General features: G+C 64.5%; 47 protein-coding genes (1 of these 47 running past the window's edge). 24 read left to right on the forward strand and 23 right to left on the reverse strand.

What is annotated here, in order from left to right:
• Positions 1-331: 331 nt before the first annotated feature.
• Positions 332-2,494 carry an AGE family epimerase/isomerase gene (locus ACOZBP_RS15855; protein ID WP_422677291.1) on the reverse strand — a complete coding sequence of 721 codons (2,163 nt, stop codon included), beginning with the start codon at positions 2,492-2,494 and terminating at the stop codon, positions 332-334.
• A gap of 126 nt (positions 2,495-2,620) precedes the next feature.
• Here ACOZBP_RS15855 and argB point away from each other — a divergent pair, with 126 nt between their 5' ends.
• From argB to ACOZBP_RS15875, 4 genes are all read left to right on the forward strand, one after another.
• Complete coding sequence (gene argB / locus ACOZBP_RS15860) at positions 2,621-3,550, forward strand: acetylglutamate kinase (protein WP_422677292.1); 930 nt, start codon at positions 2,621-2,623, stop codon at positions 3,548-3,550.
• Positions 3,547-4,245 (forward strand): pyrimidine 5'-nucleotidase, encoded by a 699-nt coding sequence (locus tag ACOZBP_RS15865; RefSeq protein ID WP_422677293.1) that lies wholly within the window; start codon positions 3,547-3,549, stop codon positions 4,243-4,245. Before argB ends, ACOZBP_RS15865 begins: the two co-directional genes overlap by 4 nt.
• Positions 4,242-5,111, forward strand: coding sequence for a 2,3,4,5-tetrahydropyridine-2,6-dicarboxylate N-succinyltransferase (dapD, locus tag ACOZBP_RS15870; protein WP_422677294.1), 870 nt, complete (start codon positions 4,242-4,244; stop codon positions 5,109-5,111). Before ACOZBP_RS15865 ends, dapD begins: the two co-directional genes overlap by 4 nt.
• 354 nt (positions 5,112-5,465) lie before the next feature.
• Positions 5,466-7,505, forward strand: coding sequence for a S8 family peptidase (locus ACOZBP_RS15875; RefSeq protein ID WP_422677340.1), 2,040 nt, complete (start codon positions 5,466-5,468; stop codon positions 7,503-7,505).
• Between the two features lie 74 nt (positions 7,506-7,579).
• Here ACOZBP_RS15875 and ACOZBP_RS15880 read toward each other — a convergent pair whose 3' ends face one another.
• On the reverse strand, positions 7,580-8,755 hold the full coding sequence (locus ACOZBP_RS15880; protein ID WP_422677295.1) for an acetyl-CoA C-acetyltransferase: 1,176 nt from the start codon (positions 8,753-8,755) through the stop codon (positions 7,580-7,582).
• A gap of 147 nt (positions 8,756-8,902) precedes the next feature.
• On the opposite strand from ACOZBP_RS15880, the gene trhA reads away from it, so the two are divergent.
• Complete coding sequence (trhA, locus tag ACOZBP_RS15885) at positions 8,903-9,607, forward strand: PAQR family membrane homeostasis protein TrhA (RefSeq protein WP_422677296.1); 705 nt, start codon at positions 8,903-8,905, stop codon at positions 9,605-9,607.
• On the opposite strand, the gene galE is transcribed toward trhA, so the two are convergent.
• On the reverse strand, positions 9,604-10,596 hold the full coding sequence (gene galE, locus ACOZBP_RS15890) for a UDP-glucose 4-epimerase GalE (RefSeq protein WP_422677297.1): 993 nt from the start codon (positions 10,594-10,596) through the stop codon (positions 9,604-9,606). The genes trhA and galE overlap by 4 nt on opposite strands.
• Positions 10,597-10,784: 188 nt before the next feature.
• Here galE and phaR point away from each other — a divergent pair, with 188 nt between their 5' ends.
• Together phaR and ACOZBP_RS15900 are read left to right on the forward strand one after the other, a co-directional pair.
• Complete coding sequence (gene phaR / locus ACOZBP_RS15895) at positions 10,785-11,402, forward strand: polyhydroxyalkanoate synthesis repressor PhaR (RefSeq protein WP_422677298.1); 618 nt, start codon at positions 10,785-10,787, stop codon at positions 11,400-11,402.
• Positions 11,399-11,773 carry a hypothetical protein gene (locus ACOZBP_RS15900; RefSeq protein WP_422677299.1) on the forward strand — a complete coding sequence of 125 codons (375 nt, stop codon included), beginning with the start codon at positions 11,399-11,401 and terminating at the stop codon, positions 11,771-11,773. Before phaR ends, ACOZBP_RS15900 begins: the two co-directional genes overlap by 4 nt.
• 147 nt (positions 11,774-11,920) lie before the next feature.
• Here the strand turns inward: ACOZBP_RS15900 and ACOZBP_RS15905 are convergent, their stop codons facing one another.
• Positions 11,921-12,346, reverse strand: coding sequence for a hypothetical protein (locus ACOZBP_RS15905; RefSeq protein ID WP_422677300.1), 426 nt, complete (start codon positions 12,344-12,346; stop codon positions 11,921-11,923).
• A 65-nt stretch (positions 12,347-12,411) separates the two neighbouring features.
• A complete protein-coding gene (locus ACOZBP_RS15910) occupies positions 12,412-13,149 on the reverse strand; it encodes a glycosyltransferase family 2 protein (protein ID WP_422677301.1) in 738 nt (245 codons plus the stop codon).
• A 104-nt stretch (positions 13,150-13,253) separates the two neighbouring features.
• Between ACOZBP_RS15910 and ACOZBP_RS15915 the strand changes: the two genes are divergently transcribed.
• The 11 genes from ACOZBP_RS15915 (at position 13,254) to ACOZBP_RS15965 (ending at position 27,729) form a co-directional block, all read left to right on the forward strand.
• Positions 13,254-14,927, forward strand: coding sequence for an ArnT family glycosyltransferase (locus ACOZBP_RS15915; RefSeq protein ID WP_422677302.1), 1,674 nt, complete (start codon positions 13,254-13,256; stop codon positions 14,925-14,927).
• On the forward strand, positions 14,927-15,841 hold the full coding sequence (locus ACOZBP_RS15920; protein WP_422677303.1) for a hydroxymethylglutaryl-CoA lyase: 915 nt from the start codon (positions 14,927-14,929) through the stop codon (positions 15,839-15,841). Before ACOZBP_RS15915 ends, ACOZBP_RS15920 begins: the two co-directional genes overlap by 1 nt.
• 235 nt (positions 15,842-16,076) lie before the next feature.
• Positions 16,077-17,300, forward strand: coding sequence for a glycosyltransferase family 4 protein (locus tag ACOZBP_RS15925; RefSeq protein ID WP_422677304.1), 1,224 nt, complete (start codon positions 16,077-16,079; stop codon positions 17,298-17,300).
• Positions 17,301-17,356: 56 nt separating this feature from the next.
• Positions 17,357-20,041, forward strand: coding sequence for a hypothetical protein (locus ACOZBP_RS15930; protein ID WP_422677305.1), 2,685 nt, complete (start codon positions 17,357-17,359; stop codon positions 20,039-20,041).
• Positions 20,041-21,546: a hypothetical protein gene (locus ACOZBP_RS15935; RefSeq protein ID WP_422677306.1), complete on the forward strand. Its 1,506-nt coding sequence runs from the start codon at positions 20,041-20,043 to the stop codon at positions 21,544-21,546. Before ACOZBP_RS15930 ends, ACOZBP_RS15935 begins: the two co-directional genes overlap by 1 nt.
• The gene (locus ACOZBP_RS15940; RefSeq protein WP_422677307.1) at positions 21,543-22,664 is read left to right on the forward strand and encodes a hypothetical protein; all 1,122 of its coding nucleotides are present in this window, start codon (positions 21,543-21,545) and stop codon (positions 22,662-22,664) included. The genes ACOZBP_RS15935 and ACOZBP_RS15940 overlap by 4 nt, the downstream gene beginning before the upstream one ends.
• The gene (locus ACOZBP_RS15945) at positions 22,658-23,740 is read left to right on the forward strand and encodes a hypothetical protein (protein ID WP_422677308.1); all 1,083 of its coding nucleotides are present in this window, start codon (positions 22,658-22,660) and stop codon (positions 23,738-23,740) included. Before ACOZBP_RS15940 ends, ACOZBP_RS15945 begins: the two co-directional genes overlap by 7 nt.
• 4 nt (positions 23,741-23,744) lie before the next feature.
• Positions 23,745-24,839, forward strand: coding sequence for an NAD-dependent epimerase/dehydratase family protein (locus ACOZBP_RS15950; RefSeq protein WP_422677309.1), 1,095 nt, complete (start codon positions 23,745-23,747; stop codon positions 24,837-24,839).
• Positions 24,836-25,558, forward strand: coding sequence for a class I SAM-dependent methyltransferase (locus tag ACOZBP_RS15955; protein WP_422677310.1), 723 nt, complete (start codon positions 24,836-24,838; stop codon positions 25,556-25,558). The genes ACOZBP_RS15950 and ACOZBP_RS15955 overlap by 4 nt, the downstream gene beginning before the upstream one ends.
• Entirely contained in the window at positions 25,551-26,921 is a 1,371-nt protein-coding gene (locus ACOZBP_RS15960) for a glycosyltransferase 61 family protein (protein ID WP_422677341.1), read from the forward strand. The genes ACOZBP_RS15955 and ACOZBP_RS15960 overlap by 8 nt, the downstream gene beginning before the upstream one ends.
• Before the next feature lie 109 nt (positions 26,922-27,030).
• A complete protein-coding gene (locus tag ACOZBP_RS15965; protein WP_422677311.1) occupies positions 27,031-27,729 on the forward strand; it encodes a hypothetical protein in 699 nt (232 codons plus the stop codon).
• Positions 27,730-28,166: 437 nt separating this feature from the next.
• Here the strand turns inward: ACOZBP_RS15965 and ACOZBP_RS15970 are convergent, their stop codons facing one another.
• From ACOZBP_RS15970 to rfbC, 13 genes are all read right to left on the reverse strand, one after another.
• Positions 28,167-30,275, reverse strand: coding sequence for a glycosyltransferase (locus ACOZBP_RS15970; protein WP_422677312.1), 2,109 nt, complete (start codon positions 30,273-30,275; stop codon positions 28,167-28,169).
• Entirely contained in the window at positions 30,268-32,727 is a 2,460-nt protein-coding gene (locus ACOZBP_RS15975; RefSeq protein WP_422677313.1) for a glycosyltransferase, read from the reverse strand. The genes ACOZBP_RS15970 and ACOZBP_RS15975 overlap by 8 nt, the downstream gene beginning before the upstream one ends.
• A gap of 81 nt (positions 32,728-32,808) precedes the next feature.
• Positions 32,809-33,879, reverse strand: a complete 1,071-nt coding sequence (locus ACOZBP_RS15980; RefSeq protein ID WP_422677314.1) for a hypothetical protein — start codon at positions 33,877-33,879, stop codon at positions 32,809-32,811.
• Complete coding sequence (locus tag ACOZBP_RS15985) at positions 33,876-35,543, reverse strand: AMP-binding protein (RefSeq protein WP_422677315.1); 1,668 nt, start codon at positions 35,541-35,543, stop codon at positions 33,876-33,878. Before ACOZBP_RS15985 ends, ACOZBP_RS15980 begins: the two co-directional genes overlap by 4 nt.
• A gap of 19 nt (positions 35,544-35,562) precedes the next feature.
• Entirely contained in the window at positions 35,563-36,657 is a 1,095-nt protein-coding gene (locus ACOZBP_RS15990) for a hypothetical protein (protein ID WP_422677316.1), read from the reverse strand.
• Entirely contained in the window at positions 36,654-36,908 is a 255-nt protein-coding gene (locus ACOZBP_RS15995) for a phosphopantetheine-binding protein (RefSeq protein WP_422677317.1), read from the reverse strand. The genes ACOZBP_RS15990 and ACOZBP_RS15995 overlap by 4 nt, the downstream gene beginning before the upstream one ends.
• Positions 36,909-36,984: 76 nt before the next feature.
• On the reverse strand, positions 36,985-38,088 hold the full coding sequence (locus tag ACOZBP_RS16000) for a hypothetical protein (protein ID WP_422677318.1): 1,104 nt from the start codon (positions 38,086-38,088) through the stop codon (positions 36,985-36,987).
• Positions 38,089-38,150: 62 nt separating this feature from the next.
• A complete protein-coding gene (locus ACOZBP_RS16005; protein WP_422677319.1) occupies positions 38,151-40,112 on the reverse strand; it encodes a rhamnan synthesis F family protein in 1,962 nt (653 codons plus the stop codon).
• A gap of 135 nt (positions 40,113-40,247) precedes the next feature.
• On the reverse strand, positions 40,248-41,138 hold the full coding sequence (locus ACOZBP_RS16010; RefSeq protein WP_422677320.1) for a hypothetical protein: 891 nt from the start codon (positions 41,136-41,138) through the stop codon (positions 40,248-40,250).
• A complete protein-coding gene (locus ACOZBP_RS16015; RefSeq protein ID WP_422677321.1) occupies positions 41,135-41,848 on the reverse strand; it encodes an ABC transporter ATP-binding protein in 714 nt (237 codons plus the stop codon). Before ACOZBP_RS16015 ends, ACOZBP_RS16010 begins: the two co-directional genes overlap by 4 nt.
• Positions 41,815-42,996 (reverse strand): chain-length determining protein, encoded by a 1,182-nt coding sequence (locus tag ACOZBP_RS16020; protein ID WP_422677322.1) that lies wholly within the window; start codon positions 42,994-42,996, stop codon positions 41,815-41,817. Before ACOZBP_RS16020 ends, ACOZBP_RS16015 begins: the two co-directional genes overlap by 34 nt.
• Positions 42,997-43,036: 40 nt before the next feature.
• On the reverse strand, positions 43,037-43,813 hold the full coding sequence (locus ACOZBP_RS16025) for an ABC transporter permease (RefSeq protein WP_422677323.1): 777 nt from the start codon (positions 43,811-43,813) through the stop codon (positions 43,037-43,039).
• Positions 43,814-43,930: 117 nt separating this feature from the next.
• Positions 43,931-44,503, reverse strand: a complete 573-nt coding sequence (gene rfbC, locus ACOZBP_RS16030; protein WP_422677324.1) for a dTDP-4-dehydrorhamnose 3,5-epimerase — start codon at positions 44,501-44,503, stop codon at positions 43,931-43,933.
• A gap of 203 nt (positions 44,504-44,706) precedes the next feature.
• On the opposite strand from rfbC, the gene rfbB reads away from it, so the two are divergent.
• Genes rfbB through rfbA form a run of 3 tightly spaced genes read left to right on the forward strand, consistent with a single transcriptional unit; the run spans position 44,707 to position 47,529 of the window.
• A complete protein-coding gene (gene rfbB, locus ACOZBP_RS16035; protein WP_422677325.1) occupies positions 44,707-45,765 on the forward strand; it encodes a dTDP-glucose 4,6-dehydratase in 1,059 nt (352 codons plus the stop codon).
• Complete coding sequence (rfbD, locus tag ACOZBP_RS16040) at positions 45,758-46,660, forward strand: dTDP-4-dehydrorhamnose reductase (RefSeq protein WP_422677326.1); 903 nt, start codon at positions 45,758-45,760, stop codon at positions 46,658-46,660. The genes rfbB and rfbD overlap by 8 nt, the downstream gene beginning before the upstream one ends.
• Entirely contained in the window at positions 46,657-47,529 is an 873-nt protein-coding gene (rfbA, locus tag ACOZBP_RS16045) for a glucose-1-phosphate thymidylyltransferase RfbA (RefSeq protein ID WP_422677327.1), read from the forward strand. Before rfbD ends, rfbA begins: the two co-directional genes overlap by 4 nt.
• A gap of 12 nt (positions 47,530-47,541) precedes the next feature.
• Here rfbA and putA read toward each other — a convergent pair whose 3' ends face one another.
• Positions 47,542-50,658, reverse strand: coding sequence for a bifunctional proline dehydrogenase/L-glutamate gamma-semialdehyde dehydrogenase PutA (putA, locus tag ACOZBP_RS16050; protein WP_422677328.1), 3,117 nt, complete (start codon positions 50,656-50,658; stop codon positions 47,542-47,544).
• 117 nt (positions 50,659-50,775) lie between these two features.
• Here putA and ACOZBP_RS16055 point away from each other — a divergent pair, with 117 nt between their 5' ends.
• On the forward strand, positions 50,776-51,237 hold the full coding sequence (locus ACOZBP_RS16055; protein WP_422677329.1) for an Lrp/AsnC ligand binding domain-containing protein: 462 nt from the start codon (positions 50,776-50,778) through the stop codon (positions 51,235-51,237).
• Between the two features lie 74 nt (positions 51,238-51,311).
• A complete protein-coding gene (locus tag ACOZBP_RS16060; protein WP_422677330.1) occupies positions 51,312-52,397 on the forward strand; it encodes a glycosyltransferase family 4 protein in 1,086 nt (361 codons plus the stop codon).
• Positions 52,398-52,483: 86 nt separating this feature from the next.
• Here ACOZBP_RS16060 and ACOZBP_RS16065 read toward each other — a convergent pair whose 3' ends face one another.
• From ACOZBP_RS16065 to phnC, 4 genes are all read right to left on the reverse strand, one after another.
• Complete coding sequence (locus tag ACOZBP_RS16065; RefSeq protein WP_422677331.1) at positions 52,484-53,554, reverse strand: substrate-binding domain-containing protein; 1,071 nt, start codon at positions 53,552-53,554, stop codon at positions 52,484-52,486.
• A 116-nt stretch (positions 53,555-53,670) separates the two neighbouring features.
• A complete protein-coding gene (gene phnE, locus ACOZBP_RS16070) occupies positions 53,671-54,414 on the reverse strand; it encodes a phosphonate ABC transporter, permease protein PhnE (protein ID WP_422677342.1) in 744 nt (247 codons plus the stop codon).
• 80 nt (positions 54,415-54,494) lie between these two features.
• The gene (phnD, locus tag ACOZBP_RS16075) at positions 54,495-55,502 is read right to left on the reverse strand and encodes a phosphate/phosphite/phosphonate ABC transporter substrate-binding protein (RefSeq protein WP_422677332.1); all 1,008 of its coding nucleotides are present in this window, start codon (positions 55,500-55,502) and stop codon (positions 54,495-54,497) included.
• On the reverse strand, positions 55,499-56,296 hold the full coding sequence (gene phnC, locus ACOZBP_RS16080; RefSeq protein WP_422677333.1) for a phosphonate ABC transporter ATP-binding protein: 798 nt from the start codon (positions 56,294-56,296) through the stop codon (positions 55,499-55,501). Before phnC ends, phnD begins: the two co-directional genes overlap by 4 nt.
• Before the next feature lie 262 nt (positions 56,297-56,558).
• Here phnC and ACOZBP_RS16085 point away from each other — a divergent pair, with 262 nt between their 5' ends.
• Positions 56,559-57,671: the 5' portion of a type III PLP-dependent enzyme gene (locus tag ACOZBP_RS16085; RefSeq protein ID WP_422677334.1), read on the forward strand. Its footprint extends 150 nt past the window's final position; 1,113 of the gene's 1,263 nt are visible here — the first part of the coding sequence; its start codon is at positions 56,559-56,561; its stop codon lies off the right edge, out of view.

The following is a 57,671-nucleotide window of genomic DNA, read 5'->3' on the forward strand; positions in this document are numbered from 1 at the left end:
CAGTTGGAACCGCGAGTGGACGACTCGGTGTTGATGTCGTCGATGATATGGTAGCCGGCGTCGACTGCGCCGTACCAGCCGTCCGGCTCAGCCGAAGCGGCGCCTGCCGACAGGGCCAGAGCCGCCGCCGCGCTAGATGCCAGGATCAAACTCTTGACGCGCATTGATGCGGCCCTCCGAGATCAGTTGTGTGTAGACGACAGATATGTCGCCTGCCTCACTCCTATCAGCGTTGCCGTTGACGGTCGAGCGGGAAACGCCCGGTTTACCACAGGTTGCAACTCAACCGTTGCCTGCGAGCTACAAATAGCTAACGCTATTCGAGGTTTTATTAACGAAGCACGGCGCTCGGCGCCCAGGCCTCGCTGTCTACCAGCGCACTGTCCGCCAGTTGGGCAAACGCCGCAACGATATGATAGAGCGAACTCGCCGGAGATGGCTCTTCGATGAACTTGCCGCTTTCCAGCAGGGTGTCTCGCCAAAGACCGTCCGGCGTCAAGTAAAGCCACAACGCCCGAAGAGCTTCCGACGCATCCGCCATATAGGCGGCTCGATCATGCTCCGAGACGCAATGGGCCAGGATCAGCGAACTCTTCAACCACTCGGTCTGCGGCCAGAGCCGCGCTCTCGCTCTAAGAACTTCTCCGTCATCACTCAGCGCATTAACAGCCAGCTGGCGACGCTCACTCACTCCCTCCCGCCCCCGAGCATGCAACCGGTGCGCGGTAGCTAGCGCCTCGCCATCATTCCTGGCTGTCGCATATCTAGCCAAAAGACAAGCCCATTCAAACTGGTGCCCCGGCTCTACCGCATAATCCAACCCGTCAGATAGAGACGCCAAACGCTCATCGCATCCCCGCAGTCGGCCAGATTTCGTGTCGATAAGAGCCACGCAGGCTAGCCTCACAATCCGATCCGCAGCATCCCTCCATACCGGCGCGGCCGACACCTCTTCCCAAGCGAGGACAGCCGCCAGCAAGTGCATATGAAAACCAGACTGAAAAGCAGCTCCTTCTTCTAGGAGATCGCCGCCAGGGACGCCCCTTTTCAAAAGGGAGTTGAGTATTGATTCGCCGCGGGGAAGAACATCAGCGCCAGCCACCCCGGCCTTGAACGCCGCGGCTAGGGCCAGCAGACGAAACGCTTGGTCTTGACTGCCGCCGATCTGGTCCGGCCGAGCGCAGTCATCATCAATTTTTTTCAAGCCCCCCCTTACTGCGCGAGCCCAGGGCCCTCCCCACCCCATCATGCCGACCTGAGCAAACGCGTGGATCAGGTATGCTTGGGTCCGCGCCGTCCGAGCGGCATCCACCCACCTGCCGTCGAGCGTAAGCGATTCTGCAAAACAACCGTCTTCACGCTGGCCGAGAGCTGACCACAGCGGGAGGCTCCTGGTTCTCAACCAGTCCTTTAGACGTTGACTGCCGTCAGCCAAGGATTCTTCTGACGGATTGAAAAAATCAGCATGCTGCGGTGACGACAGGCGAATGCGCTCCACAATTTTTTTGACTTCTTGAGAGCGGCGTAGATCGCACACTAGGACGGCGTCCCTTTCCACTATTATGGCAAGGTCACGCACCCCTATCGCCGCCACCACCATTCCATCGGGCGCCCGGGCCAAGCAGCCCTCCGCGTCCTCAAAAATGTGACTGCCGATTTCCCCCTCGCCGCTGGCGGCGATCGCATCCCATGCTCCCAGATCCGACCAAACGAAATCCACAGCCAGCACGGAAGCAAGTTTCGTCTTCTCCATAATAGCATAGTCGATTGATACTCTCGGCGCCTCCTGAAAAGCGTCCCCGAGATTCAGAATGACATCGCCCACCCCCTGAGAAACAGCGGCTCTGGCAGCAAAATCTACAGATGCCGCTTGAGAGGACAGCTCTTTGAGCAGCACACTCGCCGAAACGATGAAATTACCACTGTTCCAAAGATAACCATTTTCAATGTACTTCTCAGCAGTACGGCGATCCGGTTTTTCAACGAATTCAGCAACCTTCGACAGCCCGGATTTTACTGGATGAATATATCCATATGCCGTCGAGGGTTTATTCGGCTTGATCCCAAGCGTAACAATACGTCCTGATTGAGCTTCTTTCGCTGCTACGATAACCGAGGATCGAAAGGCGTCGCTATCTGGAATAAAATGATCCGATGCGACGAAAACATTGATACCTTCGATATCGTGCGCCGCAGTCCAAACCGCAGCCGCAGCCATCGCTGCGGCAGAATCTCGCCCTACGGGCTCCAATAAAACCTGAGCATCAATCCCAGCCTCGTCGAGCTGGTCCAAGATCAACGCTCGATGATCTGCCGCCCCCACGACGATCAGCCGCGCCCCCTCTGAAACTAGCGGCGAAACTCGGATCACCGCCTCATAAAACAACGATCGGTTACCAGCAAGAGGAATGAACTGCTTTGGGCGCGACGGGCGAGAAGCTGGCCAGAGACGTGTACCCGCGCCGCCACACAGGATTACAGGATAGAGCTTCATATAGTTTTGGTTAGCTAGTTTCCGCGCAAAAGAAAGAGAAGTTTTGTTGCGTAAATCAACGACGCAACGAGCCGCACCCCTTTCCATCGTGACTCGCGCGCCCTTCGCCGCTATCGAGCGGCCATCATGCAAGAGACCGAACGGCAATCCGAGGAACGCAGCTGGGAGACGGCGAAGACGCTCGCCGAGGCCCTGCCCTATATCCAGGTTTACGACCGTGAAACCGTGGTCATCAAATACGGCGGCCACGCCATGGGCGAGAGCGCCGTGGCCAAGCAGTTCGCCGCCGACGTGGTGCTGCTGAAGCTGATGGGCGTCAACCCCGTGGTGGTCCACGGGGGCGGGCCGCAGATCAGCGCCATGCTGGACAAGGCGGGGGTCAAATCGGCCTTCGTCGACGGGCTGCGCGTCACCGACAAGGACACCATGCAGGTGGCCGAGATGGTGCTTTCGGGCGCGGTCAACAAGGAGATCGCTCACTGGATCACCGTCGCCGGCAAGGAAGCCGACGTGCGCGGCGTCGGTCTGTCGGGCAAGGACGCCGGCCTGCTGACCGTCGAGCGCACACGCCGCAACAAGCGCGACCCTGACAGCATGATCGAACATGAGGTCGATCTGGGCTTCGTCGGCGAACCAACCAAGGTCGATCCCAAGCTGATCAAGGGCCTGATCGCCTCCGAGACCGAGGACTGGGTGCCCGTCATCGCCCCCATCGGGGTCGCGGAAGACGGCCTGACCTATAACGTCAACGCCGACACGGTCGCGGGCGCCATCGCCGGGTCGCTGGGCGCCAAGCGGATGCTGCTTCTGACCGACGTGGCCGGCGTGAAGGGCGCGGACGGCGAGATCATCCGCCAGATGAATCTGGACGACGCGCAAGGCCTGATCGACACCGGCGTCGCCAACGGCGGCATGATCCCCAAGCTGGAGACGGCCATGGCCGCCGTCGGCGCGGGCGTCGAGGCCGTCGTCATCCTGGACGGACGCCGTCCCCACGCCATGCTGGTCGAGTTGTTCACCGAGTTCGGGGCCGGCACGCTGGTGAAGGCGAAGTGACCAGCCAGCCGCTGGCGGCGACCACAGAGATCGGCGCCGACCTGCGCCATGTCCGGTCCTGGGTTTTCGACCTCGACAACACCCTCTACCCGCCGGAAAGCCTGTTCCTGAAACAGGTGGAACAGCGCATCAACGACTATGTGGTGCGCACTTCGGGACTTGAATCCGCCGAGGCGCTGAGCGTGCAGCGCGGCTATCTGCACGACTACGGCACCTCCCTGGCCGGGCTGATGATGCACTACCAGATCGACCCGCACGACTTCCTGGCCGAGGTCCACGACGTGCCGCTGGACGTGCTGACGCCCGATCCCGGCCTGCACGCGGCGCTGGAACGGCTGGCTGGCCCGCGCCTGATCTTCACCAACGGCTCGATCGGCCACGCCCGGCGGGTGATGGAGCGGCTGGAGCTGACGCGCTTCTTCGACGGGGTCTTCGCCCTGGAAGACGCCGACCTGGTCCCCAAGCCCGATCCGCGCACCTTCGACAAGATGCTGGCCCGTTTCGGCGTCGATCCGACCACCGCCTGCTTCTTCGAGGACACCCCCAGGAACCTGGAGCCGGCGCACGCCATCGGCATGACCACGGTTCTGGTCGGTCCCAAGGCCTTCACGGCCGAGGGCGACCATATCGACCATCGGGCCGCGACCGTCGGTCCCTTCCTGACCACCGCCATGCTGGACGGAGATCCGCAATGACCGACCTGACCCATCTGGAATCCGTCATCGAGGCCGCCTGGGAGGCCCGCGCCGAGGTCTCCGCCGCCACGCGCGGCGAGGTGCGCGACGCCGTCGACACCGCCCTGGCCCTGCTCGACGCCGGCCAGGCGCGCGTCGCCACGCGCGGCGAGGACGGCGTCTGGACCACGCATCAGTGGCTGAAGAAGGCGGTGCTGCTGTCCTTCCGCCTGAACGACAACGTCATCATGCGCGCCGGCCACGCCCCCACCCTGCCGCTGTCGGCCGATCATCCGGTCGCCGTCGGCCCCTTCTGGGACAAGGTGCCCAACAAGTTCGGCGACTGGAGCGCCGCCGACTATCAGGCCGCCGGCTTCCGCGCGGTGCCGGGCGCGATCGTCCGCCGCGGCGCCCACGTGGCCAGGAACGTCGTGCTGATGCCCTCCTTCGTCAACATCGGCGCCTTCGTCGATGAGGGCTCGATGGTCGACGCCTGGGCCACGGTCGGCTCCTGCGCCCAGATCGGCAAGAACGTCCACCTTTCGGGCGGCGCCGGCATCGGCGGCGTGCTGGAGCCGCTGCAGGCCAATCCGACCATCATCGAGGACGGCTGCTTCATCGGCGCCCGCGCCGAGGTGGCTGAGGGCGTGATCGTTCGCGAGGGCGCTGTCTTGGCCATGGGCGTCTATCTGTCGGGCTCGACCAAGATCGTCGACCGCGCCACGGGCGAGATCTTCCGCGGCGAGGTCCCGGCCTATTCCGTCGTGGTCCCCGGCGCCCTGCCCGACCCGAACGGCGGTCCGTCGCTGTACTGCGCCGTCATCGTCAAGCGCGTCGACGCTCAGACCCGGGCCAAGACCGGGGTGAACGAACTGCTGCGGGACTAGGGACAGCAAACGACGATTATGCTCCGGCAACGCTCGAAAACGGGCTCGCCAAGACCGCGAACTAGGGCCTAATGGCGCCCTAGGTTCGGGGAGGCGGCGTTGGCGTTCAAGGGTTTGCGCAAAGTAGCGGTTTCGGTCGGCGTTCTCGGCCTTCTGGCCCTCCCTCTCGCTGCTTGCGGCGGGGGTGGGGGTGGAGGAGGCGGAACGGGCGGCGGGATCGTGACGCCCCCTCCTCCACCTCCACCTCCACCTCCTCCCCCGCCGCCCCCGCCACCTCCGCCTCCGCCTCCAGCCATTCCGTCCGCGAACTCGTCCGAGTATCTGCGTAACTACGGCGTCGCAAATACAGGCGCGATCGCGGCATGGCAGACCGGCGCGACAGGGCGCGGCGTCACCGTCGGCGTGGTGGACAGCGGCATCAAGCTGGACCATCAGGATCTGGCGGCGAACATCTCGCCGCGCTCGACCGACATCATCAGCGGACGCAGTCAGCCCCAGGGCGAGGACCGACACGGCACGCGCGTCTCGAGCGTCATAGCCGCGCCGTTCAACGGCTTCGGCACCGTCGGCGTGGCGTTCAACGCCACCATCCTGTCGATCCGCGCCGACATCAGCAACTGCAACGACCCTGACAATACCGTCTGCTTCCGGGGTGCGGATCTGGCCAATGCGCTGGACTACGCAGTCTCCAACGGCGCCAAGGTGATCAACCTGTCGCTGGGCGGCGAAGGCGCGCTGGGATCGACCTTCGAGGCCGCGCTGCAGCGAGCGATCAACGCCGGCGTGGTCTTCGCAATCGCATCGGGTAATGAAGCGGGCGCCAATCCCGAATGGCCCGGTCGTTACGCCAGCGACCCCCGCTTCCAGGGCGGCATCATCGTCACCGGCGCCCATGACGCCGCCAACCAGATCGCGAGCTTCTCGAACCGCGCTGGCGTTTCGCAGTCCTGGTTCCTGTCCGCGCCCGGCGTGGAGGTCATCGTCGATTGCGAGAATGACGGCTGCTGGCGTGTGAACGGCACGTCTTTCGCCTCGCCGGCCGTGGCGGGCGCACTGGCCCTGCTGCTGGAGGCCTTCCCCAATTTGACCGGGCGCCAAGCGGTCGACATCCTGCTGCGTACAGGGCGCGAAGCGGGCGACACCGGAACCGACGTTGTCTACGGGCGAGGCCTGCTGGACATCGCCAGGGCCTTCCAGCCCGTGGGCGCGACCTCCTCGCCGCAAGCAGTCGGCTCAGCCGTGAAGGTCGCCATAGAACCCGGAGCCTATGTCGGCGGACCGTTTGGCGACGCCATGGGACGGACCGGCGCGCTGAGCACCATCGGCTATGACGAGTATCAGCGCCTGTTTCGCATCGACATGGGCGCGGCCTATCGCACCGCGCCGCGGCGCAGCTATCAGCCGGAAAACCCCACGCCCATGCGCCAGTCGCAGGTGACCATGGACGGTCCCGGCGGAGCACGGCTGTCGCTGGTCGCCGCCGTCCCTGTCGAGACGCCCGAGCCGATCCTGAACCGTTACACCCCCTTCGACGCCCCCTGGCTGGGCGATGAGGTGAAGCAGGAGGCCCTGTTCGACGTCACAGCCGGACGGATGTCGTTCGCCGCCTGGCAGGGCAAGGGCGGATCGCGCTCGCCCTTCAGCACGGGTTCCGGCGACGGCTTCGCCGCCCTGGCCCAGGCCGACCACGCCGTGCGGGGCGCCATGGCCTTCGGTCCGGTGACCGTCAGCGCCGAGACCGGGGCCGGCGACCGACGCGCGCCGCTGCGCTCGGTCGAGCAGGACGTGTCGTCCTACGCGCGTGCCGCGCTGGACTGGCGGGGGGAACGCGGCGGTCTGTCCTTCAGCATGGGGGCGCTGGACGAGAAGATGGGGCCGCTGGGCGCCTATATGCCGACGCGTTCCGGCTTCGCCCTGCCATCGCGCACACGCTTCGCGGCCTTCGGCGGCGACCTGTCGCTGGGCCACGGCGTGGTGCTGAGCGGCGAGGCCGGCTTCGGCCGCACCGAGATCGAGGGGCGGTTCCTGAACCTGTCCAGCGCCGCCGTCAGCTCGACCTGGCGCATGGCCCTGCAGTCCGATTGCCCGTCCTGGGCCCTGGGGTGTAGCCGCCTGACCTGGGAAATCTCCCAGCCGCTGCGGATCGAGAGCGGCACCTTCAGCGCCTTCCTGGCCGACGTGCCGCTGGAATACTTCGACCCCGTCACCTTCTCCGAGCGCCGCTTCTCGGCCAGCCCGTCGGGGCGTCAGATGGACTTCAGCGTCCGCAGCCTGCACCCCCTGCCGGGCGGCTCCATGCTGCAACTCGAAGCCGTGGCGAGCCGAGACGAACAGCACCGCGCGGGGTCGCCGACCGGCTACGCCCTGCTGGGCAGCTGGCGGCGCGGATTCTGATCGCCTGATCCGTCATGAGAAAGGCCGGCGGATCGCTCCGCCGGCCTTTTGCTTTTCAGCCTTGGAGCGAGGGCTCAGCCGCGCTCGACGCACAGCGCCACGCCCATGCCGCCGCCGATGCACAGGGTGGCCAGACCCTTCTTGGCGCCCGAACGCTTCATCTCGTGCAGCAGGGTGGTCAGGATGCGGGCGCCCGAGGCGCCGATGGGGTGGCCGATGGCGATGGCGCCGCCGTTGACGTTTACCCTGGCCGTATCCAGTCCCAGTTCCTTGACCACGCACAGCGACTGGGCGGCGAAGGCTTCGTTCGACTCGATCAGGTCCAGGTCGGCGACGGTCCAGCCGGCCTTTTCCAGCGCCTTCTTTGAGGCCGGGATCGGGCCGGTGCCCATGATCGACGGATCGACGCCCGCCGTGGCCCAGGAGGCGATGCGGGCCAGCGGTTCAAGGCCCCGAGCCTTGGCCTCGTCGGCCGACATCAGCACCAGGGCGGCGGCTCCGTCGTTCAGGCCCGAGGCGTTGGCGGCCGTCACCGAGCCGTCCTTGACGAAGGCGGGACGCAGCTTCTCCATCGCCTCGATGGTGGCGCCGTGACGGATGTATTCGTCCTGATCCACGACCACGTCGCCCTTGCGGGTCGCGATGGTGACGGGCGCGATCTCATCGACGAACTTGCCGGCCTTCTGGGCGGCCTCGGCCTTGTTCTGCGAGGCGACGGCGAAGGCGTCCTGGGCGGCGCGGTCGATCGACCACTTGTTCGCGATGTTCTCGGCCGTCTGACCCATATGATAGCCGTGGAAGGCGTCGGTCAGACCATCCGTGATCATGGTGTCGACGAAGGCGAGGTCGCCCATCTTCTGACCGGAGCGCAGCTGCTGGGCGTGCGGCGCCTGGCTCATGCTTTCCTGACCACCGGCGACGACGATCTTCGCATCCCCCTGAACGATCTGCTGATAGGCCAGGGCCACGGCGCGCAGGCCCGAGCCGCACAACTGGTTCAGGCTCCAGGCCGGGGTTTCGACCGGCAAACCAGCCCCGATGGCGGCCTGACGCGCCGGGCCCTGCCCCGCCCCCGCCTGCAGCACCTGGCCCAGGATGACCTCGTCGACGTCGACGGGCGCCACGCCCGCACGTTCCAGCGCCGCCTTGACGGCGATCTCGCCCAGCTTGGATGCGGGCAGGCTGGACAGGGCGCCGAGGAAGGACCCCACCGGGGTCCGGGCGGCGGCGACGATCACTACATCGGTCATGATATTCACTCCGGAGGGAATTTTCTGGGTGCGGTTGTGCCGTATTCCACATCCTGCGTCACGTCTCGCAAGTGCGAAGTTCGTTTTTTGCGCCGCGGCCGATTATGGGGAAGGGAACATTCCGCCGGACAGACGCTTTCCCAAGTGATGCTGGTGCGGCTGAAATCCTTGGCGACGCGGGTCTGTACGCCCGACGAGCTCGATATGATCGAGCACTACCAGACGCGCGCCGAACGTCTGGCCGATCTTTGGGTCCATGCTGTCGGCCTGGCGCTTGCGGCGGTCGGCGGCGTGGTGCTGGCGGTGCTGGCGGCGCTCTATGTCGGCGTCGGCGCCGTGGTGGCCACGGCCATCTACGCTCTCTGCCTCGTCGCCATGCTGACGGCTTCGACGGTCTACAATCTCGCCCGCCCCTGCGCCGCTCGCCCTGTCTTGCGACGCCTGGACGAGGCCGCCATCTTCCTGATGATCGCCGGCAGCTACACCCCCTTCACCACCCAGAGGTTCGAGGGCGGCTGGGCCATCGGGTTCAGCGTCGCGGTCTGGGCCATGGCCCTCACGGGGGTGGCGGTGAAGATGTTCGCCCCCCGCATCTCGGACGCCTTCTGGAGCGCGGTCTATGTCCTGTTTGGCTGGGTGGCGATCTTCGCGCTGAAGCCGATGATCGAGACCGTCCATCCCCTGGCGCTCGGCCTGCTGGTCGCGGGCGGGTTGATCTACACGTCAGGCGTCTTCGTCTTCATCAGCCAGAAGGTGAGGTTCCGGCGGGCTATCTGGCACGGGTTCGTCGTGGCGGGCGCCGGAGTGCACTGGGCCGCAGTCCTCATCGGCGTGGTTCTGGTCGGCGCCTAGGTCGGAACGACCCGGGTCGTCTTTTCCCGCCACAGGGCGGCGCTGCTGATCATGTCCTGAAGGGTCTTGCGCGGCGCCCATCCCAAAGCCGCCAGACGGCTGATGTTCGCTACGAGCATCGGCGGATCGCCCTCGCGCCGCGCGCCTGTCACCGTCGGGATCGGTCGGCCCAAGCAGTCCTGGGCGGCCTTGAGCACTTCGCGCACCGTGACGCCCTTTCCGGCGCCTGCGTTCAGCACCAGATCGGTCTCTCCCCTGACCAGCTGATCCAGCACCAGAAGGTGGGCCGCGGCCAGATCCTCGACGTGGACATAGTCGCGGATCGGCGTGCCGTCCCGCGTTTCATAATCTTCGCCGAAGACGGTCAACGGCGGCGTCTCCGCCCGCGACGCCCGCACAATGAGCGGAATCAGATGGGTCTCAGGATCATGATCTTCTCCCAGATCGCCGTCGCTGTCGGCCCCTGCCGCATTGAAATAGCGCAAGACCGCGCAACGCCCGCCCGACGCGCGCGTCGCCCCTCGCAGCGCCTCCTCGAACGCCAGCTTGCTGGCTCCATAGGGACTGATGGGCCGGATCGGGTCGTCCTCACTGATGGAGGTCGGCCTCGCAGGATTGCCGTAAACCGCCGCGGTTGACGAAAACAGGATGTTGCTGACCCTCGCCGCCTGGAGGGCCTCCAGAAAGGCGACGCCCTTGCCGACATTTTCTCGAAAATACTTCAGCGGGTCCCGCATGGACTCGCCCACGAGGCTCTTGGCGGCAAAATGCAGCACGCCGACAACATCGTGCGCCTTCACGGTTCGCGCGACGGCGTCTGCATCAGCAATGTCGGCCCTAACCAGCGGCCCCCACTGAACCGCCCTGGCGTGACCGCTGGAAAGATCGTCGAGGGTCACCGGCAGATAGCCCTCCGCCGCAAGGGCCTTGCAGACGTGAGACCCGATATATCCAGCGCCGCCAGCGACCAATATCGCGCCACGAGCCATGGTCGCCTCCTCTGATCAGAAACCCGCAAGCCGGCCGCGCGCGGTCCGCTTCATTCCTACAATCGATCCGTCGGCTGCAAGCATGATCTTGAGGCGGATACGGTCTTCTTGCTGCGCGCGGGCTGCGGGACTCGCCTTCGCGGCCGCAACGCGTGATAGTGCGGCGCTGCAACAACGCGAGAACAAGCGTGGCCGACAAAAAATCCGAGGGCGGAAAAACCCATGACGGCGTCGTCGTCATCAAGAAATATGCAAACCGACGGCTCTATAACACCGCCACCAGCGCCTATGTGACGCTGGAAGACCTGGCGCAGATGGTGCGAGAGGGGACCGAATTCGTCGTCTATGACGCCAAGACCAATGACGAGCTGACGCGCCAGATCCTGACGCAGATCATCTTCGAGGAAGAAAGCCGCGGCGAAGCTCTGCTGCCGGTGCAGTTCCTGCGTCAATTGATCGGCTTCTACGGAAACTCGATGCAGTCCGTTCTGCCCTCCTATCTGGAGATGTCGCTGGACAGCTTCAGCCGCCAGCAGGAGCAACTGCGCAGCCAGTTCACCCGCGCCTTCACCGGGACGCCTGGCGGCGGCCTGATGGAAGAAGCGGTGCGTCAGAACATGGCCATGTTCGAGCGCGCCATGAAGATGTTCCCCGGAATGACGGTCTATGGTCGACCCGAAGGCGAAACGGACAAGACGGCCGAGCCGGAGCCTAAACCCTCTGCCGATCCGGCTCTGGACGAGATGCGTCGTCAGATGGACGAGATGCGCGCCCAGATCGAGCGCCTGGCCGGCGCGGGAAAATGACCGACGGCGTGCGCCCGATCGGCCCGCTGGAGGGACCTGCTGTGCAGGAACGCCGCGAGGGCGACCGGCGCGAACGAGACCGTCGCGCCGCCGCCAGGGCTGAACAGGCGTCGCGCGCCGTCGTCGCGGCGGGGGAGCGGGTCGATCATGCCGCCTCCCCGGCAAAGCCTGCCGTGTCGCCCCCCAATCCTGTTGTGGCCCCGCCTGCGCTGTTCGCCGCCCAGGTGCTCGGCCAGAAGGGACAGAAGCGCGGTTTGAAGGGCGGCCCGCCCGTGCTGGACGCCGCACGTTCCACCTATCTGGGCGCAGAATACTCGGGCAAGCATGACCGCCGCCCCCGCGCGGGCAAGGCGAGACAGACCGAGGTCTAGGGCCCGCCGCCTGATGGCACGCCGTTTGCGACGGCTCCGACGTCTTCGACCGGAGTTTCGCCCATGGCCGTCCTCAACCTCGCCGCCCGCCTGTTCGACGTGACCGTGGTCGCCCTTGTCTTCGTCGCCTTCAGCTAGGATTTCACCTCAGCGCGGGTTCATGTCGAAGTCGCGCCTGGAGGCGATGATGGTGACGATGAAGCCCGCCAGCACGTCCAGCAGCACCATGGTCAGGATCAGGAAGAAGACCGATCCTGCAAACCCCGGCAGCAGCAGGAACTCGACCAGGCAGACCACGAACAGCACCATCGACAGGGCGTGATTGACGATGGCGACCCGCTGGCTGGAGGTCGACTTCAACAGCTCCACGAACAGCAGGATCAGCGACAGGAACAGGATCAGGTCGCCGACGCTGATGGTCCAGACCGCGCCCGAGGTCATAGGCACGCGAAACAGCACCTCGCTCAGCACAGCGGCAGGCCCCAGCACGGCGTCAGAGGCGCTCCCGCCGAGCAAAACCACCAGATTGTAGATCACCACTGGAACGACCAGCAGCGGTATGGCGATCAGCATGGGCGGCCCCTCCAGATCGCCCTGCTTAACCCTGTTTCCCCCGCGCCGCCATAAGCGGAGCGGTTTCAGAACTCGCTGATGGCGCCCGGACGACGCGAGCGCGTCTTCAGCCACATCACGCCCAGCAGGTCCGACAGCGAAGCCCGTAGCCGGCCCCAGTTGGTGTATTTCGACCGACCGACTTCGCGGTGGCGGTGATCGACCTCGAGGTAGCGGTTCTCATAGCCCTCGCGGATCGTAAGCGCCGGCAGGTAGCGGTGGATATGATCGAAGTAGGGCAGACGCAGGAAGACGTCGCGGCGGAAGGCCTTCAGCCCGCAGCCGGTGTCGTCGGCGTCGTCGGAGAGAAGTTTCCTGCGAATGCGGTTGGCCCAGATCGAGGCCTGTCGCTTGGCTTCCGAGTCCTGACGCTTGGCGCGAACGCCGCCGACCAGGGCGACATTGGCGGGGGCGGCGATCAGGGCGTCGGCCAGGCGCGGCGCGTCGGCGGGTGGATTTTGGCCATCGCCGTCCAGGGTGACGACGATCTCGCCGCGCGCCGCCAGCACGCCGGTGCGCACGGCCCGGCTCTGACCCGCGTTGGTGGAATGGGACAGCACCCGCAGGGCCGGCAGTTCCGCCATGGCGGCCTTCAACTCGGCCAGGGTCGAATCGCGGCTGGCGTCATCGACGAAGATCATTTCATAGGACCGACCCGCGAAGGCCTCGGCGATCTCACGCGCCAATGGCACGGCGGCTCCGGATTCGTCATGCACAGGCACGACGACAGAGATTTCAGGAGCGGAGGCAAGGCTGTCGATCATCGCCGCTCTGTAGCGCATCAGCGGGGCGGAGGAAAACAGGCGCCACGCGACAGATGCAAAGCTGAAGCTTCCGGGGGGCGGCGTCGGCGTGATACGACAGCGCCATGAACCGCCCGAACCTGGATCACCTCATCGCCGGCTGGCGCGGCCCCGTTCTGGCGGCCCTGCTGACCCTGCTCGCCGGCCTGCCCAGCCTGATGCTGCTGCCGCCGCTGGATCGCGACGAGAGCCGCTTCGCCCAGGCGACCGCGCAGATGCTGGAAAGCGGCGACTATGTCGACATCCGCTTCCAGGACGAGCCGCGCTGGAAGAAGCCCGTCGGCATCTACTGGATGCAGGCCGTCGCCGTCGGCCTGACCTCGGACGTCGAGGACCGCAACATCCAGCCCTATCGCCTGCCGTCGCTGTTCGGGGCCATGCTGGCCGCCTGGGCCGTGGCCTGGGCCGGCGCGGCCCTGTTCGGCAACCGGGCGGGTTTCCTGGCCGGCGCCATGCTGGGCGCCACCTTCCTGCTGTCATCCGAGGCGGGCATCGCCAAAACCGACGCCATGCTGTGCGGCCTGACCACATTGTCGATGGCGGCGCTGGCGCGGATCTATATGGCGACGCGCGCCAACGAACGGCCGGTGCGCTGGCACAAGCTGCTGTTCTGGCTGGGCATCGGCCTGTCCATCCTGATCAAGGGGCCGATCGGCATTCTGGTCGTCGCCCTGTCGATCATCGCCCTGTCGGTCTGGGATCGAAACATCAAATGGCTGGGCAAGCTGGGTTGGGGTTGGGGCCTGCCCCTGGTGGCCCTGCTGGTCGGGCCCTGGGCCATAGCCATCACCATCGCCACCGACGGCGGCTTCTGGCGGGAAGCCATCGGCGGCGACCTGGCCCCGAAACTGGCCGGCGCCCATGAAAGCCACGGCGGCTTCATCGGCATGTACGTCCTGCTGTCGCCCCTGCTGTTGTTCCCCGTCACCCTGATGCTGCCCGCCGCCCTGTCGGCCGGCTGGCATCGCCGGGCCGAGCCGGCCATCCGCTTCGCCGTCTGCTGGCTGATCCCCGCCTGGCTGATGTTCGAGATCGCCCCGACCAAGCTGTGGCACTACACATTGCCGACCTTCGGCGCGATCGCGCTTCTAGCCGCCGCCGCTCTGACCCAGCCGATCGGCAAGGTGTCGCGCATCTCGGGCGCCCTGCTCGGCCTGTTCGCCGCCGTCGTCATCTGCGCCATCACCGTCTATGGCCTGACCGAGTTCGGGCGTTCGACGGCTCAGACCTGGGCCACCCTGACCATCGTCTTCGCCGTGATGGCGGCGGCGGTCGGCGGCTTCCTGCTGCTCAACCGGGCGGCGATCACGGGGGTTCTGGCCGCCATTCTCTGCGGCGTCATCGCCCACGCCGGTCTGGCCGGGACCATCCGCCAGCTGCGCCCCCTGTCCATCGCCCCCCGCCTGGTGAAGACCATGGAATCGGCCGAGCTGAGCCCGGCTCAGGGCCGCTATCCGGGCCCGGTGGCCATCACCAGCTTCCATGAGCCCAGCTTCGTCTTCCTGACCGGCCGCGACACCCAGCTGACCGACGGCCCCGGCGCCGCGCGGGCCCTGGCCGAGGGCCGCCCCGCCATCGTCGAGGCCCATGATGACGAAGCCTTCCGCCGCGCCCTGGCTGATCTCGGCGCCGCCGGACGCGCCGTCGGCGTGGTCAGCGGCCACAACTACTCCTCGGGCGACGACGTGCGCCTGACCGTCTATGCCCCCGCTGGGGCGGGCGAGCGGAGCACCCGCTGATGGGTCGCTTCATCCAGATCGTCGAGGTCGGTCCCCGCGACGGCCTGCAGAACGAAAAGGCGGTGCTGGAGCCCGCCGTCCGCGCCGACTTCGTGCGCCGCCTCGAAGCGGCGGGCGCCCAGCGGATCGAGGCCGTCAGCTTCGTCCACCCCAAGTATGTGCCGCAGATGGCCGGCGCCGAAGAGGTCATGGCCGCCCTGCCCCCGGCGGCGGGCCACAGCCGCATCGGTCTGGTCCTGAACGGCAAGGGCTATGACCGCGCGCTCGGCACGGCGGTGGACGAGGTCAACGTGGCCATGTCCGCCACCGACGGCTTCGGCCTGAAGAACCAGGGGTTGAACGTCGACCAGCAGGTGCAGATGCTGTCCGACATCATGGCCGGTCGCGCCAATGCGGACGGCGCACCTGGAGCGACGCCGAAACTGTCAGCCACCCTGTCCTGCGTCTGGGGCTGCCCCTTCGACGGCGAGGTTTCGGTCGAACAGGTCGGCGATCTGGTCGCCCGCATAGCGGCGCTGGGCGTCGAGGAGATCGCCCTGGCTGACACCATCGGCGTCGGCGACCCGTGGAGCGTGACGAAAAAGGTCGAAGCCTCCCGCAAGGCCGCGCCCGACGCCACCCTGCGCCTGCATTTCCACGACACCCGCAACACCGGCCTGGCCAACGCCTATGCCGGGGTCGAGGCCGGGGTGGACATCCTCGACGCCTCGGTCGGCGGCATCGGCGGCTGCCCCTTCGCGCCCGGCGCCACCGGCAATATCGCCACCGAAGACCTGGTCTACATGCTGGAACGCGCCGGCTTCTCGACCGGCTACGACCTCGACCAACTGATCGAGAGCGCCCGCTGGATTGGCGAGAAGATCGACAAGCCCCGGCTCAGCGCGCTGAGCCGTGCGGGCGGATGGAAACCTTGAACTGCAAAGGCAGTCCTCGTAGGAGGATCGTGCAACCGTTTACCGACTTTCGGATTGTTTATAGCCACGCTGTCCGTGCTCCGACACCGGAAAGCTCAATCGAAAAGAGTTCTGTTCCTAAGTGTCGTCTCAAGATCACGTGAAGATCGCCGGAGCGAGTCAACCTGCCATCTGTGTTGATGGATTCAACCTTGCTCTTCCTAAGGGTTCTGGGATTGCTACCTATGGGAGAAACTTGGCCCATGCCATTCGCGGAAGCGGCTTTTCTCCACACGCTCTATACGGCCCGGCCAGTGCGCGCTCTAGTGACCCGCTGGCCAACCTCGCGGCGATCGCCGATGCCCCCCCCCCACGGCACAGGATCAACAAGAACCGGCGGTGGCGTCAGACGCTGACGACACGTTTCGGTAAAAGCGCCTTCCCCGTCGCCCCCAATGATCAGGTCATCTGGTCGACGGCAGGCGGTGGGCAACCGTCCGCCGACCTATTCTGGTCCTGTCCGAACCTATTCAGCCTGGCGAATCGGGCGTTCGACAAATACGGAACCCTCACCCCAGTCTCCTTCGAGAAGGGGACTGCGCCGCCGGCGGTAATGCACTGGACTTGCCCCCAGCCGATCTACGCCCGCGACATCCTTAATGTCGTCACAGTGCATGATCTGATCCCGTTGCGCCTGCCGCACACGACCGTGGATGACAGCAACGCCTATGTGACGCGGCTCCGACGGTCGCTCGACCGCGCCGATCATATCGTCGTGGTGTCCGAACAGACCAAGCGCGATTTAGTCGAGTGGATGCACATCGACGAGCGCCGGATCACTAACACCTATCAGGCCGTCAACATTCCCCCCGCCCTCACAGGACGTGACGAGAACCTAGTCATTGCCGAAATCGAAGGGGTGCTTGGCCTCGAATGGCAGGGTTATTTCCTCTATTTCGGCGCTGTCGAGCCCAAGAAGAATTTGGCCCGCATCATGGAAGCCTACCTGGCGTCCGGCGTGACCGCGCCTCTCGTCGTCGTCGGCGGACGCGGCTGGCTGGACGATGACGAAAACAACTTGTTGGCTGATCTCTCGGCTCGCGGAGATGATCGCGTACGACGGTTCGACTACATGCCTTTCAATCTGCTCATCAGCTTGATTCGAGGCGCCCGGAGCGTGCTGTTTCCCTCTCTTTACGAGGGGTTTGGTCTGCCTGTTTTGGAAGCCATGCTTCTAGGCACCCCCGTCCTCACGTCCCGCCTAGGCTCTCTTCCCGAGGTCGCCGGCGACGCCGCTCTGTTCGTCGACGCCTATGATGTGGACTCCATTAAGGCTGGCATTCAGTTGCTCGACGCGGATGAGACGCTAAGAAACGAATTGAGCGAAAAGGGAGCACAACAAGTCAGCCGCTTCGATATGGGGTCCTATCAAACTAGGGTCGCCGACCTTTACCAACGACTCGGAATCTGTTCTGCGTAGCCAGTGCCGCTACATTCCATGCCTGAACAGTTTTCTGCACTCTGGATCTTGATTTCGTGAATGCGCTGAAGAATGAACGCCGCTCCAGCCTGTCGGAACGGATCGCACGGTTTCGCAGGGCCCTGTCGGAGCCACGCTCGCCCACGGACATCGAGATTATCCGCGCAAGCGGGCTCTTCGACGCCCAATGGTATCTCCAGAAATACCCCGACGTCGCTAAGGCGGGCGTTGATCCCCTGTCACACTACATGACACACGGCGCTCGTGAAGGACGCAAGGCCAGCGCTCGCTTCGATGCGCGCTGGTATGTCAACACCTATCCTGACGCTGCCGCTTCCGACACCCACCCTCTTCTGCACTATATCCATAACCGGCAGGGCCGCGTCGGCACCCTGTCCGACGTCAAGGCCCTAACGCCCGAGCAGAAGTCGGATGCAACCCTGCTGCTTGCGAGCGCCCACTTCGATGCGGCCTGGTACGCAGAGACGAACGGCCTAGGAAAGGCCGGCCGCCAAGCCGCGCTTCATTATCTACAGTTCGGCGCCGCCAAAGGTTCGGCGCCCAGCCCGTCATTTGACGGCGATCGCTACCTCACGGCCTATCCAGACATCCGCGAGGCTGGCGCCAATCCCCTCATTCACTATATTCGCCACGGCGAGCGTGAAGGTCGGCGGGCGTTCGCTCTCGATGATCCCGGCCCCGCAGTGCTCAGCTTCGCTGCCGAAGCGTCGAACGCCCACCCGACCCATCCTGTCACTTGGACCGCTGCTTCACAACTCGTCGGCGAAACGACGTCCGCCATCCTCACACTCGGCAAGCAGCCTGCGGGCCTCATCGCCCGACACGCGGCCGGCTCTGGTCTGCCGAGACGCCTCGGTCATGCCGCGGAAATCTTCTGCCGCGTCGGCGGACGCGCTGCGGACAACCTGGCAGGGATCAAGGGCAGCCGTAAAAGGGTGAAACTCATCGCCGGCGGGGCGCCCGATCTGAATGCGCTGCACGCCCCGGTCGACGACGCCTGGTTCGTAAGCGACAATCTACTGACGCTGCGCCTCAAGGCCTTGCGAGGCGGGCAATCCGTGACCGGTCATGTGCTCCGGGCCTTCCAGTTCGTCGCCCAAGGCAACAGGCTTGCGCCTGTGGGCGAAGCCTGGGTCAGCGCGCAGGGCGGATTGGTCGCACTGGCGTTGGAGAACCCGTTCCAGCCGGTCCTTTGCGTCGTATGCAGTCGCGCGGGCGAGGTTCTGGATGGCTTTGTGCTGGCTTTTCCCTCGCTGTATCGCGGCGGCGCCCACGCCGCTGAACTGCAACTGCTTGGACGTGGATCCCAGGCCAGCAGCCGTATCCGCGACTACAGCCGCGTCCTGACACAAGAATTGCTCGGCTGGCCTGACGCGCCGCCGTCGGTCCTTTCCGAAATTCAGGTCGATCTTAGAGGCGCAACTGGCAACGAGCGAATCTTCGGCCAGAACGCGCGCACGTGGCTAGCGGAAGCGGGCGTCGCCGTCACGCCCTCGAACGCCCAGGCGCTTGACGCAAGCGTGCAGTCTTATCTCGTCGCGGCCGTGACGCTCGAACCGCGGCACTCCCGAGGGGGCCATGCCGTGCTGCGCTTCTCGGCAGACGCCCTGCCGAGCCTCTCCGTCATGATTTCGCGACGGATGACGGACGGCGCCGGGTCCTATGTCGTCTGCGCCGAAGAGGCTGCGGAACCGCGCCTGTCCGTCAGCCTTCCACCTATGAGCGAAAGCTTCGCCTCACTACAACCCGTCAACCTGAGCCAGCCCTACCCCAGCCTGAGCCTGACTGGCGAGGCCGTTCAAAAGCTGCAGACGCGATCACGACTTCTGGCGATCCGCTTCATGCAAGATTCGGCACTGTCGCCGCCCGCCCTGGCGTTTCCCGTGGATGAGTCCGTCGTCCCGCCGGTTCTGCAGATTGGCGCTCTGTCGCTCCCGTCGCGAGAGCGCATCACGGCCGTCATCCGGGTCTCGAGCCCAAACAGTCTGCGTCCTCTGCTGCGCAGCCTGGCCCGGCAAACCCTCGCCTCGCGCCTGGACGTTCTGCTAGCCATCGACAGCGACATCGAGGTTCCGGCCGATCTCGACGATGCCTTTTCCGGCACGCTCCTTCGCATCGATTGCCCGCGAGGCATGACCCCGTCCGCCGCGCTGAATTACGCGGTCGAAGAGGTGAGCACCCCGTGGATGCTGCTGCTGGATCAGCACGTCGTCCTGCATGATTTCAGAACCCTGGAAACCATGCGGACCCTCGCAACCTATCGCCGTGCAGCCACCGCGTCATGCATGCGGATTTGCCAGTCCGGCTTCCGCGACGGCGCGCCGCTGACGTTCCATTCGGCAGGGATTTTCCCCTCGCATATCGACTTGCTGGCCAGCCCCAGCCTAGCCTTCGCCACGCCCGTCACGACGGCGGCTTTCCCCTGCATGACCTATCCGGTCGTCGCCAACGGCCTTGAGTTCGCGCTGGTATCCCGAAAAGCCTGGGACGAGATCGGCGGGCTTGATGACGACGCCTATCCGTTCGACGGCTACGGCCTCGATTTCTGCCTAAAGGCGATCCGCGCCGGCTGGACCCATCTCAACACGACCGGAATCAGCGCGCTCGATACAGTTCGTCGCCCGCCGGAGCGCACGGATGTTCTGGGCGCCGACATGGTCTCCATGGAAGAATGGGGACAGATATTGGCCCGCACCGCCCAGATCAGGCGCCTGAACTGATGAGGATCGCCGTCGTCCTGCTCACGGAAGGTCACACGGCCCTGGCCGGCACGCGCATCCGCTATCAGAGGATCGCTCCGCAGCTACGGGCCTTGGGCCATTCGCTCGACCTGGTGCCGATTTCTCAATTCTCCGCAAAACTTGCGCCGGATCACGACCTCTATCTCTTCAGCAAGTGCGAAGATGCGCGAAGCCTCGTGCTAGCCCGTCAGTTGCGGCTTCTGGGCCGCCACGTCGGCATCGACGGGTTCGACGACTACTTCAGCCAACATCAGGACAGCCGCCACGTGCGTCACCGCGAGTGGCTCCGAGCCATCGCGCCGTACTGCGACTTCTTCCTGACGTCCACGCCCAGGATGCGGGAGGTGTTCCAAACATATATGCCCAGCGTTCGAGGGCACGTTCTAAACGATCCATTCGACGATTTCGATGAAGAGGCGATCGCTGAACTTGTCGACGCAAAGTTGCAGGTCGCGCGCGCCGAGCGCCGGATCACCTTCGCCTGGTTTGGCGTAGGAGACCACCCGAGCTTCACCGTTGGACTGCCCGACCTCAGCGCCCACGCTCCGGCCTTCAGAATATTGCAGCGACGAGGTTACGAGGTTCGCCTCCGCGTCCTGACCAATCGTCGCGCTCTCACGCCCGGCGGGCTAGCCCTGCTGAGGCGACTGGACATTCCGTTCACCGTCGATGAATGGAGCCTTTCGGCGGAGAGCGCGGCGTTGACGGAAAGTCTCGCGGCCTTCATCCCGGTGAGCGCCCAGCCCTTCAGCATCGCCAAATCGCTGAACCGCTCCGTCACGGCGCTGACAGCGGGCGCCCAGGTCCTGTCACCGGCCTATCCGCTGTATGAACCGCTGGGCGACTTTATCTACAACTCGGCTGACAGCTTGGCCGACGACATTCGCGACGGTCGGCTCAAGGCCAGCAGGCCGCATATGCATGTCTTGGCGAAGACGCTCGGGCGGTGGGGCAACCCCGCGCAAGAGGCCGGTCTGCTAGCCAGATTCCTCAAGGATCTCCCACCTCTGAGCCGCGACGAATCGGAGCCTTGGAACAAGGGCCGCGGCGGCATCATCCACGGCTATGTCAGTCCAAACGTCTGCTCCGACCTGGCGAAATCCATGAACCATCTGTCGGTCACCGCGCCTTTCGGCGAAAGCCGCAAGACCGACGACCTTCGCTTCATCAGAGAGCCGAATGGCCTTCAGATTCGCATCTCGCCCGCCGGCGAGGCCTGTCTGGCCGCCGGAGTGAAAGTGAAGTGCGTGCAGTTTGGGGAGCGTCTCGCGCGTGGCGGTTTTCAGGTGGCCCTTAACGACATTCTGCCAGGGAACCCTTTGGAATCCTACATCGCCGAGCATCCGCTCGCCGCAACGCCGCTCCTATCCGGCTACGCCGAAGGGATTTCCATCCTGCGTGAAGTATTGGCGCAACTGACGCCGGGCGTGGTCTTTTTCCTTTCGGAGAAGAGCGCGCCGTTCAAAGAGGCGCCGGCCCAGTGAACCGCCGAAGGATCGTATTCCTCTTCAACCTGTTGCAGGACGTCAACGTCATTCGCCCCATGGCGCTGCTGGCGCGCGAAATGAATGTCGACGTCCTTTTCCTCTGCTCCCACAAGTTCGCGCCGCGCGACAAGCAAAAGATCTGGGTGCCGGCGCTGCAAAAGCTTGCGGCCGAATGCGGGGCATCGATCACCGAGTACGAAAGCCCGTTCGCCGCCTATCGCCTGCTGCAAGACGGGTGCGGCGCCATCGTCACAGCCAGTGAATCAAACCTGCCCGCGCACACCGAAACGCACGATGTCTTCCGGGCCGCGCCCAGCGGCTACACACGCGTCACTCTGCAACACGGATATGAGTGCATTGGCTTCCTTCAGAACCGGGAGCACGACCTGGCGCACGGCAGGAACGTACGCTTCGCGGCGGACATCCTGGCCGCTTGGGCGCCCGCCGACCGCCTGACGTCGATGGCGTGGTCCGAGCGGGACAAGGTCTTCACGACCGGACCCGGCCTGCTGTTGCAGCAACCGACCGGACGCGCCCGGTCCGCGGAAGGGATGGTATGCGAAAATCTACACTCCGTCCGCCTGAGCGCCAGCGGCGATTTGCGTCAAGGCTTTATGGCTGACTTCGGGCATTTCTGCACTCATCTCGCCGCGCGCAACGAGACGGTGTATCTGCGCCCCCATCCGGGCGGACAGTTTCTCATGCGGAACGACATCGCCCCTCCGACAAACGCGCGAATGGACACGCGGCCGATCTATGAGGTCGATCTCGGCGCGTTCGCCTATGGCGTTTCGGCTCCCTCCAGCGTGCTCTTGGACATGGTGCTGGCCGGCCTGCCCACCGCAGTCTGGGCCGACCCCGAAGGCGTCATGGACATCGGCAACTACGAGGGGCTGACAGTCATCCGCCGCCCCCGCGACTGGCTTGCGTTCCATCGCGACGTGCGGCTGCGCCCCGCGATGATCTTGACGCGGCAAAGGCAGTTCACGACGCAGTTGGCGATGCCGCTCGACGCCGATCATGTCAGGCGACGTTTTGTCGAGTTGCTCATGCTCGCCTCTCATCGCTTCGATACGCCGGCGGCGCCGTCCCGGATCGGCGGCTCGACATGCTGACTGCCCGCCGTATCCTGATCCTGTGTGACGCCGTCGGCGCAACGCAGACGATCAGCTTCAGTCAACCCTTGGCCGACGATGTTGCAGCCGGACGCGTTCACCTCCAGATCCTGGCGCACGACCCCGCCTGGGTCTCAATCGCCGGAGCCCAGGCCCTGGTCGACCGCATCCGCCCCGACATTCTGGTGCTGTCCCGCTACACGTCTCCCGGCGCCTTGGGTCTGACGGCCGCGGCGAGAGCTCTGGGCGCGGCCGTCATCTTCCATCTGGACGACGACCTGCTGGCCGTCCCCGAAAGCCTCGGCCGCGCCAAGTATAACTACTACAACCAGCCTGAAAGGGTCGCCGCCCTGAGAGCCGCGCTGAACGCTAGCGATCTGGTCTACGCGTCCACGCCAGCCCTGGCCGACTGTCTCGTCGAGCATGACGTGACCGTCCCGATCACGGCTGGCGACATCTATTGTTCTGTCCAGCCTTCGACCCTGATGGAGCCGTTGCCGTCCACGGGTCCGGTCATCGGCTACATGGCCACCGGAGGTCACGGCGCGGATCTTGATCTGGTCCTGCCAGCGATCGAGCAACTCCTCGAAGACATGCCGGATCTCAGGTTCGAGACCTTCGGCACTATTCCCCCGCCCGCGAGGCTGGCTCCCTTTGGAGAGCGCGTCGCCCACTTCCGCGGAGAGCCCAATTATTCGGCCTTCCTGACGCGACTGAACGAGTTGGGTTGGTGGGTGGCCATAGCCCCGCTCGAGGACACGCCCTTCAATCGCTGCAAGGCAGATACGAAGTGGATCGAGTACGCCTTCTGCGGCATCCCCGCCGTCGTTTCCGACCTGCCCGTCTACCAAAAAGCCTGCGCCGATGGCGCCGGAGCGCTTGCCGCCACAAGCGAACAGTGGCTCAAAGCCCTGCGTCTGTTGCTAGCGGATCAGCAGGCGAGGCACGACATGCTGACCACCGCGCGACAGCGACTTGGCGCCCGCTATGGGCGAGACGTCCTCAGCCGGCAAGTCACTGATATTTTCGATCTGGCCGTCGCGCTGGCGGCCCGACAGGAATGTGAGCGGAGTTGAATTAATGGCGCCCTTGCAAGGCAAACGAATCTTTATCACCGGCGGGGCCGGCTTCATCGGCTCACGACTGACGCGCGCCCTGGCTAATGCTGGCGCCTCGGTCGTGATTTTCGACAATCTACTGGAACAGGTCCACGGTCCTCAGCCGCAACTCGACCTTGCCGGCGTGCTGATCAAAGGCGACGTTCGCGACGCCGCCGCCCTTTCGACCGCCGTTCAACAAGCCCGCCCCGATATCGTCTATCATCTGGCTGCCGAGACCGGCACCGGCCAGTCCGCCGACGAACCCTCTCGTTACGCCGCGGTGAACGTAGTCGGCTGCGCCAATCTGATCGAAGCTCTGAAAGCCCTGGAAACACCTCCGCAGCGGGTGGTTCTGGCGGCCACGCGCGCCGTCTACGGCGAGGGCGCCTATGTCGACGCCGAGGGTCGCACGGCCGCCCCCGAGCCTCGTTCGGTCGAGTCCATGGCCAACGGCGTCTTCGACCTGTTCGACGATCAGAACCGTCCCCTGACCCCCGCCCCCACACACGAGAGCCTCCCCCCGCGCCCCGGATCTGTGTACGGCTCGACGAAGCTGATGCAGGAATACCTGCTGCAGCAGACGCCCGCGCCGTGGGACGTCGTCATACTCCGCCTCCAGAACGTCTATGGTCCCGGTCAGTCCCTGCGAAACCCCTACACCGGCGTGCTGTCGATCTTCTGCCAGCAGGCGATGGCGGGCCGCACCCTTGATATCTATGAAGACGGCGAGATCTACCGCGACTTCATCTTCGTCGATGACGTGGTGGCCGCGTTCGTCGCCGCCGCCCTGCGGCTTGACGCTGGGGGGGCACTGTTCAATGTCGGCTCGGGCGAGGCCTCGTCGATCCTGGCGGCCGCAGACATGATCCTCGAAGATCTGGGGCTGAAGAGCCAGGGCCGTCGCATCAGCGGTGCCTATCGGGCCGGCGATATTCGATATGCCGTAGCTGATGTCGCCAAGGCCCGCGACGGGCTGGGCTGGTCCGCGCAGGTGCCGTTCCGTGACGGCGTGCGGCAGCTGGTGAAATGGGCCCAGACCGATCAATCCATTGCCCCAACTGGAGCGGAATCATGACAACGGCTTTTCCTCGTCACCTTCACGACGGCGTTCAATACCTCGAGTTCCTGGGACGTTTTGCACCGGCCTGCGGGGCCCGCTCCTACTTTGAAATCGGCGTGAACATCGGCAAGAGCCTGAGGCGGATCGATCTGCCGAGCATAGGCGTAGATCCGAAGTTCATGTTCCGCGAAGACATCATGAGCGCGAAGCCCGAACTTCACCTGTTCCAGACCACCAGCGACGATTTCTTCCAGACGCGCAGCCTGAAGGCTTTCTTCCCCCAGGGCGTCGATCTGGCCTTCCTGGACGGGATGCATCTTTTCGAATTCCTGCTACGCGATTTCATCAATACGGAAAAGGCGATGGGGCCCGACGGCGTCATCTTCATGCATGATTGCCTGCCCCTGAACGCGGAGATGACCGAGCGGGAGCGGCGCCCCGGCCAACGCCGCGACGTGGAACTGAAATCCTACTGGACCGGCGACGTGTGGAAACTGGTTCCAATTCTGCGGCGTTACCGGCCCGACCTGGAAGTCACCCTCATCGACTGCGCCCCGACGGGGCTGGTCATGCTTCGCAAGCTTGACCCCGCCTCGCAGGTCCTAAGCGCGAGCTATGACGAGATCATGGAACAGTGGATGGAGGTCGAGATGACCGACGCCAGCCTGGAAGACTTCTACAAGGGGCTGCCGATGTCTGCCGCCTCGGAGGTCCTGAGCCAAGTTGGTGCCTGAAGCCCCCCCGCATCGCAGCCACAAAGTCGGCGAAGCCCTCGTCGTCTTCGAGGGGATGTCGAACCTGCGGATCAAAGGCATCCTCGACGCCGCCGGCGCCATAGACCGCGATGAGGGGCCGCTTCAACACGTCGTTATCCCCGCCAGCATCTTCCCCCTGACGGCCCGGGCCGGCGGCGTTTTCACAGGGGGGGTGCGGGCGGAAGACGGCGCAGCGGTCGGCTTCGCCCAAGTCCGGCGTCACGACATCCCCATGGTTGTCACCCCCCCGGAGTCGGAGACGACAGCGCCGGCCGCGCTAGGGCTGGACGAAGCCATTTTCGGCGGCGTTCTGTTCAGCGGGTACGGCCATGTCCTGCTCGAGTCGCTCAACCGGCTCTGGTACGCCGTCGAACGGCCTGAACTCGACATCCTCTTCGCCGGGCTGCCTGGCCGTCATGTCGACGCATCCTGGAACCTGCTCAAGGCGTTCGCAGACCTTCTGCAGATCGATCAGAATCGGCTGAAGCTGGTTGTCGAACCGACCCGCATCAAGCGACTGCACGTGCCGCAGCCCGGGCTGGAACTCGGCCTGCGCACCTCAATGCCTTATGTTCGCTTTTTCCGTTCGGCCCTGCGGGCGAGGTATGGGCACATCAAGCAACTCCAGCGGGTCGCCTATATTTCCCGAGCGCGGTTGAAGGGCGCGGTGCGCCGGGCTTTCGGGGAAAGCGCGCTGGACCATGCCTTCGACGCGTCCGGCAACGCCGTCTACTGGCCGGAAACGTTGTCGTTGGATAATCAGATTCAAGCGTTCAACGCCCATTCCGTTTACGTCGGCTTTATTGGATCGCACCTCCACAACCTGATGCTGCGCTATGCAGAGGGCCACGTCGATTGCGTCTATCTTTGCAGCGAGGCGCCCAATCTGAATTTCCTGCAGATCGACATGCTGTTTCCGGGGCAGAGGATTTATTGTGCCTGCGCGCGCTACGAGCCAGTCTTCGAATTCGGCAACCGAGCACCGTTCCGCATCGATCGGGAAGCTGCGGCGCAAGCATTCCTTACCGCCGGGATCGATTTGCCCCTGCCCCCCTTAGACGGCACCGACGACACGACCTTTATCGAAGAGTGGGCATATCTTCTCTTCTTCTACAAGGTCTTCCGCCCGCTAGACCTTAGGTCGGAAACCCAAGGGGCGGAGGCGGCCGGGCGCGCCTTCCACGACGGAATCTTGGGACTGCTCAGGCGTTTGACCCAGCAGAACGCAGACCTCGACGCCCTGCGTCCCGCCTTGCTAAACGCCTACGACCGGGTCGCCTCAGCTTACCGACGCCTGGACCAAAATATCGTCCAGGTTGGCCGCGCGCTGCTCGAAGTATAGGAGCCCCAGCGCCCGGTTTGCGAGACACTCGCAGAAAAACCAAGAATTCCTAGCAATTGGGGGAGCGCTTTCATACACTCAGCCACCCTCCCGAACTTCGAGACGCCAGATGCTGAAGATCTATGTTGGCTACGACTCGCGCGAAGACATCGCTTGGGAGGTGTGCCGCTACTCGCTAATTCGCCACGCCGTCGGCGAAATCAGCATCTGTCCCCTAAAGCAGCCCCCCCTTCGCGAGTTGGGCCTGTACAGACGCCCAGAGGACAAAACTGCCTCGACCGAATTCTCGCTGACACGCTTCCTGACGCCTTTCTTGGCCGACACGGACGGCTGGTCAATGTTCGTCGATTGCGACTTCCTTTTCACGGGGGATATCACGGCCCAGATCGCCAGCCTTGACCCCTCGAAGGCAGTCTATGTCGTTCAGCATGAGTATACGCCGCAGCAGACGGTGAAGATGGACGGCAAGGCTCAGGCCCATTACCCGCGCAAGAACTGGTCCTCCATGATGCTCTTCAATGGCCGTCACCCCGATGTTCAGGCCCTGAGACCGGATGTTGTGAATACGGCTGACCCTGCGCACCTGCACCGCTTCAACTGGATCAGGAATGCCACCGATATCGGCGCGCTAGACCTAGACTGGAACTTCCTCGTCGGCGAATACGAGGCGCCCGACAAGGCGCCGACAGCCATCCACTATACCAACGGCGGCCCTTGGTTCCCGAATTGGATCGATGTCGACTATGGTCAGTTGTGGACTGAGGAACGCGACCGAATGCTGGCGGAGCATGACGCGCAGGCAGCCTGATCCCGCACGACAGAGGCGGTATCTTTTAGACGTTTAAGCCTGCCTATGCTCCCTTCTCAGCCCCTAGCATCACCGCCGACCATATTGGGTTCGGTAACGGCGGATGAGGCTCCGTTACCGGCGACGCGGTCAACGGACGAAGCCCTCATCGTGCTCGGGGAGATGGAAAGAGGCGCGCTATCGGTTCTAGCGCGAGAGGGCCTGCCCGATGTCCGTCCCGGGCCTGTACAGGCGAGATGCCCCAGAGGCGCCGTGGACCCTTTTAGCCAACCCCTCGACGGTTGAGGAGCGCTGGCAAGAGATCCTGAACCGACCGCCCGACGCCGGCTTTCACTATCTGACGCTCTCCGACGTCGCCCGCGCGGAGCGGCCGGACGTCGCAGAGGTGCAGTCCGCGGCGGCGGTTCTGGAATCGCACCATTCTGTCCGGCGACGGCTCAGCGGTCACCGGCCGCAGGCCTAAACTCCACAGCCGCGGTCAGCCAGTCGAGCGCCTCCTGCACGTCAGGTTGGCGTAGGCCGTCGAAAGGCCTCGGCGAGGGTGTGCGCCAGTGCGGATTGACCGACGGGTCTTGCTTCAGCGCCGTTCCCCAGCGTTCCACTAGCGCCGTGCGCTCGGCCTGATCCCAGGCGATCCGCGTGCGGGTAACGTCATGGCCGCGCGTGCGCGATTCAAAATGGGTGGCCTCGATATCACCTGCGTAAATGACGGCGAGGCCGCGCCGCCGCACCGCCAAGCAGTAGTCGACGTCATTGTACGCGATCGCCAAACCACGCGCGTCAAAGCCGCCCACCGCCTCAAAGACCTCGCGCCGCGTCGCGAGAAAGGCCCCCGTCACCGCCGCCGCCTCGCGGGGACGCCGCCAGCGATCCAAGGGACCGCCCTTCAGCGCCCTTTCACCCACGCCTTCGTGGCGAGGCGATCCGTCGCCTATCCCCAGCACCAGGCCCCCGTGCTGCAAAGAGCCGTCAGGATAGAGAAGACGCGCGCCCACCGCGCCGACTCCCGGCCGTTCGAGCAAGTCCAGCAAGCGGCTGTCCCACCCGTGTGTCAGGAGTTCGGTGTCGTTATTGAGGAAGAGCAGGGCCCGTTCCGTGGTTCGAGCCCCAGCAAGATTGTTGAGGCGCGACCAATTGAAAGGTTCGTCGACGGCGAAGGCTTCAAACCGTCCTTGACGAACCCCCTCGGCCAGGAAGCGAGCCGTCGAAGCCTCGACGCTGCGATTGTCGACGATCGAGATGTGAACCCGCTCGGGTCGATCGGCCCGGGACAGAAGCGAGGCGATGCAGGTCCCCAGCATACTTGCCTCGTCGCGGGTGGGAATGATCACCCGAATGGGTGTGTCGGAAGGCTCCGCCCGCCACGTCGCGGCCGGCGTCGGGGCTGCCTCCAACCACCCAGGCTTCGTATCGCCGGGCTCAGGCAGGCCAGATCGGGCCGTCTGGGGCAGCCGCATTACGCTGGAAAGAAGGAAGGGCAGATGGGCCGCCTTCCCGTGCGTCACCGCAGCAATCAGGTCGGCCCGCGTCTCGCCATTCGTACGCCGCCATATCACCGTCGGCAAAATCGGCGTCGTCAGAAGATCGATCGTCGACGGTGCCGGGAAGAAGACCGGATCGTCGAACACTTCCCCGTCGTCGCCGGTTTGCATGAGGTGGTCATGATCGGCGTAGACCACATCCGCATCCGTGCGCTTCGCCGCGTGGGCGAGCCATGCTAGGGCCAACGGATGGAGCACGACGCCGGCCTTCATGACGATCTGCGGGGCGTCCGCGTTCGGGGCGGCCGAAATGACGATTCGAGGATCCACGGCCGCAATCGATGCTGTCGGATGCTCGGCCACAGCCCCGGCCCCTGCGACCACAGCGCGCCATTCCACGCCCTCCTGGCGCAGCAGTGACTGCAGGGTGCCCCGCAACCGGAAAGGCGCGGCGCCATCAGCCTCGACGCGCACTTGCACGACCCCACCGGCCGGATCGATGGGCGGCGCTTCCAGGGCATAGGCCTTGCGCCATACGCTATAGTCCGCCAGCGCGGTGATGTCGGCGCGCCGGACGGCGGCGAGCGTCGCCTCGGCGCCGGCAGCTGCGCGCTTCAGGGCCGAAAGGCTTCGTCTGGACGGCAGCGTCCCGACGTGGGGCAAACGCTCGCGCGCGCCAGCGAGCACCAACCCCTCGCGGCCGTCCTCCCGGTTAGGAAAACGGTTCAGGACTTCCACAAAAAGTTCGGCGGCTTCGTCCAGCCGCCCCGCGTTCAAGGCCATATAGCCCAACTGGATCAACGCTTCCGGCCCGCGCCGAAGCGCTAGACTCTCCCGATATGCCGCCTCGGCGCCTGCGGCGTCTCCCGCCTCCTTCAGCATATTGCCCAGCTGTAGCCGACTGCCCGCCCGTTCTGGGCGCATAGCGACATGCCGACGGTAGTGATGCGCCGCCTCGCTCCAGCGTCCTTCGCCCTGAGCTGCCTGCGCCAGACGCAGCACTTCGTTTGCGGTGTCGCCGGCCCGCCCGAACTTGAGAAGCTTGGTGAAGATTGAACTAGCCATGAGCGCCAGTCCCGCGCGTTGGCATGTTCCGCAGCGCGGCGTCCGCTACATCCGGGTGGTCCGGCGCATGATCGCGATCCAGCGACAGCAGCGGACTGTAGAAGGGATCGCCCTTCTCGATCATCATCCGCCATCGCGCGGCGAACCGGGCGGCGTCATTCGGATGGCGCACCTCCCCGGCCGGGCGCCGCGTGGCAGATTCATGGTGCGTCAGCAGGCTGAAGCCATCGTTGAGCACCGCAAGCCCTCGCTCTCTCAGCCGCAGACAAAGGTCCGTGTCGTTGAAACCGACAGGTAGGCCCTCGTCAAAGCCGGCCACCGCATCAAAAACGTCCCGACGCATCATGAGGCAGGCCCCGGTCACCGCTGACCATTCCCGTGTCGCCACCAGACCACAGTTGTAGCCGGGATTGCGTCGGCCGTTCAGATTCAGAGGCGCGAATTTGAAGGCGTGTTCCGCATAGCCTCCCGGCCCCACAATGACGCCCGCGTGCTGAACACGTCCATCCGGATAGAGCAGTGTCGCCCCCACAGCGCCGACATCGGGCAAGGCGGCCAGGGCGCGCAGACGTTCCAGCCAGCCCGCCTCCTTCGCCTCGATATCGTTGTTCAGAAACAGCAGGAACTCCCCTCCCGGCGGTGCGGCGGCAACCGCGAGGTTGTTCATCCGGGAAAAGTTAAATGGCCCCGAGTAACGCAGCCTCGTCACGCTGTCGCCCAACTCCCGGAGGTAGGCCGCCAGCGCGGGCTCGTTGGAATCATGGTCGATCACCACGATGTCCAGGTCCTCGAAAGGCGCTGTCGCCTTTAACGAGGTGATGCAGGCGCGCAGCAAATCCGCGCCGTTGCGAGTCGGAATGATCACGCGAACCCTGCCGCCGGGGTCCCGGCGGTCGATCCTGTAGGTGTTGAAGACCGGTCCCGGCACGGCTTCCCCTGCTTCCCCCACGCGCGCCAAATGCCGATTGATCGCGCCGATGGTCGCAATGGTGGTCTGGGCTGATCGGACGTGCCCCGCGCTGCCCTCATGCGTCCGCCAACGATAAAGGACCGCCGGCACGTGGGCCACGCTTTCGGCCCGTTCGATCAGCCGCAGCATCAGATCTACATCAGCCGAAATGAGCAGGGCCTCATCCAGACCGCCGACTGCCTTCACCAGCTCGCGCTTCGCGACCACGGGGTGCACGAAGTAGGGATGGCTGAGGTAGTAGTGCCGCGAGAAAGCCGGGCGCGCCACGATGGCGCGCAGATCCGCCGTGTTCTCGCCCGTGACGACCTCGTCCGCGTAAAGCAGATCCGCCGCGCCGAGATGGGGCGCCAGTCTGGCCACAGCGTCAGGCTCCAGCCGGTCGTCGTGGTCCATGAAGAGAACATGCTCCGCCGTCGCCAGCGTCAGCGCCTTGTTGGTGGCCGCCGCGACGCCCAGGCTTTGGGCATGAGCGTGCAGACGGACCTTGCCGCTCTTTTCGGCGGCGGCGGCCAGGATCGCCTTGACCGCAGGAGATGCGGAACCGTCGTCGATGCAGACCAGTTCCCAACGCCCGTCGCTCTGGGCGAACACGCTGGAAAGCGCTTCTTCCAGCCAGGCGGGTCGCACGTCATGGACCGGCATCAGGATGCTGAGAATTGGCGCTTGCATCGCATCTGGGGCAGCGACCACGGGCGTCGGACGCGACAACCACCGCTGCAGACCGCGGGTCGCGCTAAGATCCAGCGGCGAGCCCGCCAGATCCCGGGCATCGTCCGCCCGCCGGATGCTGACGACGCTCGCCAAACGTCCGGCGGCCAGCAACGGCCCGATCTCGAACCGGAAGCCTGCCTCAGCCGGCGCTAGTCCCAGCGCGACCAGATCCTCGCGCGGCAGACCCGTGTGGGTCCGCGCCAGTTCCTTTCCATCGGCCAGCAGAATCAACTCGAGCCGGTGCTGAGGCGCTTCCAGGTTGAAGGCCCAACCCTCGATGGCCAGATCGCGAAGCCCATCGACTCCGCCGTCCATGATCGGAGCCGACCTGCCTTGTTGGTGCGCGGCCAGGAAGGGCATGAGATCCGGCCGCGTGAGTGCTGCGCCGGCCTGCCTGTCGCGGTTCAACGCCCAGGCGGCGGCGTACCAGGCGACGGCCCGATCCGGGCGGCCCTGATGAACCTCCAGTTCAGCCCGGGCCCGTAACGCCTCAGGATCCTGAGGTCGGGCGATCGCCAAGGCGTCGAGCACAGCTCGCGACGACGCATAGTCGCCCGCTTCCTTGTACATGTTGCCCAAACGCAACCGAACAGCGGCGTGCTCAGGGTGTCGCGTCAAGTACTGTCGGTAGTGCGCGGCCGCCGTCCCCCAGTCGCCCCGGTCTCGCGCAGCATCCCCGGCGCGCCGGTCCGGATGCGAACCGCGGCTTCCCGCGCCCAGAAGACGACGCCAAAACGAAAACAGTCGTGCAGCCGACAAGGATTTCCTCACTGACAAGCCACGCGCATCATCACGTTGTGCTAGTCGGCGTGGACAGATCCAGCAAGCTAGCCGCTGACGCCTCCAGAACGATCAACGCACCGCGCCGATGAGGGCGTCGCAAATCGCCGCGCCCCCGTCGCCGGACCGCACCGAACGCGCCAGGAAGGCCGCCTGGCCGCTGGTGTCGTACTCTCCCAACGCCACCTCCGCAACAAAGGTCCGCCACGTCTCCCATCCGTCCAGTATGCCCAGGCCTTCATACAGGTCAGCGCCCTCGGTGGAAATCAGAACGACCGGTCGGTTCAGCCAAGCCGCGTCCAGCGCGATGGTGGAGGGGGTGGTGATCACCGCACTCATCCGGCTGATGACGTCGAAGGCGTCATACCGCGCGATGTCATCATCAGGATCGAACATCTCGATGTTCGGGGGCCAGCCGCTTTCGCCGAAACGCGGCAGCCAGCGGCCGCCGGGATGCGGCTTGACGACGAAGCGGACTTGAGGAAAGGCCGCCGCCGTCTGTCTCAGATTGCTTTGGAACGCCTTGCGGAACCGGTCATCGTACAGGTTCCAGTGCAGGTTCTCGAACACCCCGATCCGCAGTTCCCGCCCGCCCTGCAGATCAACAGGTGAAGCCGGGAAAGCCCGCCCCGTGTGGACCAGGCGCGGCCGAAGCGCGGGCGCGCATTGCGCCGGAATGTGACTGTCAGGGAACCAGACGCAGACGATATCCGTCTCGATGACATATGCCCCGCTGCTGCCGATGTCATGCGACCTCGAGATGCCGACGTTGTCGAGACCGTGCTGCATCGTCGCGGTGGCCAGTCCCGCCACTCGCGCCTGGCGTATAAAGCGCTGAGCCAAGGCGTGACGAGGATGGTTGGACACCACCGGAGCCAGCGCAACATCAAAATTCGCCAAGGGAACATCGTCCGTTGATGCGTTGGCGAGCACCGTCGCTCCGTGACATTCTACCAGTCGTTTGGCCATATGGGGCCGCCCCTGCGCGAAGGCGGGCGACAAAAAGGCCGAAAGGACGAGGTCGCCGCGCGTCTCCGCCCGCTGGATAACCGGAAGCACCGCCTCGACCTCGCCCGGCTGATCGAGCAGAAGCGCGACCCGGACGCCGCCGCTGGAAGCCGGCCGCGCAGCGCTGGACCTCAAGGCCTTGCGTCCTTGGCCGCCAGATACTTCTGCGCGTTTTCCTTGCGGCTGATCTTGCCGCTGGTGGTCTTCACCAGCCAGCCCGGCTCGACGACCAGGACGGTCTGGAGCGTCAAATCCAACTGGGAGAAGACGCCCTCCTTGACGGCGCGCTTCAGCGCCGTCCAGGTTTCGGCCAAACGTTCGGATTCCACGACCACATAACCTTCCTCGCTCTGGGTGCGTTCGCTGTAGAGCGCGAAGGCCACGGCCCGGCCCGGCTTGACGCCTTCGATGCGGTTGACGGCCTCCTCGATGTCCGTGGCGTAGTAGTTCTTGCCGTGGACGATCAGCATTTCCTTGCGTCGGCCGCAAATGTAGAGCTCGCCGTCAGCGAAGAAGCCGACGTCGCCGGTCGTGTACCAGCCGTCGCTCAGCGCCTCCACCGTCGCTTCGGGATTGCGGTAATAGCCCGAGAACAGGCTGACGCCGCGCACCACGATGTCCCCGGTCGCCCGACTGTTTGCGGCCGGCGACCAGAGCAGGCGCCCCTCGGCGCTGTCGATGGCGATCTCCAGCCCCTCGATAGGGCGACCATTGCTGACATAGGCGCGCCCGTCGGCCTCGCTCAGCCGCACCCGCTGGTTCCGATCCAGTTCGTCGCCGTCGACACGGCGAATCGCCGGCGGCGCATCAAGATTGGATTGGGTGACGGCGAAAACGGTTTCCGCCATGGCGTAACAGGCTTGGATCGACCGGGACGTGACGCCGCAGTCGGCGAACCTGTCGGCGAACTGGGCGAAGGTCTCTTCCTTGCACGGCTCGGAACAGGCGATGAAGGCGCGCATCGACGTCAGATCGTAGGACGAACCGGACGGCCTTAACCGGGCGATATGATTGAAGGCGAAATTGGGCATCCAGCTCAAGGTGCCGCGGTGGCGCTCTATAGCCTCGAGCAACATGGCCGGCTTCGACACCCATTCGAAGGCGTCCAGCGAGACGATCGTCGCGCCTAGCGCCATGGGGATCAGGAAGCTCGAGAGCAGCCCCATGTCATGATAGAGCGGCAGCCAGCTGACGACGACGTCGTTCGCGTCAAAATCGATGGCCTTGGCGTAGCCCTCGGTCTGGGCGGCGATCTCGCCGAAGGTGAGCATCACGCCCTTCTTCAGCCCCGTGGTGCCGGAGCTATGCTGAAGCAGGGCCACGCAGTCGGCCGCCGGGTTCAGCCCGGCCTCTCGCGGTTGGAAATCGGCGATCCGCCGCACGTCCAGGACTTCGGCCTTCAGGCCGTCCAAGGCCTCGCACAGGGGCGCGATGTTTTCGGCGTATGTCAGGACCAGCCCCGGCTCGACCCGGCGGAAGAGCTCCCGATGGCTCGACCAGTACAGGTTTGCATCCTGCTTCGGCGTAGGGAACGGCAGGAAGGACGGCGTCAGCCCCGCATACATCGCGCCCAGGAAGGTGGAGTAGAGCTCGGCCTGATGGCGCAGCACGATGAAGACCACCGAGCCCGCCTCAAGACCCAGGTCGTCGAACATCGCCGCAGCCCGCAGAGCCTCGGCGCGCATCGACGCATATGTCTGTAGCCGGGTCTCGCCTTGCGCGACGAAGTGGACGCACGCCTTGTCGCCGTTCTCGACGGCATGACGGTCGAGGGCTTCCAAGAGGGTGGACGCAATCAAAACAACACCTTGCTTCACTTCAGAGAAATTTCTGCATGATCTCGCGAGCGAAAACAGCGCTGCTATCGGGGTAAGCCTCGGCATAACGATCTGCGACGCGACGCGCGGCGGCCGATCCGCTCAATTTTTGCAGATGAGGCAAGGCGATCCCCAAGGTCCTACCGCGAGAATCGTCAAACGCCAGACGATGGAAAAGAACAATCGCGGCATGCATCAACTTGCCGCGCGTTATCAACGCGCCGACAATGTTACCTGCCCATCGTAGATAAAACTTGTCCGCCTTGTACAACTGCACGCAAGTCAGAAGGTCGGCGATATTTTTCGTGGCGTGATAGGCTTGGAACTTTCGATCAAACAAAGCGTAAGCGACCACGCCGTTGTCCGGAAGCTGGATTTTCATCCCGTTTCTCTGTCCAGCAGCAATGACCTGCGCCGACAAATCCTCAGCCGTCCATGTCATCCCCATGGCTGCCATCACGCGCGGATCGGGCAGAGGCCGCATGAGATGGCCCACGCCGGCATCCTGACGCACGGCGGAGAGGAAGGCATCGAAACCGCCCGCCCCAAGCGATTCATCAAGAGCGGAACCGCGCATCAAGCTGAACAACCGTGCGAATACTTCACCGGTATAGTGGGAATGGCTGTAGAAAGCAGGCTCACCGCGAAACGCCTCCATGACGTAATCGATATCGGACGCATCCCGTCCCGCCGCGATCGCCCCCATCTCGTTAAAGATACGATCCTTGCGGACTTCAAGCCGAATAGCCTTTGCTGCCTCGTCAGTGCCGGGAAGATTACTTAACTCTAACGCACCAAATCTGAGGAACGGAACTTTCACCAAGTCATGCACAATACCCATCGAAATCCACTTTTCCGACAGATAGTGCTTTCCAGGCGTCGCCTGAACGATGAAAATCGGCCGCTCTTTAGCCTCCCTTATCCATCGAAGCCCTTGGTTTAGATCGGTATAGTCCGCCGTTGCACCACCAAAGTGAATCGGCCCGTCATACGGAAGGCCGGCGACACGCACCTCATGGTTTGTCGTAGCCTTCAGCGCCGCGCCGAGATACTGGGCGTGACAATTGCCGCGAATAAGAATTCGACGCGATGTCATTGATCTGCGGTCACGCTGGTCTCGCGGGCCACCTCGATGAGGTCGCCCACGTTTTCACAATCCATCACCCGAGCTATCGGCAATGGACGATCAATTTCTTCCTCGATCAGAAGAATAAGCTCGGTGTGTGTTAAAGAGTCCCAGCCATCAACATCCATTGCTACAGTATCAGCCGAGATTTCTGCGGCCGAAATTTTGAACAGGGATGCAATAACATCCACTATCTTTTTTGAAAAATCATCCATATCCATCACCCATACTCGTCGATTTCAGGACGAAAAATAAACTGACCCGAAGGTCTGGCGACACCCGACGCCGTCGTCGCGATCAGCCCTTGATAGCCGACCTCAGGTCCGACTTCATACGGTTGATCACGCTGGTCAATTCCAGAAACTCGATGCTCGGGAGAATCGCCTGCGCCAGATCGGCCTTTGATACTCCGCCCGAACGCCAGTTCCTTCTCAGGATCGCCCGCAGCTTTTCGGGTTCGAAAGGCTTCAGGAAACCGGTCTGCATCCGATACGCGTCGGGCCGCTGCAGCAGGTCGTCATAGGCCGCCGACAGGCTGAAATCATCGACGAACGGATGCACCGTCCCCATGATCGAAACCGCCCCTTCCATCGAGACAGGCGCATAGAGCAGCGTCGGCTTGGCGTACATCTCGAGCTCAAGCACCACGGACGACAGCGACGACACCGCCCGCGAGCAGCACCGGATAAGCTCCAGCGTCGTCGTGCCGGCCATGGCCTCCTTGGTCAGCAACTGAAGGTTCGCGCCGACCTCACTCATGAGCGGCGCATAGAGCGGCTCCAGCTTGCGCTGGAGTTCCGACTGATGCGGCTTCCAGAGGAATTTGGTGCCCCGATGCTTACGCACCAGCCGAGCGACACCCTCATAGAAGAGACGCCGCTCGACTTCCGAGAAGACCGACCGATGCAGATTCGAAAGGATCAGCACATAGCCGTCGTCGGATGCAGGCTTCAGGTCATGAAACTGCGGCAAGCCTATCCCATCCTCACCGGACCAGCCGATCAGGTCGTCGCGGAAATTCCTCGCGGCCGCCCCCATGGCCGCGCTCGGAAAACCCGAGCCTGGCGTCTTGGACACCTCGACGAAGGCGACGCCTAGCTGGAAAAGACCGTGTTGCATCTCAAGGACGGGAATCCCAAGCCGGGAGCAGGCCGTGAAGATCTGCAGCCCCCTGAGGTGCGCCCGATGGGGCGTGGCCAGGGTCGTCAAACAGACAGCGAAATCGTCCAGACGCAGCAGAACATCGGTCATATTGCCGATCAACTGGACGTTCGACGGCGCCGCGAGCGCGAGAGGCGCCAGGGCTTCGCCGGGCGCCTCGAAATAGACCGTCCAGTCGATCTCGGGCAAAGCCGTGAAGAGGCTGGCGTACATATCGAGGTGCCAGGGCCCCTGCGCCACCAACAGAACGCGCCTTGCGTTCAACTCCGCGGGATGAAAGGCGCGCGAATAAGGCGTCGCAATCACTTCGGCAGCCTCCGTCCCTGACGCCTCGCCCACCGCCAAATCCTCTTGACGCCGCCCTCCGAGCGATTGCCCTCCGTCGCCTGCGCCCACTGGCCGACCGCGGCGCGACGGAGCTCCGCCAGTTCCTCAGCCGTGCGATTGTAGAGCAGCATGAGCTCGCGGTTTTCCGCGACCGCCAACCGCGACGTCTCCTGACCGCTCTCCAGAACCCGCTTGTCGCCAAGCGCGACCTCCAGGGCGGCGTTGACCTCGGACAGCCGCGTCCGGGCGGCTTTCAGGGCGCGTTCCAGTTTATCGTTGGCGAGCAGTTGAGCCGCAATACGACGCTCGGTCTCCCTGTCCTTCTCCATCCGCATTTCAATGGACTGTGGAGCCATCCAGCTTGCAGCCGCCATCGCCTGGGCTGCATTGCTCGCGGAGATCAATCGCCAGGCAATCTTGCCCCGGGCGGCCAGCAAGGCCGGGATCAGGCGGTTGAATTGCTCGCCCACATCCAAAGCCCGGCGCTGACTGACGATGTCGTACGAGGACGCCAGGGCAAACGCCGCCTCGCCCCGGAGCCAGAAGGCCGAGTGGGGAGCATGGAGATTGCTCGCTCCGTCCAGATCGCGAAGGCTCAAATCGGCCCCCATGCGACGAATTTCAAACCTGTTTTTCGTCCAGAAGAGGTCTTCCCAGCCCTCGAGATAGAGGCTGGCGGGCGACATCACCATGTCGATCGAGGCGTCCTCGAACTGACGCGCGACGGCGTCAAGCACGCCGTCTCCGGCAACGAGATTGTTGACGTAGAACGAGAGGCGATTGTCGAGCCAAGCGTTTATCCGGCGTCCGCCCGTGAAATCGCCCAGTGACAGCACGAGATCGAAACGGCGGAAGTCGACCTCATCAGACCATGAGAACAAGGCAGCCGCGGTCGAGGCCGGCGCGCCGACACGCACCACCGCCGCATTTCCACCGACGGCCCGCTGGACCTCCTCTGCCATCTCGGCGGATGGAACCCGGACAAAGAGCGTCACCGTGCCTCGTGGGGTCAGGGCCGACAGGACGGGCGCCAAGCCCTCCAGCGCCGCCATATCGACCACGTTCAGGAACAGGCCCACAGCGCCCAGCGGCGCGATCTCGCTCGTGGCCTGCGGCGCAGCGACCGTCACCGTTTGCATGTTGGCGGCGAACGCCTCGGGAGACATGCTCCGAACCAGATGATCGACAATCAGTCGGGCGTCATAGTCCGTGTGCTTGCGAATATGCTCCAGGGTTCGTGCGGGATAGGGCGCCTCCCGGTGACGCAAGCTTTCCAGCGAGAAGGTGAAGGCTCGGTATTTGAGCGTCGGGCAGCCATCCGCCATCTGTTGGATCGGCGAGGCGATTGTGACATTGCCGAACTCGCCCCCCTCGGTCGGAAATGCCACGTCCCAGGAAAAACCCCTGGCGGCGAAGAAGGCCGTGAACGCCTTCTCGTGGTGCTCGATCGAGTCATCGATCGACATGATCGTTGGCATGGCGGCCCAGTAGTCGGCAAACGCCTGACTCCCGGTCAGTCGAGATCGCGCCGCAATGAAATAGGACTGGACGAAGTTCTGCTTCGCATCCTTGAAGTTCGTCACGCCCCAGAAATCGACGCCGGACGCGTCCATCCGGTCGAACATGGCGCCCAGGTCGCCCAGAGGCGCGTAAAAAGTATAGTTCAGTAGCACGAATTCGTCGTAGGCCGCGATGGCTTCGACGCCCAGACGATCAACGGCGTACTTGTAGCCGCCGACGTCAAAACCCGTGTTCTCGCGATACCAGACCTCGTCGGCGACAGCGGCCAGGGCGTCCTGCCCCTCCCTGTCGACCTGGCCGTTGACCACCACGATCAGGCTCTCGAAATAAGGACGAACCGCCGCCAGCGAAACCTTGACGTAATCTTCGACTGTTTCGCTCGGATCCCAAAATAGAAAGACGCCAAGCCGTCGCACGGGCACCGTCGTCCTCGGAGAAACGTCCTCACGCGATGCGTCAGGCGATAAGAGCTGTGCTGTTCCAGACGGCCTGGCCATTGGCGGAACTCCTTCAACCTGCTGTTTCAAATTGCTCGACCTCGGGAGACGGAATCAGCGCGCCAGATAAGCGACGTCGGCGTGCAAGAACTCGAAGGAGCCGACAAAATGCGCGGCCGCCGCCCAAACCCGCAACTGGGCCGCAACAGGCCTGTCCCAACGCTTTGTCAACTCAACTTCGTAAAGACCCGCCGCCTTGAGCTGAAGCTCCAGGTGCTCAAAATCATCCATGCCGCCCCACTCGAATCTCAGCGGAGATTCGCGATCTTCGGGGTCCAGGTGGAAGCGCAGCCGGATTCGCCACTCCCCCGCCGGCAGCGAAAACCGCGGGCCATGGAAAATAACCCGGGCGCGCCCCGTCAGATCGACTTCAGGAGGCGAGACCAGCGAGCGAGGCGTCGTTCGGAAGTTGAAGAGGTCCCAGGGCCAGTTCGTTTTGTGCCCGGGCTCCGGCCCTCTCGCAGAGGCTCCGCTGAACATATCGAGCGGCCCCGGATCGAGCGTCGCTACAGGCGGCCCCACCTCGATCGAATCATTGCCGACCACCCTGCCGATCAACGGCAGGTCCGCCTCCGCAGCCGCCCCCTCAACCAGGCAAGCGCCTTCCCGGACCAACGTGACGGCCGCCGCCAACCGCTCGGCCGCCACGGCATAGGCCTTGATCTTTTTACCGGGGTAAAGCGCCGCCACCGCCAGGCAGATTTCTTCCAATGGATCGCTGATGACCACGCAGGCGTCTAGCGACGGCGCCATGGCGAGGGCCTGTGCGCCGTCTCGTAAGAGGATGACCATGCTATGCTCAGGGCTGTCGTTCGTGGGAGGCACGTCCGCCCCCTTGACCACGCGCCAACCCTTCGCGCGAGCAGCGGCCTTCAGGCCGATACGCCAGCCGGACCCGTGCAATGACGGCATCTGCAAGACGCCCAGTCGCAACGCTTTGCTCACGCCGCCCTCAGCCATGTGTAGATGTCGATGGCCTCGTGAATGTCCGTGAACATCTTGGCGCGGCCACCCTCGATGATGAGCGCGCGGTCGCAAACGCGGCCCACTGTCCGCATGTCGTGAGACGCCATGACAAAGGCGCGCTGCGCGCGACGTTCAAAGAGTTCTTCGTTGCACTTGCGCTGAAAACGGGCGTCGCCGACGGCGACTAGTTCGTCGATCAGATAGCAGTCGAAATCGATAGCCAGGGAAAGGCCGAACGCCAGACGCGCTCTCATGCCCGAAGAATAATGCTTCACCGGCATCGTCATCTTTGAGCCCAGCTCTGCGAAGCCGTCGACCAGCCCCATCAGCTCCTTGAAGTCTCGCTCATAGATGCGGGCCAGGAAGCGCACATTGTCCACGCCCGTCAGACTGCCCTGAAAGGCGCCGCTGAAGCCGATCGGCCAAGAGTTGGTCATACGCCAGTTGACCCGTCCCTCGGTGGGCGCGAGCGCCCCGCCCAGGATCTTGATCATCGTCGACTTGCCCTGGCCGTTCCGCCCCAGGATCGCCAGACGATCAGACCGACCTACCGTGAAGTTGAGATTTCGGAAAAGCGGCGGCGCACTGGCAGATCGAGCATAGGTCTTGCCGAGATTGGAAACCTCGAGCCCAATGTCCTCCGTTGACAACGAGGTCAAAGTTGCCGGTGCTCCCTGAGGCCTGCCCACAAGAGGCCGCCCACGCCATACAGCAGCAGCATCGTGACCAGGACGGCCAAAACGCCGCGCCAACGCCGAGGTTCCGTCGCCTTGTCAGGAAGATTAGGACTTACCACCCGCTCAAGATAGAGCTTTTGGCGACGCGCAGAGTCCCGTGCGGCGTCCAGCGCCGTGCTGGCGGCGGTGAGCGCGCGATCGGCCAGTGTGCGTTCGAGCATTAGCGCTTCGTATCCACTGACCTTGGTGGCCAGGGAATCGGCGTTGCCCGCCACCTTGGCCCTCTCGATGGAGAGTTGCTGCTCATAGGCGCGAATCCGGGCGTCAAGGGCAGGCAACTGCGGGCTTTGCGGCGCCTGGCTCGCGAGCAGCGCTCGGTCGGCGCGCAGGCTCGCCAAGGTGCCCTGCAACTCAGCTAGGAAGGCCGCCCCTTCCTTGGCCGACGCTTCCGGATCAAGCATGCTTTCGCGATTGCGATAAGTGGTCAGGCGCTGCTGGATAGCGCCCAGGCGCGCCTCGGCCTCCATCACGCTGCGCTCCGCATCCTCCACGTCCTGGGCGGCAGAGCGTGCGTTCAGCCGGTTGACCAGGGTTTCACCACCGTCAAGAAGTGCACTGGCGACAGCCTGAGCGTCACGCGGCGTGAAGGCCTGCACCCGCAAGGTGCTGATGCCGGTCGTCGTGTCGTAACCGACCGTCACGCGACGCTGAAACGCCTTGTAGAGGTCTTCCTGGGTTGCGCCCTGCCCGGGCGCCGGGAAACGAGAAAAAGCATCAACGCCGGATCGCGACAGAATGGCCCTCACGTCGAGATGCGGCTGAAGCGCGGTGAGCGCGTCGCGCGAACGGATGTACTCATGGACGACGAAGGAATCTGTCGAATTGGTCGACAGACCTACCCCCTGCAACGCGACGCCAAGGCTGGACGGCTGCTGCTTGGACGCGCTCTGGACGACGAAGTGCGCTTCCGACACGTATCGCGGCGAGGCGATGAACAGGAAGTAGATCGCCGCTAGCAAGGTGGGCAACAAGACCACAACGCCGAAGGCGATGACTGTGGGCTTCAGGAAGAACGGGCCCGATCCGGCGCGCGCCTGCTCGCCTTGGGCCGGCCCGCCCAAAGCCGCCCGACCCAGAAACGTAACGCGAGAGTCGCTCATTCAGTAGTTTCCTCGCCCATGGCTCAGGCGCGTCTGAGGTTTAGTCGGCATCAATATGTTCCTTGGCTCTCGAAATCATGATCAAGCCCAGGACGGCAAGCAGCCCACCCCAGAACAGGGGATAGAGCGGGTCGTAGTGAGTTTCAACAAACTCGCCGAAAATGGCTGCGCGCATCATCTCAACGGTGTGAGGAATGGGGACGGCGAGGTAAATTTCGCGGTACTTGGCAGGAAGCCAAGCCGCCATGGTGAAGGCGCCGGAGAACGGCAAAACCGCATACATGAGCACCGGGACAATACGTTCTACGACATCAAATTCCATGGCGAGCGCACTGACCACGAGGGCGATGCCGATCGATAGGATGAAGAGCGATATCCAGCCGTAGTAAAGCAGCAGGGGGTCAATCGGCCAGGTCACCTGACCAAAAGCCATCAACACCGCGTAGACGATCAGGAAGGCTAGCGTCGTTCCGCCGAGTTCCAGAAAGAACCGCGCCAAGTAGACGTGCAATATTTTGATTTTCTGGTGAAAAAGAAGGCCCAGGTTCCCTGAAATCGCTCCCATGGAATAGCTCACCATGTGCCGGAACATGATCAACGCCATGTAGCCCGTCATGACGAAGGGAGCGAGACGAATGCCGTGCTGATAAGGTGCCTTGATGAACGACCACAGGAGGATAACCGCACCTGTGAACAGCAGCGGCTCGCCGATTAGCCACAGAAAGCCCAGCCCGCGGCGGCCGTAGCGCGTGATGATCTCCCGCAACATCAGGGAGATCACGATCGTCGCGTTTTGGGAAATCGTTTTGAACATCATAACCTTGCCGCTTTCACGCCGCCGAAACCCGCGTCATTGCAGGCGAACGCGCCAAGGCTGTTTTGGCTCTCGACCCTAGACGCTGCCCGCGCCATCCAACAACGATGGTGCAGCCGATCAGACTGCAAGCGGAAGAAGCGGCCGCCCGTCGTAGGCGAAATCAACATCAAGCTCATCCAGGGTGGGAAGGACGGCATCCTTGTCCGACAGCACCGCCCCGCTCGCCGGAAGAGGCCATTCGATGGCGAGCTTCGGATCGTTCCAGCGCACGCCGCCATCGCAGTCCGGTGCGTAGACGTCCGTCACCTTGTAAGCGATCTCGACGTCCGGCTCGAGCGTGGCGAAGGCGTGCCCGAAGCCCACGGGAATATACAACTGCTCGCCGCCGTCAGCGCTGAGCCTGACCGAAACCCACCGTCCGAAGGTCGGCGACTGGCGCCGGAGATCGACGGCGTAATCGATCAAGGACCCGCGCACGCACCGCACGAGTTTAGCTTGAGCGTGGGGAGAGCGCTGAAAGTGAATACCCCGGACGGTGCCCGTCTGTCGCGAGAAAGACTGGTTATCCTGAACAAAGGTCTCATTCACTCCGAACTTCGCCATCGACGCCTGCGAATAGGTTTCAGAAAACCAACCGCGCGCGTCTTCAAAGCGACGGGGCGTCAGCAGGAATACGGGCGATTCAGTCATGAATTGAGGTCTCGTTCAGTAGCGCCCAAGAGCGCTACGGCCTGGCATGATCAGCTTCCTTCTAGGGTTGCGCGCGGACGGCGGCAAGGCGTCGACGTGACATTGAGCCACTAGGCAGTTGCAGAGCGGCCGATCTTTGCCCAGAATCAGTGTGAGGCTGATCGTCCTTTCCTGACAAGCGATCGTCCAAATTGCGAGTTTTCATGAGAATTCTGGTCACCGGCGGCGCCGGTTTCATCGGCTCAGCGTTAGTGCGGCGATTGATTGAACACACCGATCATGAGGTGCTGGTCTTCGACAAACTGACCTACGCGGGTCTGCTCAGCTCGCTGGAACCCGCCGCCGGCAGCAACCGCTACACCTTCGTCCAAGCTGACATCTGCGACGCCGAGATGGTCGCTCGAACCCTGCAGGAGTTTCAGCCGGACGTCGTCGCCCATCTAGCTGCGGAAAGCCATGTAGATCGTTCGATCGACGGGCCGGGCGAGTTTGTGCAGACCAATCTCGTTGGCACGTTCGTCATGCTGAACCAGGCGCTGGGATATTGGCGCAACCTTCCCGAAGCCCGGAAGGCGGCCTTCCGCTTCCACCACATTTCGACGGACGAGGTGTTCGGCTCGCTGGGCGAGGAAGGCTTCTTCACCGAGACGACGCCTTACGATCCTCGCTCGCCCTACTCGGCGTCGAAGGCAGGCTCGGACCATCTGGTGCGCGCCTGGGGTCACACCTACGGCCTGCCGGTGCTGGTGACCAACTGCTCGAATAACTATGGTCCGTATCATTTCCCGGAAAAGCTGATCCCCCTGATCATCATCCGGGCCCTGAACGGCGAACCCCTGCCCGTCTACGGCGATGGGAGCAACGTGCGGGACTGGCTTTTTGTGGATGACCATGCGCGCGCGCTTCAGGCGGTCTTCGAAAAGGGCCAGCCGGGTCAGACTTACAATGTCGGCGGGAATGCCGAGCAGAAAAACATCGATGTCGTGACAGCGATCTGCACAATCCTGGACCAGCTCCGCCCGCGCGACGACGGCCAGGCCTACGCCAACCAGATCACCTACGTCGCCGACCGCCCGGGCCACGATCAGCGCTACGCCATCGACGCTTCCAAGATCGGCGCGGATCTGGACTGGACACCCTCGGTGACCTTCGAAGAGGGTATTGCCCGGACCGTGCGCTGGTATCTGGAAAACCAGGCCTGGTGGCAAGATATTCTGGATGCTCGCTACGCGACCCAGCGTCTGGGCGTGGCCAATGGCTGATCCGATTCACATCCTGGTGACAGGCGGCGCGGGTCAGGTCGGACTGGAGCTCGCCGCCGCCGGATGGCCAGAGGACGTCGTCCTGCACACGCCCTCGCGCGATGATCTGGATCTGGCGAACATCGAGTCGGTCAGGGCGGCGTTCGCCCGAACGACCTTCGCCGCCGTCATCAACTCCGGCGCCTACACCGCCGTGGACAGGGCGGAAACGGATGTCGCCGCAGCCTTCGCTGCGAACGCCATGGGCCCGGCCGTCCTGGCCGAGGTGACGCGCGAGGCCAGCGTGCCGCTGGTGCAGGTCTCGACCGACTATGTGTTCGACGGCTCGGGAGAAGGCTTCTATGTCGAAGAGGATTCCGTCGGCCCGCTCGGCGTGTACGGCGCCTCCAAGCTGGCCGGCGAACTGGCGGTCCGCAGCGGCAACCCCCGTTCGGTGGTGCTGCGCACGGCCTGGGTGCTGAGCGTCCATCGCACCAACTTCCTCAAGACCATGCTCCGCCTCGCCGCGGACCGGCCCGCCCTAAGGGTCGTTGAAGATCAGTTTGGCTGCCCGACGTCGGCCCGGGACATCGCGGCCGCGCTAAAGACCATCACCCTGCGGATGATCGACGACGACCGGGCGCCTGTCGGCGTCTTCCACTTCGTCAACGCCGGCGAAACCAGCTGGGCGGGGCTGGCGCGCGAAATTTTCGCGACCAGCGCCGTAGCCGGCGGCCCGTCAGCCGCCGTCGAGGGCATCCCGACCGCTGACTATCCGACGCCGGCCCGACGACCGGCCAATTCCCGTCTGATGACGACCAAGCTGACTCGCGACTATGGCGTGGTCCCTCGCGCCTGGCAGGACGCCGTCGCGGAGATCGTCGCCGAACTCAATGCCGAAAGGACCCTCGCATGAAGGGCATCATTCTCGCCGGAGGATCGGGCACGCGCCTGCACCCCATGACGCTTGTCACCTCCAAGCAGTTGATGCCCGTCTACGACAAGCCGATGATCTACTATCCGCTGTCGACCCTGATGCTGGCAGGCGTCCGCGAGGTGCTGATCATCTCCACTCCGCGCGACACGCCCAATTTCCAGGCCTTGCTCGGCGACGGATCCCAATGGGGCATGGAAATCCAGTATGCGGTCCAGCCTAGCCCCGATGGCCTGGCCCAAGCATACATCATCGGCGCCGACTTCGTTGGAAACAGTCCCTCCGCCCTGATCCTGGGCGATAACATCTATTACGGCCACGGCATCACCGAACTCTTCACCAGCGCCATGCGGCGCCAAGAAGGTGCGACAGTGTTCGCCTATCACGTCCATGACCCCGAACGGTACGGCGTGGTCGAGTTCGACGCAGAAATGCACGCGCTTTCTATCGAAGAGAAGCCGTCGGCGCCCAAGTCCCACTGGGCTGTGACCGGCCTCTACTTCTATGACAGCGACGTCATCGACATCGCGCGCGATTTGAAGCCGTCGCCACGCGGCGAGTTGGAGATCACCGACGTCAACCGAGTCTATCTCGAGCGCGGCAAGCTGTCGGTCGAGATCATGGGGCGTGGCTACGCCTGGCTGGACACAGGCACGCCCGACAGCCTGGTCGAAGCCGCAGAGTTTGTCCGCGTCCTTGAAAAACGTCAGGGCTTCAAGATCGCCTGCCCCGAAGAAATCGCCTTCTCAAAAGGCTTCATCGACGCCGCCCAACTTGAGATCCTGGCCCAAGCGCTCGGCAAGAGCGCCTATGGTCAATATCTTCGCAGCGTGTTGCGGAGCGCGCTCTAGGCGCGCCCCCTTCTACAGATTCAGCAGCGCCGGATCCCCGCCCTGGGCCGCGATGTTGACGCTGATGGCCTTCTCCGCTGCATAACGGATCAGGCTGTTGGGGCCGCCGGCTTTCGGGCCGGTGCCGCTAAGGCCTTCGCCGCCGAAGGGCTGAACGCCGACGACGGCGCCGATGATCGAGCGGTTCACATAGACATTGCCGGCCGGGACCAGGCGCACGACCTCGTCGGCGAAGGCCTCGATGCGGCTGTGGACGCCCAGCGTCAGGCCATAGCCGCGCGCGGCCAGCTTGGCGGCGACCGACTTCAGGTCCTTCGAGTCATAGCGATAGACGTGCAGGATCGGGCCGAAGACCTCGCGCTCGAGGAAGTCCGGGGTCGGGATCTCGGCAATGGTCGGGGCGAACAGGTCGCCCTTTTCCGAACCCGGAGCCAGTTCGGCGCGGGCGACGATCTTGGCTTCCTTGGACAGGCGTTCGACGTGGGCTTCGAGATTGGCGCGGCTCTCGGCGTCGATCACGGGGCCGATGTCGGTCGTCGGGCCGGTCGGGTCGCCGATCACCTGGGTCGCCAGCGCGCCCTTCAGGCCCTCGATCAGGGCGTCGGCGGCTTCCCTGGGCGCATAGAGGATGCGCAGGGCCGAGCAGCGCTGACCGGCCGAGCCAAAGGCCGACAGGATGACGTCGTCGATGACCTGTTCCTTCAGCGCCGTGGTGTCCACGAACATGGCGTTCAGGCCGCCGGTCTCGGCGATGAAGGGGATGATGGCGCCGGCGCGCGCGGCCAGGCCGCGGTTGATGGCGGAGGCGGTATCGGTGCCGCCGGTGAAGGCCACGCCGTCGATGCCCGGATGGGCAGTCAGGGCCGCGCCGACGATCTCGCCGCGACCGGGCACGAGAGCCAGCAGGTCGGGGTTCAGACCGGCCTTGTAGAAGAGGCGGACGGCCTCTGCGGCGATCAGCGGGGTCTGCTCGGCGGGCTTGGCCACCACGGCGTTGCCGGCGGCCAGCGCAGCCGCGATCTGGCCGGTGAAGATGGCCAGGGGGAAGTTCCACGGGCTGATGGCGGCGAAGACGCCGCGGCCATGCAGGACCAGTTGGTTGGTCTCGCCGGTGGGGCCCTTCAGGGTCTGGGCGCCGCCGAAGTCGCGCTCGGCCAGCAGGGCGTAGTAGCGGCAGAAGTCGGCGGCTTCGCGCACCTCGGCCACGCCGTCGTTCAGCGTCTTGCCCGCTTCACGCGACAGCAGGGCGACCAGACGGTCCATGTCGGCTTCCAGGGCGTCGGCCATGGCGCGCAGGATCGGAGCGCGGCCGGCGCCGCCGATGCGGTCCCAGGCGACCTGAGCGTTAGCAGCGGCCATGACGGCGGCGTCCACGTCCTCGACCGAGGCTTCCGAGACGTGGCCCAGAACCTGCGAACGGTCGAAGGGATTGGTCACGTCCTGCGGGTTCACGCCGGCCTTCAGCTTGCCGCCGATGATGGGGCCGGACGTCAGCTTCTCGCTGTCGACGCGCTCCAAGGCCTTGGCGTGGCGTTCACGGTCGGCGGCCTGCGAATAGTCGCGGCCGAGGGAGTTCTGACGATCGCCGTAGATGTTCATGGGAACCGGAATCCTGGGGTGGCGGTCGGGCTGGGCCTCGACGGCGGTGATGGGGTCGGCGGCGACGGCGGTCGCCGGAACGCGCTCGTCCAGCAGGGCGTGGACGAAGGAGGAGTTGGCGCCGTTTTCCAGCAGGCGGCGCACCAGATAGGGCAGCAGTTCTTCGTGGCCACCGACGGGGGCGTAGGCGCGGACGATGACCTGCTCGTCGGCCCAGGCCTCGTGCGCGGCGTCATACAGGGCCTCGCCCATGCCGTGCAGGCGCTGGTGCTCGATGACCACGTTGCGGTCTCTAGCCATGCGACGCACCGCAGCCAGGGTATGGGCGTTGTGGGTGGCGAACTGGGCGTAGACGTAGGGCGAAGCCTCGATCAGGGCCCTGGCGCAGACCAGAAAGTTGAGGTCGGTCGCGGGCTTGGTGGTGAAGACCGGATAGTCGGTGCGGCCCATGACCTGGGCGCGCTTGATCTCGGTGTCCCAATAGGCGCCCTTGACCAGACGCACCATCAGGCGACGGCCCGAGGACCTGGCCAGGTCGGCCAGCTTCTGCACCGTCTCCGTCGTGCGCTTCTGATAGGCCTGAACGGCCAGACCCAGACCCTTCCAGTCGCCCAGGGCCGGCTCGCGGGCCAGCCGCTCCAGCAGCTTCAGCGACAGGGCCAGACGGTCGGCCTCTTCGGCGTCGATGGTGTAGTTGATGTCGTACTTGGCGGCGATCAGGGCCAGACGCAGGATGCGGGGATAGAGCTCTTCCCACACGCGCTCTTCCTGCGTCGCCTCATAGCGCGGCGACAGGGCCGACAGCTTGACCGAAACGCCGTGGCCGGCTTCGGGGCCCTGCCCCTCGCTGGTCTTGCCCACTGCCTCGATGGCGTCGGCGTAGATCTTCTCATAGCGCTCGGCGTCGGCGGTCGTGCGAGCGCCCTCGCCCAGCATGTCGAAGCTGCACAGCCAGCCTTCGCGGTCCGAGCGCTTCAGCGCGCCCTCGATGGTGCGGCCGACCACGAACTGCTCGCCCATGATCTTGACGGCGGTGGCCACGGCCTGGCGGATGACCGGCTCGCCCAGACGCCCGGCGATCCGCTTGAGGAAGCCCGAGAGGTCGGTCTTCGCCTCATCATCGACATCGACCAGCTTGCCGGTCAGCATCAGGCCCCAGGTCGAGGCGTTGACGAACAGGCTGTCGGACTGACCCATGTGCGAGGCCCAGTCGGCGGAGCCGATCTTCTCGGCGATCAGGCGGTCGCGGGTGTCGGCGTCGGGCGTGCGCAGCAGGGCCTCCGCCAGGCACATCAGGGCCAGACCCTCGCGGGTGCCCAGCGAGAACTCTTGCAGGAAGCTCTCGACCACGCCCTGCTTCTTCTGGCTGAGGCGAGCGTGATCCACCAGGGCGACGGCGTCGCGGAAGACGTCGGCGCGCTCGGCCGTCGTCAGGCCGGGGTTGGCGAGAAGTTCAGCCACCACGGCGCGTTCGTCGCGAAACTTGTTCCGGTCCAGATCGTCCCAGTGCTTGAGGTCGGTCGGCGTCATCATCTCACCCTGGGATCAAGCCCTTCGATTTCCGGCATATATGGCGGACTTGGCCGAATGTGCACTGTATGATGACCGTCTGAACCAGCGATCCTTCGGCCATAAGGCTCATCCACCATGCAAACTCTGGACGACACAGACCGGCGTCTGCTGCGCGTGCTGCAGACCGACGGCCGGATCTCCAACGCGGAACTGGCGCGAAGGTGCAATCTGTCGCCCGCCGCCTGCTTCGAGCGGGTCAAGCGGCTGAAGGACAAGAAGGTCATCACCGGCTACGCGGCCCTGATCGACCCGGCCTCGGCCGGGCGGGCGCTTCTGATCTTCATCGAGGTGCAACTGGACCGGACCACGGGCGACGTCTTCGACGCCTTCGCCCAGGCCGTACGGCATCAAGCCGAAGTGCTGGAATGCCACATGGTCGCCGGCGGCTTCGATTATCTGATCAAGGCGCGGGTGGCCGACATGGACGCCTATCGCGTCTTCCTCGGCGACATCCTGGTGCGAATGCCCGGCGTGCGCGAGACGCGAACCTATGCCGTTCTCGAAGAGGTGAAATCGACGACGGTCCTGCCGCTGTAAACCCGTCTCGCCTTCGTCATGCGAAGCGGCTAGAACTTCCGGCTCAGCGAAACGGCCCGGGCCCACTCGACTTCATGCGCATTGTTCTGGTCACTGACGCCTGGGAGCCTCAGGTCAACGGCGTCGTCCGCACCCTGACCCGCACCGTGGCCGAATGCCGCGCCATGGGCCATGAGGTCGAGGTCATCGAACCCAGCCAGTTCAAGACCATACCCTGCCCGACCTATCCTGAGATTCGCCTCGCCCTGGGCGCGGAAGAAGAGATTCGCGAACGCCTGCGCGCCTTCGAACCCGAGGCCGTTCATATCGCCACCGAAGGCCCGCTGGGCATCGCCACGCGGCGTATCTGCGTGGAGTGGAAGCTGCCATTCACGACCAGCTATCACACCAAGTTCCCCGAATATGTCTCGGCCCGTTTCCCGATCCCGGTTCAGGTCGGCTACGCCTACATGAAGTGGTTCCACAAGCCGTCCGGCCGGCTGATGGTGGCGACGCCGACCCTGCGCGACGAACTGGTCGAGCACGGCTTCCGCAATGTCTCGCCGTGGACGCGCGGCGTGGACACCGACCTGTTCCGCCCCGACCTTGAGCCCATCTACAAGGAGATGGGCGGCGACGCCTGGCCCCGGCCCTTCTTCCTCAACGTCGGCCGCGTGGCCGTCGAGAAGAACATCGAGACCTTCCTTGAGCTGGACCTGCCAGGGACCAAGATCGTGGTCGGCGACGGGCCGGCTCGCGCCGAGTTGGAAGATAAGTATCCCGAAGCCAAGTTCCTGGGCGCCCGCTTCGGCGACGAACTGGCCCGCTGCTTCGCCGACGCCGACGTCTTCGTCTTCCCCAGCTGGACCGACACCTTCGGCCTGGTGATCCTGGAAGCCATGGGCGCCGGAACGCCTGTCGCCGCCTATCCGGCGCACGGGCCCATCGACATCATTCCCGGCTCGAACGCCGGGGCTATCGACGACGACCTGAAGACCGCCTGCCTGAAATGTCTGGAACTGGATCGCAAGGACGTGCGCGCCTACGCCGAGAAGTTCAGCTGGCGGGCCTCAGCCGAGCAGTTCGTCGAGAACCTGCAGCCCTACCCCGACCCCGCCCGTGGCCGCTTTTGGCGCCGCCTGCGTCGCATAGCCCGACTAAGGCGCAAGGCGGCCGCCTAGGCTTCATCACCACCCAGGTTCCCGACAGCAAGACGCCCCGGACGGTCATCGTCCGGGGCGTCTGCCTATCAACCTTGGCCGAACCCTTAGTTCGGGCGGGCCATCGAGGTCATGGCGGCGGCCTTGGCGCGTTCGGCGGTCAACTGGTCGACCGGCAGCGGCACCAGGCCGCGGTCCTGCAGGTAGCCGCCGCGCGCGGCGGAGCCCTCGGACATGAACTCCTGGACGAACTGCTCCAGGCCCGGCGTCACGCCGATGTGGGCCTTCTTGACGTAGATGTAGAGGCTCCGAGCCAGGGGATAGGTGCCGTCGGCGATGGTGTCGGCCGAGGGGGCGACGCCGTCGATGGTCTCGGCCTTCACCGTGTCCATGTTCTGCTCCAGGAAGGAGAAGCCGAACACGCCCAGCGAGCCCGGCGTACGGGTCAGGGTCTGGACGATGGCGTTGTCGTTCTCGCCCGAATCGACCCAGGCGCCGTCTTCACGCAGGGTATGGGTCAGGGTTTCGAAGCGGGTCTTGTCGCCCTTCAGCGCGGCCACGGCCGGGACCAGTTCGCCGCCGGGGGCCATGCCCAGTTCCAGGAAGGCGTCGCGCGTGCCCGAGGTGGGCGGCGGGCCGTAGACCTGGATACGCTGGTTCGGCAGGCTCTTGTTGACCTGGTTCCAGGTCGTGGCCGGGTTGGCGACGAAGGTTCCGTTCGGGCCAGGGACTTCCTTGGCGAGACCTTCGTAAAGGTCGTTCAGCTCGAAGTTGAAGCTGTTGCCGGTGCGGGCGGTGGCGATGACGATGCCGTCGAAGCCGATCTTGATCTCGACGATGTCGGTGACGCCGTTGGCGACGCAGCGGTCGAACTCGCCCTGCTTCATCGGACGCGAGGCGTTGGCGATGTCAGGAGTCGAGGGGCCGATGCCGGCGCAGAAGGCCTGGATGCCGCCGCCGGTGCCGAGCGATTCAACGCGCGGCGCCGAACCGCCCGAGGTGCGGGCGAAGTTCTCGGCCACACGGGTGGCGAAGGGGAAGACAGTCGAGGAGCCGGCGGCCCAGATGCCGGCGCGAGCCTTCTGGCTGCCGGGAGCGGCGCCGCCTTCGTTGTTGCCGCAGGCGGCCAACGCCATCAGGGCGGCGGCGCAGGCGGTGAGTTTCAGGGAACGGATCATGGCCGGACCTCTCCAAGTCGTCAGTATGCGACGCTTTAGAGCAGCGGAGTGTGACGGTCCGGCCAGACCTTTGTGACAGTCAGAGCAAACCTTGCGGTCGCTGCGCCAAACGCCCGCTACAGCAGGCGCTTGCGCATGACCTGGGACAGGCTGTCGATCAGGGTCACGGCGATGACCACGATGATGACGATGGCCGAGACCGCGCGGAAGTTGAAGGCGTTCATGCTGTCGAACAGCACCTGCCCGATACCGCCTGCCCCGATCAGACCCAGGACCGTGGCTGAGCGGCTGTTCGATTCGAAGCGATAGAGGGCGAACGAGGTCCATAGCGGGGCGACCTGCGGGATGACCCCCCAGACGATCTCGTGCAGCTTGGACGCGCCGGTGGCGCGCACGCCTTCGACCGGACCCTTGTCGATCGACTCGACGGCTTCCGAAAACAGCTTGGCCAGAACACCGGCCGTGTTCAGCGTAATGGCCAGGACGCCGGCCAGGGGGCCGAGGCCCACGGCGGTGACGAACAGCAGGCCGATGACCAGATCGGGCACGGAGCGCAGCAGGTTCATGAGCCAGCGCACCGGGGTCACCACCCAGGCCGGGGCCATGTTGCGGGCCGCGGCCAGACCCAGGGGAATGCCGAACAGCACCGCCAGGAAGGTGCCCCACAGGGCGATCTGAACCGTCTCCCACATCTTGCCGACGAACATCTTCCACTCGGAAAAGTCCGGACGCAGCAGGTCGTGGACGAACAGGCGGGTGCTGTCGTTGCCCGAGAACAGGCGCGAGATGTTGCCCAGGTCGACGGCGTCGATGCTGTAGAGCAGGACGGCGATCACGCCGCCCCAGACGAGGATGTCCATCGCCCAGGAGACGGCGGACTTTTGCGGCGCCGCGGGGACGGCCGCAGTTGCCGAAGAGGGCGGCGTCAGCGGAGCAGAGGTCAAGGCTGGACCTCACGCAGGCTGCGGAGACGTTGAAGCTCGGCGGCGGCGGCGGCGGCGCCCGCCTTGTCGCCCTTGGCTTCGGCGTCGCCGCGCTTCTGGTCGGCGATCATTTCGCGGATCGGATTCAGGTAGCTGTCGTCGGCGGCGGCGAAGCGCGAATATTCCAGACCGGCCAGAACCTTGCGCTGACGCTCGGCTTCAGGACCTTCGCCCTGGCCATAGGTCAGGAAGAAGCTGCGAATCTTTTCCTTCAGCGCAGGATCCAGGTCTTCACGCACGACGATGCCGCTTTCAGGGACCGGCGGCGAAATCCAGATCTCTTCGATCTGATCGGCCAGTTGCGGGTTTTCGCGGCGGATGAAGACAGTGTTGACGCTGTTAGAGGTCGCCACGTCGATCACGCCTGTGGCCACGCCAAAGGCGTTGGCCTGGTGATTGGCCGAGCGCACCGTCTTGAAGCACTGTGACGGCACGACGCCGCGCGCATTGAACAGGAAGGTCATCGGCGCAAGGGTGCCGGACGTCGACTGGGCGTCTCCGATGCCGAAATTGTACTGCTTGCCGCAGGCCATCACCTTGTCCAGCGTGATGCCCGAACCCTTCTTGACGATGAGGGTCGACTGGTAGGAATCCAGTCCTTCACGGTTCACCGTGCGGGCGATGACTTCGGCGTTGGCGCGATCAATGGCCTCGACCTCGGGCTTGGCCGAGAACCAGCCGACCTGGGTGTGATTGCCGCGCATGGCCTCGACCAGGACGGTGTAGTTCGAGCCGAAATAGGGCTTCACCGGCACGCCGATCGCCTTGGACATGTCGTCCAGCAATGGCTGCCACAGGGGGCCCGACGAAGCCTGCCCCTCGGCAGACAGGATGGAGAAGGTGATCTCGGCGGGAACGCCGCCGGCCTTGGTCTCTTCGCCCTTGCCGCAGGCCGCGAGGCCCAGGGTCAGTGCTGCGACAGCGGCGACGCCCAGAAGGCGGCGGGTAATGGCGGTGCGGGTCATGCCTTGGCTTCCCAGAACGCGTCCTCGTACTCGGGACCGTAGATTTCAATCAGGCGCTTGGAGTCGAGACCGGTCGAGGGGCCGTCATAGACCACCTTGCCCTTCTGAAGGGCGATGACGCGGTTGCAGTAGCGGATGGCGTAGTCGACCTGGTGCAGGGTGACGATCACGCCCATGCCGTCGCGCTTGTTCAACTCCACCAGCAGTTCCATGACCTTGCGGGCCGAAACGGGGTCCAGCGAAGCGACGGGCTCGTCAGCCAGGATGGCTTGCGCGCCCTGGACGATGGCGCGGGCGATGGCGCCGCGCTGCTGCTGGCCGCCCGACAGGGTGTTTGCGCGCTGTGCGGCGTATTCCGAGACGCCGACGCGGTGCAAGGCCGCCATGGCGCCTTCCTTGTCAGCCTTGGGCCAGACGCCGAAAACGCCGCGCCAACCCGCCAGACGCCCCAAGGCGCCCAGCATGACATTGGAGAAGAGAGACAGACGCCCCACCAGATTGAACTGCTGGAAGATCATGCCGAGCTTGCCGCGCGCCCGGCGCACGGAGCCCGTGATGCGGCCGTTCTGCTGAACGGTCTCGCCGAACACCTGGATCGTTCCCTTGCCGGGATCGATCGGATGCAGCCCGGTGATGGAGCGCAGCAGGGTGGACTTGCCCGATCCAGAGGGACCGATCAGGGCGACCATCTCGCCGGCGGCCACTTCGACGGACACGCCGTCGAGCGCCTTTCGGGCTCCGTAGGTCTTCGACACATCCCGTACGGACGCGACGGCGGCGGTTGAAGGATTCATGAACCCGTGGGTGGCGGTTGCAACAGGGGGCGCCGCATGACGCGCCACGCGCGTTTCGACAAGTCTTAATGGCATGCCTGCGTCGTTTTCGTCCAGTGCGCGAGGCCTTTACGCCCGTTCCCCTGTGGATCAGGTCATGAAATTACCGCTTTACATGACGGTTCAGCATCCCTACATCGCGCGTTCCGGCGGACCCCGTGGTCTAACCGTTAAGCGCTGCTAACGCCGGTCTGGGTTAACAATTAGCAGGGGGTTACGTGAATTGCGCACGTACCAACTTCCCCTGGACCTGGTCCGTGAGCGGTCCCCTGAACGTCCCGTCGCCCTCGTGCGACCGCGTTCGGTTTCCGTAGCGGCGCGCTGGTTCCAGGATAATCTAAAAGCCGACGTCTTCTATGCAGTGAAGGCCAACCCTTCGCGCTGGGTCATCGAGACCCTGGTGGAGGAAGGCGTCAACGCCTTCGACGTGGCGTCTCTGGCCGAGATCGAGCTGGTCCGCTCGGTCAGCCCGGATGCGCGTCTGGCCTTTATGCACCCGGTCAAGAGCCGCGGCGCCATCCGTGCGGCCTACGCCGACCACGGCGTGCGCACCTTCGTGCTCGACAGCCATGACGAGTTGCAGAAGATCATCGACGCCACCGACGGCGCCGACGACCTGAACCTCGTTGTACGCATGGGCGTGTCGGCGGACGGCGCGGCCTATTCCCTGTCGGGCAAGTTCGGCGTCACGCCGGACGCAGCCCCCGCCCTGCTGCTGGCTGTGCGCCAGGCCGTGCAGAACGGTCTGATGGGTGTCAGCTTCCACGTGGGTTCGCAGTGCATGCGGCCCTCGGCCTATGAAGCGGCGATGTCGCAGGTCGGCCGCGCCATCAAGAAGGCGGGCGTCTTCGTCGACATCGTCGATGTCGGCGGCGGTTTCCCTTCGGTCTACCCGGGCATGGTTCCGCCGGACCTGAGCGAATACGCCGACGCCATCCATCGCGGCTTCAACGAGATGCCGGTGTCGGAAACGACCGAGCTGTGGTGCGAACCCGGCCGGGCGCTGGTGGCTGAGTCGTCATCGGTGCTGTGCCGCGTGGACCTGCGCAAGGGCGACGCCCTGTATCTGAACGACGGATCCTACGGCTCGCTGTTCGACGCCACCCACTCGCGCTGGCCCTTCCCGACCAAGCTGGTCCGGGACGCCGAAGCCGCGTCGGAGCTGAAGCCCTTCCGCTTCTACGGTCCGACCTGCGACAGCATCGACCATATGCCAGGCCCGTTCTGGCTGCCGGCCGATGTGCAGGAAGGCGATTTCATCGAGATCGGCATGCTGGGCGCCTATGGCGTGGCCATGACGACGGGCTTCAACGGCTATGGCGAACACGAGATCGCC

Origin of the sequence: Brevundimonas sp. NPDC058933 (assembly GCF_049315965.1) — a bacterium.
Classification (GTDB): domain Bacteria; phylum Pseudomonadota; class Alphaproteobacteria; order Caulobacterales; family Caulobacteraceae; genus Brevundimonas.

What these genes read in the sequence shown, in the direction of transcription:
- ACOZBP_RS15935 (WP_422677306.1), top strand. Translation starts at nt 20,041, where the DNA reads ATGAGGATCGCCGTCGTCCTGCTCACGGAAGGTCACACGGCCCTGGCC.
- ACOZBP_RS16020 (WP_422677322.1), bottom strand. Translation starts at nt 42,996, where the DNA reads ATGAGCGACTCTCGCGTTACGTTTCTGGGTCGGGCGGCTTTGGGCGGG.
- ACOZBP_RS15965 (WP_422677311.1), top strand. Translation starts at nt 27,031, where the DNA reads ATGCTGAAGATCTATGTTGGCTACGACTCGCGCGAAGACATCGCTTGG.
- dapD (WP_422677294.1), top strand. Translation starts at nt 4,242, where the DNA reads ATGACCGACCTGACCCATCTGGAATCCGTCATCGAGGCCGCCTGGGAG.
- ACOZBP_RS16060 (WP_422677330.1), top strand. Translation starts at nt 51,312, where the DNA reads ATGCGCATTGTTCTGGTCACTGACGCCTGGGAGCCTCAGGTCAACGGC.
- ACOZBP_RS15970 (WP_422677312.1), bottom strand. Translation starts at nt 30,275, where the DNA reads ATGGCTAGTTCAATCTTCACCAAGCTTCTCAAGTTCGGGCGGGCCGGC.
- rfbC (WP_422677324.1), bottom strand. Translation starts at nt 44,503, where the DNA reads ATGACTGAATCGCCCGTATTCCTGCTGACGCCCCGTCGCTTTGAAGAC.
- ACOZBP_RS15945 (WP_422677308.1), top strand. Translation starts at nt 22,658, where the DNA reads ATGCTGACTGCCCGCCGTATCCTGATCCTGTGTGACGCCGTCGGCGCA.
- phnD (WP_422677332.1), bottom strand. Translation starts at nt 55,502, where the DNA reads ATGACCCGCACCGCCATTACCCGCCGCCTTCTGGGCGTCGCCGCTGTC.
- rfbA (WP_422677327.1), top strand. Translation starts at nt 46,657, where the DNA reads ATGAAGGGCATCATTCTCGCCGGAGGATCGGGCACGCGCCTGCACCCC.
- phnE (WP_422677342.1), bottom strand. Translation starts at nt 54,414, where the DNA reads ATGGACATCCTCGTCTGGGGCGGCGTGATCGCCGTCCTGCTCTACAGC.
- ACOZBP_RS15905 (WP_422677300.1), bottom strand. Translation starts at nt 12,346, where the DNA reads ATGCTGATCGCCATACCGCTGCTGGTCGTTCCAGTGGTGATCTACAAT.
- ACOZBP_RS16065 (WP_422677331.1), bottom strand. Translation starts at nt 53,554, where the DNA reads ATGATCCGTTCCCTGAAACTCACCGCCTGCGCCGCCGCCCTGATGGCG.
- rfbD (WP_422677326.1), top strand. Translation starts at nt 45,758, where the DNA reads ATGGCTGATCCGATTCACATCCTGGTGACAGGCGGCGCGGGTCAGGTC.
- ACOZBP_RS15920 (WP_422677303.1), top strand. Translation starts at nt 14,927, where the DNA reads ATGGGTCGCTTCATCCAGATCGTCGAGGTCGGTCCCCGCGACGGCCTG.
- ACOZBP_RS15855 (WP_422677291.1), bottom strand. Translation starts at nt 2,494, where the DNA reads ATGAAGCTCTATCCTGTAATCCTGTGTGGCGGCGCGGGTACACGTCTC.
- ACOZBP_RS15910 (WP_422677301.1), bottom strand. Translation starts at nt 13,149, where the DNA reads ATGATCGACAGCCTTGCCTCCGCTCCTGAAATCTCTGTCGTCGTGCCT.
- ACOZBP_RS15880 (WP_422677295.1), bottom strand. Translation starts at nt 8,755, where the DNA reads ATGACCGATGTAGTGATCGTCGCCGCCGCCCGGACCCCGGTGGGGTCC.
- ACOZBP_RS15915 (WP_422677302.1), top strand. Translation starts at nt 13,254, where the DNA reads ATGAACCGCCCGAACCTGGATCACCTCATCGCCGGCTGGCGCGGCCCC.
- ACOZBP_RS15900 (WP_422677299.1), top strand. Translation starts at nt 11,399, where the DNA reads ATGACCGACGGCGTGCGCCCGATCGGCCCGCTGGAGGGACCTGCTGTG.
- galE (WP_422677297.1), bottom strand. Translation starts at nt 10,596, where the DNA reads ATGGCTCGTGGCGCGATATTGGTCGCTGGCGGCGCTGGATATATCGGG.
- ACOZBP_RS15950 (WP_422677309.1), top strand. Translation starts at nt 23,745, where the DNA reads ATGGCGCCCTTGCAAGGCAAACGAATCTTTATCACCGGCGGGGCCGGC.
- ACOZBP_RS15990 (WP_422677316.1), bottom strand. Translation starts at nt 36,657, where the DNA reads ATGACATCGCGTCGAATTCTTATTCGCGGCAATTGTCACGCCCAGTAT.
- ACOZBP_RS15995 (WP_422677317.1), bottom strand. Translation starts at nt 36,908, where the DNA reads ATGGATATGGATGATTTTTCAAAAAAGATAGTGGATGTTATTGCATCC.
- trhA (WP_422677296.1), top strand. Translation starts at nt 8,903, where the DNA reads ATGCTGGTGCGGCTGAAATCCTTGGCGACGCGGGTCTGTACGCCCGAC.
- phnC (WP_422677333.1), bottom strand. Translation starts at nt 56,296, where the DNA reads ATGAATCCTTCAACCGCCGCCGTCGCGTCCGTACGGGATGTGTCGAAG.
- ACOZBP_RS16055 (WP_422677329.1), top strand. Translation starts at nt 50,776, where the DNA reads ATGCAAACTCTGGACGACACAGACCGGCGTCTGCTGCGCGTGCTGCAG.
- rfbB (WP_422677325.1), top strand. Translation starts at nt 44,707, where the DNA reads ATGAGAATTCTGGTCACCGGCGGCGCCGGTTTCATCGGCTCAGCGTTA.
- ACOZBP_RS16025 (WP_422677323.1), bottom strand. Translation starts at nt 43,813, where the DNA reads ATGATGTTCAAAACGATTTCCCAAAACGCGACGATCGTGATCTCCCTG.
- putA (WP_422677328.1), bottom strand. Translation starts at nt 50,658, where the DNA reads ATGACGCCGACCGACCTCAAGCACTGGGACGATCTGGACCGGAACAAG.
- ACOZBP_RS15955 (WP_422677310.1), top strand. Translation starts at nt 24,836, where the DNA reads ATGACAACGGCTTTTCCTCGTCACCTTCACGACGGCGTTCAATACCTC.
- argB (WP_422677292.1), top strand. Translation starts at nt 2,621, where the DNA reads ATGCAAGAGACCGAACGGCAATCCGAGGAACGCAGCTGGGAGACGGCG.